Here is a 55233-nt window from a genome sequence, read left to right as displayed (position 1 = left end):
GGCTGTGGGCGCACCAGAGCGGCGGTTTTCTGGGTGAAGACCTCGACGAGGGCGAGGCGATCAGGGCCTGAAGCCCCGGGTCGGGGGAGCGGGGGCGTGGGGGCCGCGGCAGTGCCCCGAAGCGAGGCACCGCGGCTCTCAGCCCGGCTGCCCGAACAACCGCGCAATGCCCCCGCGCAGATGCGCCTCCATCGCCTGGCGCGCCGCATCGGCGTCCTGCCGCTCGATGGCCTCTTCCACCGCCGTGTGCTCCTGGTACACCATGGCGCGCCGCTCGCCTTGCGGGCGCCCCGACAGGCTGCGTGACAGCCCGATGCTGAAGCGCGTCTGCGGCGCCAGGGCCGTCATCGTCATGCTGAAGAAGCGGTTGCCGCAGGCCTGGGCCACCGCGTCGTGGAAGGCCACGTCTTCTTCCACGGCGTCGCTGCCGTCCACCAGCGCCTGCTCGAAGCGCTCGCGGCAGCGGCGTATGTGGTGCATGTCGTCGGTGGTGCGCATGCGCGCGGCGCGGGCGGCGGCCTCGCCTTCCATGAAGCAGCGAAATTCGAGGAACGCGCGGATGTCCGCGATGTTCTCCAGCGTGCTCAGCGAAATGGGCTTGGCCTGCGGCAGCGCATCGGTCACGAAATTGCCCGAACCCTTGCGCGCGTAGAGGCGCCCTTCTTCGCGCAACCGCGCCAGCGCCTGGCGCAGCACCGGGCGCGACACCCCCAGGCGCTGCGACAGCGCCGTTTCTCCCGGCAGCCGCGCGCGCGGCTCGAAACCCGGCGTGCCCAGCAGCTGCAGCAAATCTTCATAGACCTTGTCGCCCAGAAGACGCTCGGCTTTCGGCGCGTGCAGGGCGGCGTCCGAACCGGCTGAAACAGGTGTTTTCATATGACAGGTATTTACAGGGTATTCGGTGATTGGCGGGCCAATTCCGAAGAAGACAATTCATTTCAACGCCAAAGCCGCCGAGCCGAGCTAGTTATTTTGGCAAAGATATAAAAAGCTGTAAATCATGTCTTTCATTCGCTGCCTGCGCACCTACCGCCTGCCGGAGCGGCCCAGCCTGATCTGGCTGGAGCTGGAAACGGCCGATGGCCTCGTCGGCCTCGGCGAGACCTTTCGCGGCGCGGCCTCGGTGGAAACCTGCCTGCACGAAGAGCTCGCGCCCTGGCTGCTGGGGCGCGATGCGCGGCACATCGAAGGCATTTCGCGCCACCTGCTCACACCCTACGTGGGCTACAACAGCTCGGGGGTGGAAGTGCGCTCGGCCAGCGCGGTCGACATCGCCCTGTGGGACCTGGCCGGCCAGCGCCAGGGCGTGCCCGTGCACGAGGCGCTGGGCGGCCTGGCGCGCCCCAGCGTGCCGGTCTACAACACCTGCGCGGGCTACGCCTTCAACACCAACGGCCAGCGCCGCGACATCGGCGCGCACGACGAGCCCCAGGGCCCCTACGACGACCAGGTGGCGTTCATGCGCGACGCCGGCGCGCTCGCCCGCAGCCTGCTCGACGAGGGCTACAAGGCCATGAAGATCTGGCCCTTCGACATCTACGCGCCCGCCAGCGGCGGCCAGCTCATCGGACTGGCAGACCTCGACAAAGGGCTGGAGCCCTTTCGCAAGATCCGCGAGGCCGTGGGCAACCGCATCGAGGTGATGTGCGAGCTGCACAGTCTGTTCGGCGGCCATTCGGCGCTGCGCATCTGCCAGGCGCTGGAGGAATTCGACGTGTTCTGGGTGGAAGACCCGCTGTGCAAGATGGACGACAGCGCCGGCCTTGCCGACCTGCGCCGCCGTACGCGGGTGCCGGTATGCGGCAGCGAGACGCTGGGCGGCCTGCGCCCGTTTCGCGACCTGCTGGCCAACGACGCGCTCGACGTGGTCATGCTCGACCTGGCCTGGTGCGGCGGCTTCACCGAGGGCCGCAAGATCGCCGCGCTGGCACAGGCCTACAACCGCCCGCTGGCACCGCACGACTGCACCGGCCCGGTCACGCTGATGGCCGGGCTGCAGATGGCGCTGCACGCGCCCACGGCCATCTACCAGGAGGTGGTGCGCGCCACGCTGGCGACCTGGTACCGCGACATCGTCACCGAGCTGCCGGTGATCCGCGAGGGCATGGCCCAGCCGCCCGCGACGCCCGGACTGGGCACGCGGCTGCAGGACGCCTTCAAGCAGCGGCCCGACCTTGTCGTGCGCGAGAGCCGGTAGCCGATCACTGATCGCGCACTGCCCGCAAGCCGATACCGCGCGCCGCCGCCTCCACCTTTTCAGAACACAAGGCTTTTTCCCATGCACATCCAGATCGTCGGGCTCCACGCGCCCCACGCACCCCGCCTGCGCGCCCTGCTCGGCCCCGGGCACGAGGTCGAAGCGCTGCAGGCTTTCCCCGAGGCCGGCGCCATCGCCGCGGACGTGGTCATCGCCAACAGCGTGAGCGACAGCGAGGCCGCGCGCCTGCGCTGCCGGCTGCTGCAGGTGCCCGGCGCGGGGTCGGAGCAGATCGCGATGCAGTCGCTGCCCGCGGGCACCACGGTGTGCAACGTGCACGGCCACGAGGTGCCGATTGCCGAGTTCGTGCTGCACGCCATCCTGGAGCATTCGCTGCGGCTGTGGCAGTACCCGCAGACACTGGACGCCGACGCCTGGGCACAGGCCTACGCCCAGCGCGCACCGCATGACGAGGCGCACGGCAAGACGGTCGCGATCCTGGGCTTCGGCCACATCGGGCAGGAAATCGCGCGCCGCGCGCGGGCCTTCGGCATGCACGTGATCGCGGTGACGCGCAGCGGCCGGCAAGCACCCGCGCTGGCCGAGCCCCTGGCACACGAGTTCGTCGCGGTGTCGGCGCTCGACGAGGTGCTGCCGCGCGCGCAGGTGCTGGTGGTGTGCTGCCCGCTGGACGACAGCACGCGCGGGCTCATCGGCGCGCGCCAGCTGGCGCTGCTGCCCGCGCAGGCGCTGCTGGTGAATGTGGCGCGCGCGGAGGTGGTCGACGAGCCCGCGCTGTACGAGGCGCTGCGCGACGGTCGCCTGGGGCGCGCGGTGCTCGACGTCTGGTACCAGTACCCGAAAAAGGGCCAGCCGCCGGTCGCGCCTTCGCGCTGGCCGCTGCACGCGCTGCCCAACGTGCGCGCCACGCCGCACATCTCGGCCATCACGCCCGCGCTGCTCGAGCGGCGCTATCGCTTCATGGCGGACAACATCGCGCGGCTTCGGCAGGGCGAGCCGCTGCGCAACGTGATCCACACGGCGCGCTGAGCGGCCGCCGCAGATTTCGCTCCTCGGCCATTCACGGCCCCGCGTTCCGGTCCACACACATCCAACGGAGACACCCATGAAAGCCGAGACATCGATTCCCCTGTTCGCTCCTGGCGCACACCGCACCAACGCCCGGCGCGCCCTGCTGGGCATGGCCGCGGCCTCTCTGCTGGCCGGCGCCTGCCTGCCGGCCCGCGCGCAGGACGCGGCGGCCAGCTACCCCACCAAGATGATCCGCATCGTGGTGCCCAACCCGCCCGGCGGCACCTCCGACGTGCTGGGCCGCCTGCTGGCCAAGGAACTGGGCGAGATGTTCAAGCAGCCCGTCATCGTGGAGAACAAGGCGGGCGGCAACGGGCATATCGGCGCAGCCTTCGTGGCCAAGTCGGCGCCCGACGGCTACAACCTGCTGCTGCTCGACATGAGCGTGCTCACCATCGGCCCGAGCGTGGTGCCGCAGCTGAGCTACAACCCCGAGAAAGACCTGGTGCCCATCGCGATTCCGGCCTATTCGCCGCACCTGCTGGTGGTTCGCAAGGACCTGCCCGTGAAGACCATCGACGAACTCGCCGCCTACGCCAAGAAGAGCGGCAAGCCTGTGAGCTTCGGCACGCCGCTCGCGTCCATCAGCCAGCTCGCGGGCATCCTGCTGGCGCAGGACCGCGGCTTTGCCTTCAACGTGATCGGCTACAAGGGCGGCTCGCAGGCGCTGGCCGACCTGGCGGGCGGGCAGATCGACAGCGCCATGGCGAGCGTGGTCGCCACCAATGCGCTGGTGCAGGGCGGCAAGGTCAACGCCATCGCGGTCACCAGCGCCAAGCCCTTCGCGGCCACGCCGGGCGTGCCGACCGTCGCGTCGCAGATTCCCGACTTCGTCACCGGATCGTGGCAGGGCCTGCTGGCGCCCGGCAACACGCCGCCCGCCGTGCTCGACAAGCTGCAGGCGGCCGTGCAGCACGTCGTGGCGCAGCCCGGCTTCGCCAAGCGACTGCAGGAGCTGGGCTCCGAGCCCTCGCCCATGACGCGCCAGCAGATCTCGCAGTGGATGCACACCGAGACGCAGCGCTGGGGCAAGGTGGTGAAGGACAACAACATCAAGGCGGAATAGCGGCCGGCAACCAGCCTGCGCCCCCGAACTGCCCCGCCCCGCCCATGAAGCTGCTCAACCCGACACGCCCGCGCAGCCTGAGCGCCGGCATCGCCGACGCGCTGAACCAGCGCATCCGTGTCGGCCCGCTGCGCGCGGGCGACCAGCTGCCGACCGAGGCGGCGATCATGCGCGAGTTCGGCGTGAGCCGAACCGTGGTGCGCGAGGCGCTGTCGAAGCTGCAGGCGGCGGGCGTGGTCCGGGCGCAGCGCGGCGTGGGCAGCTTCGTCACCGGCGCGTCGCGGGCCCGGGCGTTTCGTGTCGACAGCGGCCCGGACGACAGCCTGCCGCAGGCCGTGGCGCTGATCGAACTGCGCATCGGGCTGGAAACCGAAGCCGCCGCGCTGGCGGCGCAACGGCGCAGCGCGAACGGCCTGGCGTCGCTGAAGCGCGCGCTCGATGCCATCGACACCGCGAAGGCACAGCATGCGGACACCGCCTTCGCCGACTTTCAATTCCACCTGGAGGTCGCGCGCGCCTCGCAAAGCCCGCACTTCGCGGCTGTGCTCGAGGCGCTCGGCCCGCGCTGCGTTCCCACGGCCTTGCTGGTTGCCGTGGGTGGTGCCACGCAGGGCGCGCTGTGGACGAAGCAGGTGGCCGACGAGCACCGGGACATCTTCGAGGCCATCTCGCGGCAAGACGCGGACGCCGCGCGGGCCGCCATGCGGCTGCACCTGACGAACGGGCGGGAGCGCCGGCGGGCCTGCGAGCTGCCGCGGCGTGCAGCGGAACGCTGAGCGGCACCGGCCTTTGAATCAACGCGGGCCGCGCCGCGTCACATCATTTGGGCAGCGCGCCGGCCTCGTACTGCGAGGCGAACTCCGCGCTCGGCGCAATCGGCTTGACGATGTCGATCAGCACGCCGTTCGGGTCGCGCGTGATGAAGTGGCGCTGGCCGAAGGCCTCGTCGCGCAATGAAAGAAGAATGGGCAGGCCGGCCGCGGCGAGCCGGTCGTGCACCGCATCGACGTCTTCCACCTCGAAGTTCAGCAGCAGGCCGGCCACGGTCTGGCCGCGTGCTGGTTCGGGAATGGTCTCGTGGCTGCGGTCGAGCACCGCGAGGTTCACCGAGGGCTCGTCGGCCAGCTGCAAGTGCACATACCAGTCGCTCGTGAACAGCGGCACGAAACCGAAATGCGAGCGGTAGAAATCGGCGGTGGCCGCGACGGCGGTGGTCATGACGACGGGGTAGTAGCTCGTGACTTTCATGGGGCGTCCTTTCAAACAAACAAGACAACGTACGAAGCCGAAGCACAACACGTAAACATACAGGCTGTACGTACGTTAAATACTAACCTACAGACAGCCTGCATGTAAATTACGCCGCATGGCCACCAACCGCGAACGCACCGAAACCACCCAGCTGGCCTTGCTCGAAGCCGCCCGCGCGCTCTTCGTCGGCAAGGGCTACGGCGACACCTCCACCCCCGAGATTGTCGTGGCCGCGGGCATCACCCGCGGCGCGCTGTACCACCATTTCGCGGACAAGCGCGACCTGTTCCGCCAGGTGCTGCTGCGCGAGGCGATGGCGGTGGCCGCCGACATCGAGGCCGCCACGCCCGAGCGCCTGGGCCCGCGCGAGGCGCTGCTGCAAGGTGCCGATGCCTACCTGGACGCCATGACCGTGCCGGGCCGCACGCGGCTGCTGCTGGTCGACGGACCGGCCGTGCTGGGCATGGCCGAGGTCATGGCCATGGACGACGCCAACGCCGCGCATTCACTGCGCCAGGGCCTGCAGCGCGCCGGCATGGGGCGCGGCGAAGTGGCTGTCGATGCGCTGTCGCAGTTGCTGTCCGCCGCCTTCGACCGCGCCGCGCTGGAGATCGATGCGGGCGCCGACGCGAAGGAGGTGCGCGCGGCGATGCGCTGGCTGATCGAGCAGGCGCTGGGGCCCGTCAAAAAAACGCTGAAGGGCTGAAGGGCTGGAAGGCTGGAGCAAGCGGCCCTCGCCTCAGACGATGCCCCGCCCTCCCATGCGCACCGGCCACTTCGCCACCGTGCCGCGCTGCATCGATTCGAGCACCGTCTGCGTGAACACGTTGATGCTCACGTGCCGCGCCAGGTAGTGCTCCAGCACCAGCCCCAGCAGGTAGGGGCTGGTGCCCGAAAAGCCCTCTTCGTCGACCCGCAGGGTGCACTGCACGCCGCGCCCGTAGATGAGCGGCCCCGCGCCCGGCAGCCTGCGCGTGACGGGTTCGATGCGCGAGCCGACCAGGCTGTCGATCTGGCGGGCCAGCACGTCGTTGTCGGCGGTGACGAACAGGCGCAGCATGTCGCGCAGCGCCTGCGCGCCCTCGCGGTGCGGCATGTCGGCCAGCGGCAGGTGGTTGAAACCGAGCTGGCGTATCAGCCGCCACGCGATCTCGCGCTGCGCGAACGGCGACTTGGGCGTGCTCGGCGGGCGAATGAGCCCCACCGCCGACACCGGCACCGAGTCGGAAACAGCCAGGTCCGAATGCCCGTTGCGCGGCACCAGGCAAGGCAGGTCGCGGTTGGTGAGCAGCGCCTTCACCGACAGGTAGCGCAGGCTCTCGGGGTACGGCGCCTCGTGCTGGTCGACCAGCGACAGGAACACCTCGGTGCCGATGTACGGCGTGCGCGTGCCGTACTTGCGCGCGTTGCCCGACGCCAGGCGCGGCTCGCGGCGTACCGAGAAGTAGCGGCCGTGGTTGCCCTCGTCTTCGTTCAGCGTCTGGTACAGCGGGCGAAATTCCAGCTCGGCCGTGGTCTGCGCCTGCTGGCCCGCGATGCGCTTGACCGAATACACCTCGAAGTCGAGCGGCCGCGAGCGGTCGGGCACCAGGTGGAATTCGGGCTGGGCTTCGTCGAGCTCGATGCGGTCGGTGCGCCGCTCGAACAGGTTGACCACCGGCGTGCTGAACAGCGCGAACTGCCCCGCGTCGACCAGCGCCCCCAACGCCCCCGGCGGCTTGCCCAGCAGCACGACGATTTCCACCTCCTTGCCCTGCACCCGCGCCAGGCCCGGCGCCAGCTGCGTGAGCGTGAAGAAGTAGAAGCGCTCCGGGCACGCGAAGTACTCGTGCAGCAGGTTGTGGCCGTGAAAGGTGTTCCATTCGAGCGGCAACAGCCCTTCACCAGGCGCCAGGCCTTCGTGCACCAGCGCACCCTCGGTCACCACGTGCGGCCGATCGGCCAGCTTGCCGGGCTCGCCGACGAAGGTGGCCACGGCCGAGGTGTGCAGCAGCTCGAACAGGTGCGAAGCCACCTGCTCGTTGCCGCGCAGGTAGATGGGCAGGCGGTCAAGCCCCGCCAACGCCGCGAAGCTCATCTCGCCGACGATGCGCAGCCGCAGCCGCAGCGCGCCCGTCACCTGCACGTGCGGCGGCAGGTAGCGCTCCAGCGCGGGAATGTCGGGCGGCGCGCCGGTCAGCCGCGCGTCGGCAATTTCGAAGGGCCACAGCGTCACGTCCTGGCTGGAGCGGAACTCGCACGGCGTTTCCTCGCCGGCCGGCACGCGCGCATGAAAGGCGGTGCCGCGCGGCACCACGAAGCCGCGTGTGAAGTCGCCTTCTTTCACGCTGGGGTGCAGTTGCGCCACGGCCATCGAGGGCGTGGGGCTCAGGTAGTTGGGGTAGAGCACCTCGAGCAGCCGCTGCGCGAAGCGCGGAAACTCCGCGTCCAGCTTGATCTGCATGCGCGCCGACAGGAAGCTGAACGACTCGATGAGCCGCTCCACATACGGGTCGGCCACCTCGATGCCGTGCATGCCCAGGCGCCGCGCGATCTTCGGGTGCGCGCTGGCGAACTCGCTCGCCGCCTCGCGCATGTAGACCAGCTCTTTGTTGTAGTAGTCGAGGAGTAGCGGGTCCATGGCGGTGAGGCGTCCTGAAACGGGTGAAAGGAAATTGAAAGCAAGCGAGCGAGGAAGCGAGCGAGGAAAGAAGGGTGGTGTCGACGGAGCCCGGCACGGCCCGGGAGGGTTCAGCGCGCCGCGTGCAGCACGCTCATGCGGTTGGTTTCCAGGTCGACCGCGCTCTGCACCGTGAACTCCAGCGGATAAGGGCGCAGGTCGATCAGCGCGCGAATCTCGAACAGCAGCACGTTGCAGCCCTGCGCCGCGCCCTCTTCCTTCATGAGCGGCACCACCGAGAGCGTCTGCGGCATCAGGCGCGGCTCGTAGTCGAGCACGGCGCGGCGAATGATGCGTTCGATGTCGGCCCACTTGCGCTCCGACAGGTAGCTGCCCGCCAGCGGCGGCACGCCGAAGTTGACGGTCGACGATGCCGCTTGTGCGTGGCGCTTGCGGTCGATCAGGTCTTCGGCGTTGGTGGTGTTCAGCAAGAAGGCCAGGTCGCGCTGCAGGATGTCGCGCATCTGCGCGGGTGTCACGGTGTAGTCCGAAGGCTGCTCCGAGGTGCGGCTGGGTGCCTCGTCGCGCAGCCGGTCGAACAGCGTGGGCAGCAGGTGCGCGTTGACGCGCAGGGGTTGGGCGTTGGCGGTGCGCGGCAGGCGGGCGCCGGGGTGGGCAGGGTGAACAGGGTGAATAGGGTGGATGGAAGGCGCGTGGGGTGGCATGGGAAGACCCTGGCAGGGATGGCGGAGGAGGGCCAGAGTCTTGCGTCGTGCGTGGTTGCCCATTGCAAACAATGGTCACATCCGCGGCGCCTCGAAGGGGAAAGGCCGGCGAGACGAAGAAATGCCGGGGTCACCCTGACGCGTTCGCTTCGCGAGTCCTACACCACACGCCGCTGCTTGCCGACAGTCAAGAAGCCCCCATGCGGCGAAGCTGAATACATATTCAACACACAGGAGCCTTCGCGTGAATTCCATCATCTACATCGTCGGTCTGGTCGTGGTCGTTGTCGCGGTGCTTTCGTTCTTCGGCCTTCGCTGAGACTGGGCACGCGCCGCCTCCATTTGTTTCCCTTGCGAACGGGGCCGCTTGCGGCCCCGTTTCTCATGGGCGCGCGGCGGAGAGCCCCGAGGGCCGCAAGGCGTCGCCGGCATGAATAGCGGGCGTACGTGCCGGGCATAATTTGCGCGCCCCGCCGCCGCGCGGGCACTCACCAGCAAAGGGACCCTGTTGACCAACACCGCGACCGCGCTGCAAGAACCTGAGACACCCGAGACGCCAGCGGCATCCGCCGCGACCGCCGCACCCGCCTTCCACGATGCGGTCATCACCGAGGCGATCCGCTGGACCGAACAGAACGGCCCGCTCGACGACGCCCAGGCGATGCGCACCGCCGCCTCGCGCACCCCCTACAGCCACGCCCAGGTCACGGAACGCGCTTTGCATCTCGGCGAACGCATCGGTCTTCAGCCTGAACTGCAACGTGCCCGGCAATGGGCGCCGTGGGTGCTGCTGGCAATGGTCGCGCTCATCGTGCTGGCGGGCCTCGGCCTTGCAGGCAACGTGGTCGGCGGCGGCGAGCGCCATATCAACGTGATCGTCGCGCTGGTCAGCCTGCTGGGGCTGCATGCGCTCACGCTGCTGCTGTGGCTCGTCGGCCTGTGGCTGCCGCTGGGCTCCTTCGGCAGCGCCTCGCTCGGCTGGATCTGGCTGTCGCTCACCGCGCGCGTCGCGGGGGGCAAGCGGGGCCAGGCGCCGGTGCTGCTGCGCGCGGCCACCGGCCTGCTTTCGCGCGCGCGGCTGCTGCCCTGGGCTTTCGGGCTGGTAAGCCATGGCATCTGGTCGCTGTCGTTCGCTGTGGTGCTGGCTGCCATGCTGTTCGCGCTCGCGTTCCGCAGCTACACGCTGAGCTGGGAAACGACGATCCTCGATCCGGCCTTTTTCGTGCAGGCCGTGCACACGCTGGGCTGGGCGCCCGCGAAGCTCGGCTTTCCCGTGCCCGATGCGGCCACCGTGCTGGCCACCGCGCCCGGCGCCGCCAGCGCGGGCGGGCAGCGCACCTGGGCGCTGTGGCTCACCGGCTGCATCGTGGTGTACGGCCTGCTGCCGCGCGTGGCGTTGGCGCTGTGGAGCGCGGCCATGTGGCGCAGCCGGCGCCGCGCGCTGCAGCCCGACTGGAGCGCGCCCTACTACCACAAGCTGCTCGCCCGCTTCGCCGCGATGGCACCGGCAGTCATCGTCGATGCCGACCCCGGCCGCGCGCACGACGCCACGCCCGCCGGCCTGTCGGATGCGCAGTTGCAGGACGTGGTGTTCGTCGTCGGTTTCGAACTGCCGCCCAGCACCCCGGACACGCCCTGGCCGCCCGCCGAGCTGGCCACCCTCCCCACCCTCCCCTCGATCCAGGTCCAGCGCATCGACGGCAGCGCGCCGTCGCGCCGCGCGCTGCTCGACCAGCTGGCGCGCATCCACCCGCGCACCGTGCTGCTGGTGTGCCATGCCGCATCGAGCCCCGACCGCGGCACCGAGCGCTTCCTGCGCGAAGTGCTGGCGCATTGCGGCGAATGCCGCCTCTGGCTGACCGGCGCGCCCCAGGCCGCGGCCACGCAGCGCTGGCGCGACTGGCTGCACGGCACCGGCCTGCAACGCGTGACAGCCATCGAGCACCTCGCCACCGCCCTGCGCGACACCGCGCCCGTGCCATGACCGCGCAGCCCATCCGCATCGCCGTCGTCGGCCACACCAACGCGGGCAAGACATCGCTGCTGCGCACGCTCACGCGGCGCGCGCATTTCGGCGAAGTGTCCGACCGGCCCGGCACCACGCGCCATGTCGAGTCGGCCGACCTCGAGGTGAACGGCGCGGTCGCGGTGCGTTTCTTCGACACGCCCGGGCTGGAAGACGCCGTCGCGCTGCGCGAGCACCTCGCCGCCTTCGACACGCAGGCCGCGCATCCCACACAGGCCACGCCGCCCGAGCGCATCCGCCGCTTCCTGCAGGGCCCCGAGGCCCACGGCGTGTTCGAGCAGGAAGCCAAGGTGCTGCGCACCATGCTCGACATCGACGCCGCCTTTCTGGTGATCGACGTGCGCGAGCCGGTGCTGCCCAAGTTCCGCGACGAGATCGAGCTGCTCAACTCCTGCGCGCGCCCGGTGCTGCCGGTGCTCAACTTCGTGCGCGACGCCGCCAGCCGCGAGCCCGCGTGGAAGGAGCTGCTGTCGGCCTACGGCCTGCACGTGCAGGTGCGCTTCGACGCGGCCGCCCCCTTCGTCGGCGCCGAGCAAGACCTGTACAACGACCTGGCCACGCTGCTGCGCGAGCGCCGCGAGCTGCTGCGCGGCGTGGTCGACACGCTGGCCGCCGAGGCGGCACTGCGCCGCCAGTCGGCTTGCGCGCGCATCGCCGAGTTGCTGGTCGATGCCGCCGCGGTGCGCCGCACCGTGTCGGCCACCGAGTTCGCCGACACCGCGCGGCGCAACGCGCTGGTCGCGGCCTTGCAGAAGGCCGTGTTCGACAAGGCCCAGCGCTGCACCGACGACCTGCTCGCGCTCTACGGCTTTCGCCAGGGCGACGCCGACGAGGCGCCGCTACAGGCCATCGAAGGCCGATGGACGCTCGACTTCTTCAGCCCCGAGGCCATGAAGGACGCGGGCCTGCGCCTGGGCAAGGGCGCGGTCATCGGCGCGGCCGTGGGCGTGGTGGCCGACCTGGCGGTGGCGGGCATCTCGCTCGGTGCGGGCGCGGCGCTGGGCGGCGCCATCGGCGGTGCGGTGTCGCAAGGCTGGGGCCCGCTGGGCCGCAAGATTGCCAACAAGCTGCGCGACATGCACGAGCTCACCGTGGAAGACGCGGTGCTGTTCACGATGATCACGTGGCAGCTGCAGCTCGCGCAGGCGCTGGAGCGGCGCGGCCATGCGGCCACGCAGCGCATCAACGCGGACGCAACCGCGAACGCGCCCACCGACGGCGATGCGCAGGCCCGCGCCGATGCAACGACCCGCGCTGCGGCCGCCGCCGTGCGCGGCGGGCAGCCGTCGCGCAACCATCCCGACTGGGAGGCTGCCGCCGGCAACGTCGCGGGGCGCATGTTCTGGCGGCCGTCGCCGCAGCGCGAGGCGCTCGTGGCCGACCTGTCGCACGCGCTGCTGCGCGCTTTCGAGCCCGCCTGAACGCCCCTTCAGGGCGGTTTGCGAGCGGGTTTCAAGCGGCTTTAGAGCGGTTTTAGATCGGCGCGGCACAAGGCTTCGCTTGCACCCGAAGTTGGTTCGCTCCTACGTCGACGGCGCTCGACGCGCGCCAACGTGCGCCCGATGTGCACAGGCGAACCCATCGAAAGGAGCACCCCATGGCCGTCGAATGCAAACTGCTGTCCACCCCGCTGATCGGGCGCATCTGGGAGGGCCGAACACCCATCGCGCGCGCCGACGAGTACCTGCGCTACAGCGTCGAGCACGGCATCGCCGAGATCGCGAAGAAGCCCGACTGCCTCGGCGTGCAGTACTTTCGCAAGCTCAAGGGCGACACCGCCGAGTTCCGCACCGTGTCGTTCTGGCGCTCCATGGAAGAGATGCAGGCCATGCACGCCACGCGCGGCGATCCACGGCGCGTGGCGCCGCTGGCGCGCGACGCTGAGTTTCTGATCGAGCTGCCCGAGTTCGTCGACATCGTCGAAGTGCACGTCAACAGCTTCGGGCGCTAACGCCCGCGGCGACGGCGCCACGCGCGGGCCAGCAACACCACGGCCAGCAGCAGGCAGCCGAAGGCGGGCAATGCCCAGGCGAAGCCGCTCGTGGTGTAGACCGTCTGCGTGTCGACGTCGTAGTGGCGTCCCAGTTCGTTGAAGTCCCAGCGAAGGTAGCGCTCGTACCAGGCCCAGAAAAAGAAGGCCGATGCCGCGAGGGACGCGATGAAGGCGAAGGCTTGAATGTGTTTGAACATGGTGCGTGGCGCGCATTGTCGGCCGCTGGCGTCGGGCGCCGACCGGTACCATGCCAGGCCACTCGCACACTCGCCCCATGACTGACTTCTACGACGAACTCGCGCCGCTCTATCACCTGATCTATCCCGACTGGAACCAGAGCGTCGCCGCGCAGGGCGAGAAGCTCGCGCGCCTCATCGACAGCGAATGGCCTGGCGCCGACGGTCAAGACCAGGGCCACGGCGTGCCGCGCAAGGTGCTCGACGTGTCCTGCGGCATCGGCACGCAGACGCTGGGCCTCGCGGCGCTCGGCCATGCGGTCACGGCGTCGGACCTGTCCGCCCGCGAGGTCGAGCGCGCGCGCCACGAGGCACGCGAGCGCGGCCTCGACATCGCCTTCTCGGTGGCCGACATGCGCGAGGCGCACACGCACCACGGCGGCGGCTTCGACATCGTGATGTCGTGCGACAACTCGATGCCGCACCTGCAGACCGACGACGACCTGCTCACGGCCCTGCGCCAGATGGCCGCCTGCCTGCGCCCCGGCGGCGGTTGCGTGGTGAGCGTGCGCGACTACGCGCGGGAGCCGCGCGGCACCAACCTCGTGAAGCACTACGGCGCGCGCGTGGAAGACGGGCAGCGGCACGTGCTGTTCCAGGTGTGGGACTTCGACGACGAAGGCCGCGGCGCGCACTACGACCTGGGCTTTTTCTTCGTCACCGAAGACCTCGCGACGCAGGCCGTGCGCACGCGCGTGATGCGTTCGCGGTACTACGCCATCTCCACCACGCGGCTGTGCGAGCTGATGCGCGAGGCCGGGCTGGTGGACGTGCGGCGCATCGACGGTGCGTTCTTTCAGCCGGTGCTGGTGGGCACGCGCCCCGCATCGACGGCGGCCTGACCGCTACGGCGTCAGCGTGCCGTCGACGCAGGTGACGTGCGCTACAGCTGCGCGCGCGCGGCTGTAGCGCCGGAGCACCACACAGGCCTCAGTGCGTGTGCGCGTGGTGCGCGTCCGGCACGTGCGCATGCGCATGGCGCAACGGCAGGTGCCGGTGCGCATGGCTGTGCTCGCCGGCGGGCATCGGATCGTGACTGTGATCGTGGTGACCGTCGTCGTGGCGGTGCGCGTGTTCGTGCTCCATCAGTTCGTGGTCGTGCGCATGGCCGTGCGACTCCGCCAGGTGCAGCACCACGCCCGCCAGCATCAGCGCGCCACCCACCGCCATGCCCGCGCTCAGGGCACGCTCCCCCAGCCCGATGGCCACCAGCGCGCCGATGAAGGGCGCGAAGGCGAACACCGAACCCGTGCGCGCCGCGCCGAAGGCCCGCTGCGCGAGCAGGTACAGCCGCAGGCTCAGGCCGTATCCGCAGGCACCGATCACCCACAGCGCCAGCGCGGCCGGCGCGTGCGGCAGCGGCTCGCCGGCCAGCAGCGCCAGCACCAGCGTGGCGCCCGCGCCCAGCGCGGACTTGCCTAGCACCACCTGGCCCGGATCGCGTTCGGCCAGCGCGCGCGACAAGGTGTTGTCGATGCCCCAGGCGGCGGTGGCCGCCAGCACGGCGAGCAGCCCCAGCAGCTGCACGCCGCCGCTCAGCCCGCGGTCGACCACCAGCACCAGGCCGCCCGCGAGCAGCAACAGCATCGCGGCGGCCACGCGCCGGTCCATCACCTCGCGGTACAGCGTGCGCGCCAGCACGGCGGTGAACAGGGCTTCCAGCGCGAGCATCAGCGAGGCGCTGGTGCCGCTGGTGTGCTGCAGGCCCCATGCGAGCGCGACCGGCCCGACGACGGCGCCGAACAGCGCCATGCAGCACAGCCGCTTCAGGTCGGCGCGGCGCACGGCGGCTTCGCGCTCCACGGGCCTGCGCAGCCAGGCGCCCATGCAGGCGGCACCGGCATAGAGCAGCGCCGCCGTGGTGAAGGCGCCCAGGCCTTCGCCGGCGCGCTGCACCAGCGGCGTGCTGATGCCGAAGAGGGCCGCGGCGAGCAGGGCCAGCAGGCCGCCCCTCAATGCGGGCAAGGCATGCAATGCACGCAATGCGCGCAATGCATGGGAGGTGGGCAAGCGAGGAAGCGGCATGGCATCGATCTCGAAAAGTCGGCGGGCCCGGCGAAGGGTCGGCAAAAGGGCGCGGCAAAGAGGCGGGTTCGTGATTCTGCGACGCCGCCGCGGTCACCGTCCCGTCACGGGCCAAACCTAGCATCCGGCGGCTTTCGATCTCCTTCCGATCTTTGTCTTTACAACCACTCCAAGAACGCACATGACCAAGAAGAGCACCCCGGCACCCGCCCCCCGCCCCGTTCGCGCTGCCTTCGCCGCGCTCGGTGGCTGCCTCGTGATCGCCGCCTGTGGCGGCGGTAACGGCAATGGCAACGGCATCGTATTCCCCGTGCTGCCGCCCGCACCGGCCCCCGCGCCCGCGCCGGCCCCCATGCCTTCGCCGCTGGGCACGCTCGACGGCTCGGTGCCCCTGGTCATCGGCCACCGTGGCCTGCCGGGCCTGTATCCGGAAGAAACAAAAGCATCGTACGAAGCCGCGGCCGACGCCGGCGCCGATTCGCTGGAGACCGACCTGCACCTCACGAAGGACTGCGTGCTCGTCGCGCGCCACAACCCCTGGCTCAGCGACAACACCAACGTGGCCGACGTCGCCAAGACCAACGCCACCGTTGCCGGCCGCAAGCGCACCGTGCCGCCGGTGCTGGTCGACGTGAAGTACCCGCCCATCGCCGCCAACGGCCCGGCCAAGTACAACAGCGACCTGACCGACCCGGCCGACCCGAAGTCGGTGCTGAAGTCGCTCGTGGTCGACGGCGAGGACCACACCAACGACTGGTCCATCACCGACTTCACCATGGACGAGCTGCGCCAGTGGATCCGCGGCACCACCTACGACGCCAAGGACCAGCGCCCCACCGACCTGAACGGCAAGCTGCCGATCCTGAGCTTCCAGGAGGTCATCGACATCGCCAAGGCCAAGAGCGCCTCCACCGGCCGCGCGCTCACGGTGTACCCGGAGACGAAGAATCCGATCTGGAACAACGCGCAGGCCATTGCCAACGGCTGCGGCCCGGTGGGTAGCCATCCGCTGGAAGACGCGCTGCTGAAGATCATGAATTTCAACGACCTCAACCGCAAGGACGCGCCGATCTTCGTGCAGAGCTTCGAGCCCGAGAGCCTGAAGTACCTGCGCTCGGCCGGCCTGAAGGCGCGCGCGGTGCAGCTGGTGGACGGCAACGACGTCAACTACCAGACCGGCGAGATGATCTACGTGACCAACGACGTCTACACCTTCGTCGACGGCCGCCCCTACAGCTGGACGCTGGCCGGCAACCCGAAGTTCTTCGGCGAGATGCTCACGCCGGCCGGGCTGGCCGAGGTGAAGACCTATGCCGACGGCATCGGCCCGTGGAAGCCGCAGGTCATGCTGCACACCATCGTGCCGTTCGTCACGCCCAACAAGGGCCTGGCCGACGTGAACACCATCAAGCCCACCGCGCTGATCGCCGACGCGCACAAGGCCGGCCTGTTCGTGCACAGCTACACCTTCCGCAACGAGGCCAAGTACCTGGCCGGCGTGTACAAGGGCGACCCGACGCCCGAGTACCTGGCGTACTTCCGCGCCGGCATCGACGGCGTGTTCTCCGACTTTGCGAACACCGCCTTCGCCGCGCGCCAGGCCTACCTGAAGGAAACCGGCCGCTGACAGGCGGGCGGGCGGCACGCGCATGTACCCGGGCGAGCGGCTCAACGGCTACAGCCACCTGCTGGGGCTGCTGCTCGCGCTGCCGGGCGCGGTGCTGCTGCTCGCCAAGACGGTGCCCAGCGGCGACCCCGCGCGCATCGCGGGGGCGGTGGTGTTCTCGCTGTCCGCCGTGGCGCTGTACGCGGCCTCCACGCTGTACCACAGCACGCGCGGGCAGCGAAAGCGCATGTGGGAGCGGGCCGACCACTGCGCCATCTACCTGCTCATCGCGGGCACCTACACGCCGTTCGCGCTGGTCACGCTGCAGGGCGTGTGGGGCGCGCTGCTGCTGGCGGTGATCTGGGGCGCCGCGCTGTACGGCATCTGGCGCGAGCTGGCGCCGCCGAACACCGCGCGGCCCGGGCCGCAGAAGCCGCCGCTGATGCTCTACATCGGCATGGGCTGGGTCGGCGTGCTGGCCGCCGTGCCGCTGGCCGCGCGGCTCGACGGCGGCGGGCTTGCGTGGCTGCTGCTGGGCGGCGTGCTCTACACGACGGGCACGCTCTTCTATCGCAACAGCTGGGGCTACCGGCACGCGCACGGGGCATGGCACCTGTTCGTGCTGGCGGGCACGGTGAGCCACTACGTGGCGGTGGGCTGGTTCGTGCTGTAGCGGCGAGCCGCCGTGGTGGCCGCGGGCAGCGCGCCACGGGGATAATCGCCACCCCATGATCGTCCGACCCCGCCCCCACTGGCTGCGCATGCTCTTCGTATGGCGCGGCTCGGTCCTGAGGGACATCGCGCCGCAGCTGCTGTGGACCACGGCCTTCGCGGTGCTGGTCACCGTGCTGCATGGGCGGCTCTTCCAGTGGAAGGTGCCGCTGAACTTCGTGCCCTTCTCGCTCATCGGGCTGACGCTGGCCATCTTCCTGGGCTTTCGCAACGGCACGAGCTACGCGCGCTTCTGGGAGGCGCGCACGCTGTGGGGCGCGCTGCTGAACGAAACGCGCTCGCTGGTGCGGCAGGTGCTCACGCTGGCCGATGCGGGCCCCTCCGCGCAAGCCCATGCCGCCGTGCCCACGCACCGCCTCATCGCCTTCGTGCATGCGCTGCGCCACCAGCTGCGCGGCACCGACCCGGCCGCCGACCTGGCGCGGCTGCTGTCGCCCGAAGACTGCGCGCGCCTGCAACCCGCGCGCTTCAAGCCCGCCATGTTGCTGCTGATGGTGGGCGAATGGCTGCGCGAGCGGCGCCTGCAAGGCCAGCTCGACCCGATGCTGGCGCAGGCCATGGAAGTGCCGCTGGGCCGCCTCACCGAGGCGCTGGGCGGCTGCGAACGCATCGCGGGCACGCCGATTCCGTTCACCTATTCGGTCATCATCCACCGCACAATCTACCTGTACTGCGTGCTGCTGCCCTTCGGGCTGGTGGACGCCATCGGCGCGATGACGCCGGTGGTGGTGGCCTTCATCGCGTACACCTTCTTCGCGCTCGAAGCGCTGGGCGCGGAGATCGAGGAGCCCTTCGGCACGCAGCCCAACGACCTGGCGCTGGACGCGATGTCGCGCACCATCGAGGCCACGCTGCGCGAGATGATCGGCGAGGCGCAACCGGCGCAGCCCGCGGCGAGCGGAACAGCAGACTACATCCAGACCTGAACGCCCAGCCGCTCTCTGTGCGCGCTCAGCCTTCCCCGGGCGGAAAGTCCGCGCCCAGCGTGGTCGACTCCCACGCGTCGAAGTCACCGCGCATGAACTCCAGCTTCTTGCGCGCCAGGTCGAGCGCGGCCTTGCCCAGCACCAGGCGCAGCGGCGGCTTGTCGGACAGCGCGGCGTCGATGATGGCCTGCGCCGCGCGCACCGGGTCGCCGGCCTGGTTGCCGCTGCGCGCGGCGGTCTGCCGGCGGCGCTCTCCCGCGGTGGCGTCGTAGGCCTCGATGCGCGTGGCCGACTGCTGGATCGAAGGGCCGGCCCAGTTCGTGCGAAACGGCCCCGGCTCCACGATGAGCACGCCGATGCCCAGCGGCTTGAGCTCGATGGCCAGCGACTCCGAAATGCCCTCCACCGCGTACTTGGTGCCGTGGTAGTACCCGGTGGCCGCGAAGCTGGAGAGCCCGCCGATGGACGACACGTTCACCACCAGCCCGTTGCCCTGCGCGCGCATCAGCGGCAGCACGGCCTTGGTCATGTCGACCAGCCCGAACACGTTGGTCTCGAACATGTCGCGCACTGCCTTGTCGTCGCCCTCCTCGATGGCGGCGAGGTAGCCGTAGCCCGCGTTGTTGACCAGCACGTCGACGCGGCCGAAATGCTGCCTGGCCTGCGCCACCACGTGCGCGACCTGCTCATGCACGGTCACGTCCAGCGGCAGCACCAGCGCGCGGTCGCCATGGCCTTCGGCGATGTCGGCCACCTGCGCCGGATTGCGCGCGGTGACCACGGCGCGCCAGCCGCGCGCGAGCACCAGCTTGGCGAGCTCGCGGCCGAAGCCGGTGGAGCAGCCCGTGATCAGCCAGACGGGGTCGGTTCTGTTCATCATGTTTGAAACTCCATGTGACAACGAGGGAAAGGACGGGGCGAACGGGTCGAACGGGTCGAGAGGGCAAAACGGCGCAACGGCCGCAGAGGCTACGCCGGATCGATGACCCTGTCCTGCACGCGACAACAACCCCACAGACAGCGTTTGGCCCGTCGATGTATTCTGCGGAACACAACGCCACCGGCGGCTGGCTGGCACGCCGCTTCATTCCACCAGGAGACAGACCGATGCGTGATTACCTGAAGTTCTACATCGACGGCCAGTGGGTCGCCCCCATGGACACCGACAAGCCCAAGGCGCTCGACGTGATCAACCCCGCGACCGAGAAGGCGGCCGGCCGCATCGCGATGGGCAGCGCCGCCGACGTGGACCGCGCCGTGCGCGCGGCGCGCAAGGCCTTTGCCGGCTACTCGCAGACCTCGGTGGACGAGCGCGTGGCGCTGCTGGAGCGCATCGTGGCCGAGTACAAGAAGCGCTACGCCGACATGGCCGCGGCCATCACCGAGGAAATGGGCGCGCCCGCCGCGTTGGCCAAGGACGCGCAGGCCGCCATGGGCCTGGCCCACCTGCAGACCGCGCTCGAAGTGCTCAAGGGCTACCGCTTCAAGGAAGAGCGCGGCAGCACGCTGCTGGTGCGCGAGCCCATCGGCGTGTGCGGCTTCATCACGCCGTGGAACTGGCCGGTGAACCAGATCGCCTGCAAGGTCGCGCCCGCGCTGGCCGTGGGCTGCACCATGGTGCTCAAGCCCTCGGAAATCGCGCCCTTCTCGGCCGTGGTCTGGAGCGAGATTCTCGATGCCGCGCAGGTGCCCGCGGGCGTGTTCAACCTGGTCAACGGCGACGGCCCCACCGTGGGCGCCGCGCTGTCGAGCCACCCCGAGGTCGACATGGTGTCCTTCACCGGCTCCACGCGCGCCGGCATCGAGGTGGCGCGCAATGCCGCGCCCACCGTCAAGCGGGTGCACCAGGAGCTGGGCGGCAAGTCGCCCAACATCATCCTGGCGGATGCCGACTTCCAGCGCGCCGTGACCGCGGGCGTGCGCGGGGTGATGGGCAATTCGGGCCAGTCGTGCAACGCGCCCACGCGCATGCTGGTGCCCAACGCACGCATGGACGAGGCGCTGGCCATCGCCAAGGCCGCGGCCGAGGCCACCACCGTGGGCGACCCGGCCAGCGGCGCGGCCCTGGGCCCGGTGGTGTCGGCCACGCAGTGGGACAAGATCCAGACGCTGATCGCCAAGGGCATCGAGGAAGGCGCCACCGTGGTGGCCGGCGGACCGGGCAAGCCCGCAGGGCTGGAGACGGGCTACTACGTCAAGCCCACGGTGCTGGGCCACGTGAACAACCAGATGACGGTGGCGCGCGAGGAAATCTTCGGGCCCGTGCTCACCATCCTGGGCTACGACACGGTCGACGAGGCCGTGGCCATCGGCAACGACACGCCCTACGGCCTTGCAGCCTATGTGTCGGGCACCGACCCGGAGGCCACGCGCAAAGTGGCGTCGCGCCTGCGCGCGGGGCAGGTGAACATCAACAGCGCCGCGCTCGACCTGAGCGCGCCCTTCGGCGGCTTCAAGCAGTCGGGCAACGGCCGCGAATGGGGCGACCATGCATTCGGCGAGTTCCTTGAAGTGAAGGCGGTGCTGGGCTACGCGCCGAAGCAGGCAGCCTGAAAGCGGTCGCCGCCGATTCGATGGGCCCTGGCAGGCCCTGAAAGGCCTGTCAGAGCATCTTCACCACCACCTGCGACAGGCCGCGCAGGTGGCGCGGCCCGAGCCGGGCATCGTTGGCGGAAATGAGGCAGATGCGGCCCAGGTGCGCCTCCAGCGGCGCGCCGTTCTTCTCGTACAGCACCAGCGCCTTCTCGCCGATGGTGCTGTTGTAGAGCTCGTTCCAGCTGAAGATGGCCTGGTAGCCATCGTTGCCCTGCGCGACGACCACGCAGCGCTTGAGCTCGGAGCGCGGCCGCTCCGAAAGGCCGCAGGCATCGAGCACCTCGACCAGCCGCGCGCCCACGTAGCTGTCGACCTGCGCCACCGGCCGGCCCGAATAGCAGAGCACCTGCGTGGGCCCCAGGTCGTGCCGGGGCAGGTCCTGCAGCACCGGGAGCGCGAGCACGCTCGGCCTCGGCACCAGGCCCAAGACTTCGAGCGCGGGGGCCAGCTCGGGCATGGGCGTCAGTCGGTGCCGACCATCACGCTCGAGGCCTTGATCACCGCGTAGGCCGGGCTCCCCTCGGACAGGCTCAGCGATTGCGCCGAGCTGCTGGTGATGGTCGAGACGATCTGCACACCGGGCGCGATCTCCAGCGTCACCTCGGTGGTGACCGGGCCGCGAACGATGGAAACGACCTTGCCGGACAGGACATTGCGTGCGCTGATCTTCATGGGAACTCCTGGGGTGTGATTGAGCGCCCGAGTTTATCTACGACGCTTTTCAGCCGTTGCGCCGGCAGATGGGCGGGTCTGAAGCCTGCCCGTGTGTCCCCTGAACCGCCGCGCCCTCCGCCGCCGGGCTTGAGAAAGCCGCCGCGAAGCAGCCGATGCCCGCGCTGCGCAAGGGCATGTAGCGCACCTGCTGGCGCACGCACACGCGCTTGATGTTGTCCACCGATTCGTGGTCGATGCAGTCCACCGGAAACACCACCACCTCGGCCCACGACACGGCCGACGCCAGCAGGCCCGAGCGGTCTTCGAGCCGGCCGCCATGGCGCTGGAACTCGCCGCCGTGCCGGTGCACGAGGTCGCGAATGGCCGGCATCGAACTGGGCCGCCCGCCCACGTAGAGCACGCGCCGGCCCTGCAACTGGCTGTCGAGGTAGGCACTGGGCGCCGCCTCGCCGGCATGCAGCTTCAGCTGGGCCTCGGCCGCGGCAAGCTCGCGGCCCAGCGCGATGGCGTGCTGGCGCAGGTGCTCCAGCTCCTCGCTCAGGCGGTTGGCGTCGGCCACCGCGGCCACCGCCGCCTGCTCGGCGCGCTCGCGCCGGCCGGTCTGCACCGCGATGAGCGACGCGGCGCGCTCGCTTTCTTCCTGGCGGATGCGCGCCGCGAGTTCCAGTTCTGCTTCGTCCTGCGGGGAGGCGGGCTTGGGGCTGGTCGATTGAACCTGCACCAACGCCTGGTTCAGCCGCGACAGGGTCTTGTCCTTCTCTTCGGCCAGCTCCTGCGAGCGAAGCTGCTGGCGGTCGAGCCGCTCGCGCAGCTCGGCGTTTTCGCGCTCCAGCGCCACCAGGCGGCGGATGTCCGCGCGGTTGGCCGCGCCGACCAGGTGCGACAGCATGTGCACGTCGCCGAACACGCGCTGGCGCAGTTCGGCCGTGGCCTTGCGGTGCATCAGCACGGCCCAGTAGGCACCCGGAACCTCGCCCTGGCGCAGCGCCTCTTCCCAGAACGCGACCAGCGCAGCCGCGTCGTGCAGCTTCGACACCCGCTGGATGACCGTGGCATGCCGGTGGTCGAGCGCCTTCTGCAGGGCCTTGGCCACGCCCGCGTTCTGCGTGGCGAGCCGCACGGCGTCGTGGTGGATGTCGAGGTCGCTCGCGCCCTGCAGGTCGGCCTGCACGGTGTCGATGCGCGTCATCAGCTTGCGCAGCTCGGCCGTGCTCAAGCAGGTGCCGATGACGGAGCAGAAGAAGTGGGTGTCCAGGTCGAAGAGCCGGGTGCGGCCGTGCGGCGCGGCGCCGTCGCTCGTCGGGCGGTCGGCGTCCTCGGCCGGATCGCAGCAGTCGCCGACCCTGCGCAGGGTCGCGTTTCCCGTTTCGGGGCCGGCAGGCTGGGCCGACACGAGGCGTTTGAAGGGCGGGTTGAGCATCGGGCAAGAAACCGGGTTCGTCGTATCCCTAAGAATACAGCGAACGCGCTGCCCTGCGTAGCCCGACGGGCGATGGCCCTGCCGCCGGCTCTCGCCCTCTTTTCGTTCTTTTCAGCCGAAGGTGAACGCGTAGGCTTGCGCGCCCGAATCCAGAAACTCGATCTCGAAGCGCCGGTCTGCCACCGTGCCGCGCTGGCGCACCAGCTGGTACAGGCGCTGCCCGCTCACGGTGCCCAACCCCTGCGCGTCGATGTCCATGCCGTGGTCTTCGCCGGGCGGCTTGCCGTCGATGGTCACTTTGATGCGCACCGGGCGGCCATCGCCCGAGCCCAGCACCAGGTGCAGGTCGCGCGCATGAAAGCGGTAGGCGATGCGGCCCTGCGCCTTGCCCAGCACCGCGTTCTGCCCGGCCACGGTCCAGTCGCCGCCGAGCGCCCACTGGTTGGTCTTCAGCTCGGCCGGCACCGTGTACGCATGCGGCGTGCCCTGCACGAAGCCACCGGCCGAGGCGAAGTTCTCCGCGCGCTCGTAGCCGATGTAGGTCTCCGGGGACTTCACGTTCTGGCTGTCGGCCGCGGCCTGCGTGCCCTGTGCCTCGACCTTCACCAGGTCGCCGGGCATCGCGCCCTGCCCGGCCTCCGCCAGCAGCTGCTGGATGACCTGCTCCGACTTGTCGTACTCGCCTTCACCGAAGTGGTGATGGCGGATGCGGCCCTGCGCGTCGATGAAGTAGTGCGCAGGCCAGTACTCGTTCTTGAACGCGCGCCAGATGGCGTAGTTGTTGTCGACGGCCACCGGGTAGCCGAGCTTCAGGTCCTTCACGGCCTTGCGCACGTTGCCTATGTCTTTCTCGAAGGCGAACTCCGGCGCGTGCACGCCGATGACCACCAGCCCCTTGTCCTTGTACTTCTCGGCCCAGGCCTGCACGTACGGCAGCGCGCGCAGGCAGTTGATGCACGAGTAGGTCCAGAAGTCGACCAGCACCACCTTGCCGCGCAGGCCTTCCATGGTGAGCGGCGGCGAGTCGAGCCATTGCACGGCGCCGTCCAGCGACGGGCCGTTGCCTTCGACGGGCAAGGCGGAGGGCGAGGCTGTACCGGCGCCCTTGTCGGCGGACATCATCATCGAGTTGCTGGCCGCCATCATGGCGTTGCCCGGGGCCAACATGGCGTCGGAGCCGGCCATCATCACGGTCGAGTCGGGGCCGGTCGTGACCACGGCGGGTTCTTCGGTGGGCTGGCCGGCCGGCTTCTTCGGCCGCACCTTGTCGATCAGCGCCTGTTCCACCGACGAAGTGCCCGCGAGCGACAGCTGCGCCAGCACGCCGGTGTCCAGCCCCAGCGCGATGGCTGCCACGCCGCACAGCAGCGCCACGCCGATGCCGCGGCGAATCCACTCGCCCGCGCCCAGCGATTTCTTCATGGCCTTGAACACGCGCCCGCCGATCAGCAGCGCCCCCGCCAGCGACGTTGCCGCGCCCGCCGCATAGGCCAGCAACAGCAACGAGGTCTGCGCGCTCGCGCCGCCCAGCGCCGCGCCGGTCAGCACCAGCCCGAGGATCGGGCCCGCGCAGGGCGCCCACAGCAAGCCTGTGGCCACGCCCAGCAGCAGCGAAGTGACGAAGGCCGAACGCCGCCCTTGCGAGCCGTCGCCTTCGGCCGATGCCGACAGCCGCTCACCCCAACCCACCAGCGGCCGCGTGAGCCGCTCGGCCAGCTGCGGAAACAGCAGCGTGATGCCGAACAGCGCCATCAGTACGATCGCAGCCAGGCGCCCGTACTGGTTGGCCTGCACGGCCCAGCCGCCGCCCACCGCGGCCAGCGAAGCCACGCCGGCGAAGGTCAGCGCCATGCCGAGCAACAACGGCAGCCCGCTTTTCAGGAAGGGCTGGTCCCCGCGCGCGAACACGAACGGCAGGACCGGAAGAATGCAGGGGCTGAGGATGGTCAGCACCCCGCCCAGGTAGGCGACGACGAAAAGAAGCATGGGGAGAGCGGGAGCAGGTCCGTGGAAATCAGGCGGCGCCGGGGGTGAACTTCATGGCCAGGCCGTTCATGCAGTAGCGCAGGCCGGTGGGCTTGGGGCCGTCGTCGAACACATGGCCCAGGTGGCCGCCGCAAAGGCGGCAGTGCACCTCGTTGCGCGTCATGCCGGCGGAGCTGTCGACCTTCTGGGCCACCGCGTTCGGCAGCGGCTGCCAGAAGCTGGGCCAGCCGGTCTTGCTGTCGAACTTGGTCTTGGAAGAAAACGCGTCGAGCGAACACCCCGCGCAGCTGAACCGGCCTTCGCGGTGCTCGTCGTTCAGCGGGCTGGTGTACGGCCGCTCCGTGCCTTCCTGGCGCAGCACCGCGTACTGGTTGGGCGAAAGCAGCTTGCGCCATTCGGCGTCGGTTCGGGTCACCTCAAACTTCTCGGCGTCGGCGGCATGCGCCAGGCCGGCGCTCCAGCCGAAGGCGTCGACCACGGCCAGGCTGACCGCCGACGCGGCGGCCTTCAAGACGAAACGGCGTCCGGGGTGGTGATGAGCGTGATGAGGGTGGTTCATGGCGAATGCATCCTTGGAGGTGAGGACTGTGCAGGCATGTACGCGGCTTCGATATGTATGGATGTGCATAGCGCAGGGCGTGCCTTCCATCGCGTTTCGAATTCGCGCTCCGTGCAGCGTAGTTCGGGTGCGGCGCGGCGAAGGTTACGGCCGGTGGGCGCACTCCCCCAAAGAAAATCGCAAGAGAAACGGCGGCACCGGCCGCCGCGTTTTCAACGAAGGCCTACAGCGGGTACGGCGGCGCGGCGTCCTTCACGGTCATCCATTGCCACTGGGTGAACTCCTCCCAGTTGGCCGGCCCGCCGATGCTGGTGCCGTTGCCCGAGGCACCCACGCCGCCGAAGGGGTTGACCACCTCGTCGTTCACCGTCTGGTCGTTGATGTGCAGCAGCCCCACGCGCAGCTGCTCGCCGATAGCCATCGCGCGGCCGACCGATTTCGAGATGATGGCCGCAGACAGGCCGAACTCGGTCTGGTTGGCCAGGCGCACGGCCTCCTCGTCGGTGTCGAAGGCGGTGATGGAGGCCACCGGCCCGAAGATCTCTTCCTCGAACGCCGCCATGCCCGGCTTCACGCCCGACAGCACCGTGGCGTTGAAGAACAGCCCGTTGGCCTCTCCCCCCGCTGCCAGCTTGGCGCCCTGCGCGACCGAGCGGCGCACGATGTCGGTGGCGTGGTCGACCTGGCCCTGGTTGATGAGCGGGCCCATCGCCACCTGCCCGCTGGCAGGGTCGCCCACCGGCAGGTTGGCGGCCTTGTGCGCCATGCGGCGGGTGAACTCGTCCACGATCTTCGAATGCACCAGCACCCGGCCGGCCGACATGCAGATCTGCCCCTGGTGCAGGTACACGCCCCAGGTGGTGTTGGCCACGGCGAGGTCCATGTCGGCGTCGTCGAGCACGATGAGCGAGTTCTTGCCGCCCAGCTCCAGCGACAACTTCTTCAGGTGTTCGCCGGCCACCTTGCCCACGCGCCGGCCGGCGGCGGTGGAGCCGGTGAACTGGATCATGCCGACGTTCGGGTCCTTGCACAGCGTTTCGCCCGCATCGCCGGCGCCGGGCAGCACATGCAGCACGCCGGCGGGCAGGCCCGCGTCTTCGAACAGCCGCGCGATGCTGAAGCCGCCGCACACCGCCGTGCGCGGATCGGGTTTCAACACCACCGCATTGCCCACCGCCAGCGCCGGCGCCACCGCGCGCATGGCCAGGTACAGCGGAAAGTTGAACGGTGCAATCACGCCCACCACGCCGATCGGGCGGCGCCGCGCGATGCTCAGCCGGCCCGGCTCCGAAGGCAGAACCTGCCCTTGCGCCTGCGAAGGCATCGCGCTGGCCTCGTGCAGCGCCTTGATGGTCACCTGCAGCTCGAACTCCGCCTTCGGCCGGATGGAACCGCTTTCGCGCACCAGCCAGTCGACGATTTCCTCGCGGTTCGCACCGGCCAGCTCCGCCGCCTTGCGCAGCACGGCCGCGCGCTGGTCGTAGGGCGTGGCGGCCCACGCAGCCTGCGCGGCGCGCGCGTCGGCCGACGCGGTGGCGATGTCGTCCGGCGAGGCCATGGCCACCGAGCCCAGCGACCGGCCGGTGGCCGGCTCGATCACGTCGCTGGACTTCTGCAGCGCCTGCCAGCCGCGGCTGAATGCGCGGCCGTTCCAGGTCTTGGCGTCGAGCCATGAGGTTGTGGTGTCGGTGGTGGTGGAGGTCATGAACCGGGTCCTTGTCGGGTGGGTGTAAGCAAAGCCGGCAAATCATTGAACAGGCCTTGCTGCTCCGCGCTAGGGCATTCCCCCATACCACGGGGTGCATCGTCACTATATTCGCAGAAATATAGCGAGACGATTGAGATCACCCCTCGGCCGGGCGCATTGCCGACACCGTGCCGCGCCTCGAATACCTCCCTGCGTTCACGCCGAAGTAGAGGTGAGCCACCACGCCATCGAGTAACGAGACAACGGTGGAAGCCGACGCCGTGATGCTCGGCCGTGGCACTGCTGTGCGGAAAGCGATGGCTTCCGTTGCCCGTTTGCACGATGTGTCAATACGGTCTGCGAACAGAAAGAGGGACCAGCAGTGACTTAATGGTTGATCCAATGAAGACGTATCAGCTATGATCCTCCGAGGCAACTCTCAGGCACAGCCACCCGCTCGATGGATCTAGACCTCACCCCCGACCAAGCCGCGTTCCGCAACGAAGTGCGCCAGTTCGTGAAGGACCGGCTCCCCGCCGACATTCGCGAGCGCCTGCGCCTGGGCCATCCGCCGCGCAAGCAGGACACCGTGACCTGGCAGCGCATCCTCAACGAAAAAGGCTGGGCCGCGCCTCACTGGCCGCGCGAGTTCGGCGGTGCCGAGCTCGGCCAGGCCGAGCGGCTGATCCTGCTCGACGAGCTGTTTCGCGCGCCCGCGCCGCTGCCGCAGGTGTTCAATGTCGGCATGCTCGGGCCGGTGCTGCTGAAGTTCGGCACCGAGGCGCAAAAGCGCTTCTTCATGCCCAAGCTCGCGAACCTCGACATCTGGTTCTGCCAGGGATTTTCCGAGCCGGGTTCGGGCTCCGACCTCGCCTCGCTGCGCACCTCGGCCAGGCGCGAAGGCAACGAGTACGTCGTCAACGGCCAGAAGATCTGGACCACCACGGCGCACCTGGCCGACTGGGTGTTCGCGCTGGTGCGCACGGACAGCGAGGGCAAGAAGCAGCACGGCATCTCGTTCCTGCTGATCGACCTGCGCACGCCGGGCATCACCATTCGACCGATCACGTCCATCGACGGCCAGCATCACCTGAACGAAGTGTTCTTCGACGAGGTTCGCGTGCCGCTCGACAACCTGGTCGGCGAGGAAGGCCGCGGCTGGGACTGCGCCAAGTACCTGCTGATGAACGAACGCACGGGCATCGCCAACGTGGGCCTGTGCCGGGAGCGGCTGGACTATGCCCGCGAACTCGCCGGCAAGCGCACGCAGACCGGCAAGCCGCTGCTCGACAGCCCCAAACTGCGCAGCGAAATGGCCATGCTCGACGCCGAGATCCGCGCGCTCGAAATCACCAACTGGCGCTTTCTGCTGTCGCCCGACACGGCGCAGAAGGTGCCCGGCTTCGCTTCGGTGCTGAAGCTGAAGGGCACCGAGCTGCAGCAGGACATCGCTCAGCTGCTGCAACGCATCGCGGGGCCCGCGGCCATGGAGCGCCGCCCGCACGACGGAGAGGGCGCCGAGCACTGGGCGGGGCCGCTGGCCATGCGCTATTTCTACAGCCGCGCGGCCAGCATCTACGGCGGCACGAGCGAGGTCCAGAAGGACATTCTTTCCAAGACGATCCTGGGGTAGTTCACGATGAACTTCGAACTCAACGAAGAGCAGCAAGCGCTGCAAGGCAGCCTGGCCCGCCTGCTGGGCGACGTCTACGGTTTCGAGCAGCGCCGCGCCATCGCCGCCACGCCCGCGGGCTGGAGCCAGCCCGTGTGGCAGCAACTGGGCGCGCTCGGGCTCACCGCCCTCCCCTTGCCGCAAGCACACGGCGGCTTCGGAGGCGGCGCCGTCGACCTGCTGCCGGTGATGCAGGAGCTGGGCCGCGCGCTGTCGCTCGAGCCCTTTCTCGCATCGATCGTGCTCGGTGCCACCGCACTGCGGCTGGCCGGAGACGACGCCGTGCAGGCGCAGTTGCTGCCCGACGTGGCCACCGGCGAGGTGCGCCTGGCCTGGGCGCACGACGAGGCGGGCGGGCACCAGGCTGCGCTGTGGGTCGAGACCACGGCCCGACAAGAGGGCGGCCAATGGCGTCTCGACGGCGCCAAGTGCAATGTGTTGCACGCCACGGCCGCCCACCGGTTCGTGGTCAGCGCGCGCACCGCGGGCGCCCCGGGCGATGCGAACGGCCTCGCCCTCTTCCTGGTCGACGCCAACGCCCCCGGCGTGGCTTGCCGCCCCCACCGCATGGTGGACGACACGCCGGGCGGCGAACTGCATTTCACGGCTGCAGCGGCCCTGCCGCTCGGCGACCCGCGCGACGGCGGCGCGGCGCTGAAGGCCATCGAAGGGACCCTGGCGGCTGGCACCGCCGCGGTTTGCGCCGATGCCGTGGGCGCCATGGAATCGGCCTACCGGCTCGCCATCGACTACCTGAACACACGCAAGCAGTTCGGCCGCCTGATCGGCGAGAACCAGGCGCTGCGCCATCGGGCGGCGGAAATGCTGGTCAGCCTCGAGATGTGCCGCAGCATGGCAATGGCCGCGGCCATTGCAGCGGACGACCTCGATGCACCCGATGCACGCGACGCACGCGATGCACGCGCCGACCTCGCGCGCGCCAAGCTCATGATCGGCCGGCATGGCCGCAGCCTCTGCCACGCGGCCATCCAGCTGCACGGCGGCATCGGCATGACCGAGGAATACGCCGTGGGCCACTGCCTGCGCCGCTTGACGCTGATCGACCAGCTCTTCGGCGACGTCGAGGCCCAGGCGACACGGCTGGCGGAAATGCAATGAGCGAGGCCGTGTTCGAAACCATTCGCTGGGATCTTTCGGGCCCGGTGCTCACGCTCACGCTGCACCGCCCCGAGAAGCTCAACGCCATGACGCGCCTCATGCGGCGCGAGCTCTGCCGGGCGCTCGACCTGGCCGACGCCGACGACGCCGTGCGCGCCATCGTCGTCACCGGCGCGGGCCGTGCCTTCTGCGCGGGGTTCGACCTGTCGGAAGGCGCGCGGGCGTTCGATACGTCATCGCCGGCACGCGCGCCCGAGCCGGGTGACGAGCCCGGCCGCGACGGCGGCGGCGTGCTCGCGCTTCGCCTGTTTGCCTGCACCAAGCCGCTGATCGGTGCGATCAACGGCGCAGCCGTGGGCATCGGTGCCTCGATGCTGCTGCCGATGGACGTGCGCATCGCCTCCAGCGATGCGCGCTTCGGCTTCGTGTTCGCACGCCGGGGCGTCGTGCCCGACGCATGCGCCAGCTGGTTCCTGCCGCGCGTGGTGGGCATTTCGAAGGCGCTCGAATGGAGCCTGGGCGGCACGGTGTTCGACGCCGCCGAGGCCCTGGCCGGCGGACTCGTGCGCGAGGTGTGCGAACCGGGCGACCTGCTCGCGCGCGCGCAGGCCCTGGCACTGGACATCGCGGACAACGCCGCGCCGGTGTCCGTGGCCCTCACGCGGCAACTGATGTGGCGCATGCTGGGCGCCAGCCACCCCATGGAGGCGCACCGCCTCGAAAGCGCGGCGCTGGCATCGCGCGGCGGCTCGGCCGACAGCGCGGAGGGCGTGACCTCGTTCAAGGAGAAGCGCCCCGCCAGGTTTCCGGACAAGGTGAGCACCGGCATGCCGGGTTTCTATCCGTGGTGGACCGACCCGACGTTCTCTGCTCTTTCGATCGCAGACAACGGAGACACGAAGACATGAGCCAGGTGTTCCTAGACCAGCGCAGCATGGCGCGCGACGCGCTGATGCAGCGCGCCCTGCGCGCCGCGCGCGGTTTCGATGCGGCGGGCGTGCGCGAGGGCGATGCCATCGCGCTGCTGCTGCGCAACGACTTCGCCTTCTTCGAAGCGCAGCAGGCGGCCGCCGCGCTCGGCGCCTATGCGGTGCCCATCAACTGGCACGGCAAGCCCGAAGAGGTGCTCTACATCGTCAACGACGTCGAGCCCAAGGTGCTGGTCGGGCATGCCGACCTTCTCGCGGCAGTGCGCGCGCACATTCCCGCGGGCACCGTGGTCATCACCGTGCCCACGCCGCCCGAGGCGGTTCGCGCCTTCTCGCTGGCCGAAGCCGTGACGCAGGTGCCGGCCGATGCAACGGAATGGAACGCCTGGCTCGAAGCCTTCGCGCCATGGGACGGCCCGCCACGGCGCAGCCGCGCGACCATGATCTACACCTCGGGCACCACCGGCCGGGCCAAGGGCGTGAAGCGCAACGCGGCCACGCCGGAGCAGGCGGCCGCGTACGTGCAACTGCTGCGCAGCGTGTACGGCCTGCAGCCGGGCGTGCGTGCGCTCATCGGCGGTCCGCTGTACCACGCCTCGCCCAACGCCTACGCACGCCAGGCCTTGCCGATCTGCGACGTGCTGGTGATGCAGACCAAGTTCGACGCCGAGGCCGTGCTCGCCGCCATCGAGCGGCACCGCATCACCCACATGGTGGCCGTGCCCACCATGTTCGTGCGCATGCTCAAGCTGCCCGACGACGTGCGCAAGCGCTACGACCTGAGCTCGCTGAAGTGGGTGACGCACACCGGCGCGCCCTGTTCGGCCGAGACAAAGCGCGCGCTCATGGACTGGTGGGGCCCGGTGGTCTACGAAACCTACGGCGGCACCGAGGTCGGCACCGCCACGCTCAGCACGCCCGAAGACTGGCTCGCCTTCCCCGGCAGCGTGGGCCGCCTCACCCCCGATGCGCGCATGGTGCTCTATGGGGAAGACGGCCGGCCGGTGGCGCCCGGCGAGGTCGGCGAAATCTTCGTGCGCGTGCCCGCCTACGCCGACTTCACGTACCACAACCACCCCGAAAAGCGGAAGGAAGTGGAGCGCGACGGCCTCATCAGCTGCGGCGACGTCGGCTACGTGAAGGACGACCACCTCTACCTGTGCGACCGCCGCTCCGACATGGTGATCTCGGCCGGCGTGAACATCTATCCGGCCGAGATCGAGGCGGCGCTGCTGCAGTGCCCGCTCGTGCGCGACTGCGCCGTGTTCGGCATACCCGACGAGGAGATGGGCGAATCGCTGGCCGCGGCCGTGGAGCCGATGCCCGGCACCGCGCCCGACGCCGATGTGCTGCGCGCCTTTCTGGAGGCCCGCATCGCCAGGTACAAGGTGCCGCGCCGCTTCGACTTTCATGCGGCGCTGCCGCGCGAGGACAGCGGCAAGATCTTCAAGCGCAGGCTGCGCGACCCGTTCTGGCAGGCCGCGGGCCGGAAGATCTGACGTGGACGCCCCCCACGACATCGGGCGCCGCCTTGCCGCCGCGCTGCAGCGCCACGCGGGCCTGCACGGCAGCGTCGAGGGCTTGCGCCGGCTCACCGGCGGCGCGACCAAGACGACCTGGTCGTTCGACCTGCTGACGGCCGACGGGCGCCGCCCGATGATCCTGCAGCAGACGCCCACGACGACCGCGTCGGCATCGGCATCGGCATCGGCATCGGCATCGGCATCTGTATCTGTATCTGCATCTGCATCTGCCCCTCCCGGCCTCTCCGCGCCCAAGCTCGACGCCGCCGAAGACGCCCGCGTGATGATCGCGGCGCGCGCGCACGGCGTGCCGGCACCCGTAGTGCTCGCCATCCTCGATGTGCACGACGGCCTCGAGCGCGGCTACGTCACCGAACGCGTCGAGGGCGAGACGCTGGGGCGCAAGCTCGTGTCCGACCCGGCCTATGCCTGTGCGCGCGGCGCAATGGCGGCGCAGGCGGGCGCCATCCTCGCGGCGATCCACACCATGCCGGTCGCCGAGCTGCATTTTCTTCAGCGGCTCTCGCCCGCGCAGGAGCTCGAGGTGTACGGCGACCTGCTGGCACGCACGGGCTTCAGCCATCCGGCGCTCGCGTACGCGATGCAATGGGTGCGCAAGAACCTGCCGGTCGACTGGCGCGACGCACTCGTGCATTCCGACTTTCGCACCGGCAACCTGATCGTCGGGGCCGAGGGCATCCGCTGCGTGCTCGACTGGGAAATTGCCCGGGTCGGCGACCCGATGCAGGACCTGGGCGTGCTGTGCATGCGCACCTGGCGCTTCGGCGGCGCGGGCGAGGCGGGCGGCTTCGGGTCGCGCGAAGACCTGTACGCCGCCTACGAGCGCGCGAGCGGCAGCCCGGTGGACCCGGTGCGCGTGCGTTTCTGGGAGGCTTTTTCCAACCTCAAGTGGGCCATCGGCTGCGTGCGCCGCGGGCTTTCGGTGCGTGCCGACGGCAGCCCCGCGAGCCTGGAACTGTGCGCGGTCGGCCGGCGCATGGAAGAGCCGCTGTGGGACTTCTTCCAACTCATCGAGGCCTGACCCCATGCCGAACTCCGTCCCTTCCGCCGGCACCCTGCTGCTGGCCGCCGCCCGCTACCTCGAAGACGAACTGCTGCCCACGCTGGAGGGCTACCACCGCTTCCAGGCGCGCGTGACGGTGAACGTGCTGCGCATCGTGGAGCGCGAGCTGCGCCTCGACGGACCGCCGAACGAAGCAGCCGCGGCCACGGGCAACGCCCTGGCCGACGCCATCCGCGCAGGCGAGATCCCCATCGACGCCGCCCTGGCCGCGCAGCTGCGCCAAGGGCTGGGCGAGGCGCTGGCCATCAACAACCCGAAGTGGACACACACCGAAAGACCCGCATGAACTTCACCGAAGAACAGATTTCATTCCGCGACGGCGTGCGCCGCATGGTCGAGCGCCACGTCGCGCCCATCGCCGCGGAAATCGACGAGAACGACCGCTTTCCCGAAGAGCTGATTCCGGTCTACGGCGACATGGGCCTGCTGCAGCTCTGGGTGCCGGAGGAATACGGCGGCCCGGGTGCGAACCTGACGATGGTGTGCATCGCGCGCGAAGAAATCTCCCGCGTGTCGGAGTCGTGTGCGCTCATGGCGGGCATGAACACCATGTTCGCGTTGCCGATCATGCATTTCGGCACCGAGGACCAGAAGCAGCGCTTTCTGCCGCTGCTGGCCGAGGGCCGCACCGTGACCGCCATCGCCATCTCGGAGCCCGACTGCGGCAGCGACGTCGGCGGCATGCGCACGCACGCCGTGCGCGACGGCGACAGCTACGTGCTCAACGGCCAGAAGCAGTGGTGCACCTTCGGCAGCCGCGCCGACTACATCCTGGTGTTCGCCAAGACCGGCGAGCGCGGCGGCGCGGACGACATCAGCCCCTTCATCGTGGACGTGAAGAAAAGCAAGGGCCTCACCTTCGGGCGCAACGAACGCAAGATGGGCATGAAGGGCACGATCAACGTGCCGGTGTACCTCGACAACGTGCGCGTGCCGGCGGAAAACCGCCTGGGCGAGGAAGGCAAGGGCTTTCGCTCGGCCATGCGCGCGCTGGACCTCAACCGCCCCGCCATCGCCGCCGCGTCGGTGGGCCTGGCCCAGGGCGCGCTCGACGCGGCGCTGGCCTATGCCAAGCAGCGCAAGCAGTTCAAGCGGGCGATCATCGAGTTCCAGGGCATCCAGTTCATGCTGGCCGACATGGCCATGCAGATCGAAGCCGCGCGCTGCCTGGTGTACGAGACCGCGCGGCTCGCAGACATCGGCGACTGGAACCAGCTGCCCAAGTTCGCGAGCATGGCCAAGTGCTTCGCGAGCGACGTGGCCATGAAGGTGACCACGGACGCGGTGCAGGTCTTCGGCGGCTACGGCTACGTGAAGGACTACCCGGTGGAAAAGATGATGCGCGACGCCAAGCTCAACCAGATCTTCGAGGGCACCAACCAGATCCAGCGCGTGGTGATCGCGCGCGAGCTGATGCGTTGACGGCTTGACGCCCCCGCCCGGCAAAGTGCTGGGCTGGGGCCGTGCCTCGCTCAGGCCAGCAGTTGCCTGGCGATCATGTTGCGGTGGATTTCCGACGCGCCCTCGTAGATGCGCAGCACGCGCAGGTCGCGGTACACCCGCTCCACGATGGTGCCGCGGCAGTAGCCCGAGCCGCCGAAGATCTGCAGCGCCTTGTCGGCGATGCGGCATGCGGCCTCGGTGCAGATCACCTTCACCATCGATGCCTTCATGCGTGCGTCTTCACCGCGCGCGGCGCGCCACACGGCCTCGAACAGCACCATGCGCGCCGCGTGCAGGTCCATGGCCATGTCGGCGATCATGTGCTGGATGGCCTGGTGCTCGCCCAGCGCCTGCCCGAACGTGACGCGCGTCTTGGCATGCTCGATGGTTTCGTCGAGCGCGATCTGCGCCGGCCCGAGCGCCTGGCAACCGACGTTCAGACGGCCCTCGTTGAGCCCCGACATCGCGTACGAAAGCCCGCGCCCTTCTTCGCCCAGCAGGTTTTCCGCCGGAATGCGGCAGTCGGTGAAAGAAATCTCGCACAGGCTGTCGTCCATCCAGCCCATGGTGGCCATGGTGCGCGTCACCTTGAAGCCGGGCGTGGTCGTGTCCAGCAAGAAGGCCGAGATGCCCTTCTTGCCGGCCGAACGGTCGGTGGAGGCGAGCACGGTGATCGAGTGCGCATGGTTGGCGTTCGAAATGAAGGTCTTCACGCCGTCGAGCACGTAGTGGTCGCCGTCACGGCGCGCCGTGGTGGTCATCTTCGCGGCGTCGGAGCCGGCGTGCGGCTCGGTGATGGCAATGCAGTTGCGCGAGCGGCCCGATGCAATTTCGGGCAGCCACTTCTTCTTGATGGCCTCCGAGCCGTGGTCCACGATGATGTGCACCCCCGGCCCGAGGGCGGAGCGCACGAAGGGCCAGAACTGGGGCGGCAGGCGCGCCAGCTCCAGCTGCACCGCGACGCTGGTGAGGTGGTCGACGGGCATGCCGCCGTAGGCCTCGGGAATGGACATGCCGTAGAAGCCCATTTCGCGCAGCGTGGTTTCCACCTGCTCGGGCACTTCGCCGGTTTCTTGATAGCGCGTTTCGAGCTTGAGCAACGCGTCGACGGCGTCCCGCGTGGCAACGCGCATTTCTTCCGCTTCGGGGGGCAGGTCAAAATCCATGATATCTCCTTTGGTAGAACCATTGATTATGACGCAGCCACGCGAGAAACGCACGCTTCAGCGGCGCAACAGCAGGATCGCCTTTCCCGAGGTCTGCCGCCGTTCCAGGGCCGCGAGCGCCGCCGGCGCATCCTCGAAGTCGAACACCGACGCCTCGAGTGGCCGAAGCCGCCCTTGCAGGTACCAGCCCTGGATTTCTTCGCCCAGTTGCCGCGCCAGGCCCGGTTCGCGCTTGCGCACCTCGCCCCACAGCACGCCGACGGCCGACGCATTGGCCAGCAGCAGCCGGTTGGCGGGCAGTTGCGTCAATGCGCCGCCGGCAAAGCCGACCACCAGCAGCCGCGCACCGAAGGCCAGGCAGCGCACGCTTTGCGCGCCGATGTCGCCGCCGACCGGGTCGTAGACCACGTCGACGCCCTGCGGCGCGAGCTTGCGCACCTCGTCGACCCATTTCGCATCGGTGTAGTCGACGGTCGCGTCCGCCCCCAAGGCCACGCAGGCGTCGCGCTTGGCGGCGCTGCCCGCGGTGGCGATCACGCGCGCGCCCATCAGCTTGCCGAGTTGCACGGCCGCGCTGCCGACACCGCCGGCGCCGGCGTGCACCAGCAAGGTTTCCCCCGCCTGCAGGCGCCCGGCATGCCGCAGGGCGTAGAGCGAGGTCGGGTAGTTGCCGCGCAGGGCCAGGGCCGCCCCGGGCGGCACGTCGGGCGCGATCGGCATCGCCTCGGCGCGCGGCACCAGCGCATATTCAGCGAAGCCGCCGAACTTGCCGACCGGCGTGGCGCACGCCACGCGCGTGCCGGCGCCTTCGCCGCTCACGATGGTGCCCACCACCTCCACGCCGGGCGTGAACGGCAGGGCGGGCTTGGTCTGGTACTGCCCCTTGATGGCAAGCGTGTCCAGAAAATTGAGCCCTGCCGCCTCCACCTTCACCAGGTACTGGTCGTCCGCCGGCGTGGGCACCGGCAGTTCGGCCAGCCGCATCCGGCCCGGATCGCTCAGCTCCTCGACCTGCCAGGCCCTCATTGCGATGCGCCTCGCAGTTCGGCCCGGCCGTTGGTCAGCACCAGCACGTCGCGCTCCACCACCCGCGCCCGGAAAGCGATGTCGCTGCCGTCGCGCCAGCCTTCCAGCCGAATGGTCTCGCCGGGATAGACGGGCGCCGACAGCCGTGCGCGCATGGCCGACAGTCGCGTCGCATCGAAGTCCGCGAACGCGGCGATCAACCCGCGCCCGGCAATGCCCCAGGTCGCGAGCCCATGAAGAATGGGCCGGGCAAAGCCGGCCTTGGCCGCGAACGCCGGCTCGGCATGCAGCGGGTTGATGTCGCCCGACAGGCGGTACAGCAAGGCCTGGTCGGCGCGCGTCGGCAGGTCGAGCACGATCTCGGGCGCGGACTCGGGCATGGCTGCCGCAGCGGGTGCGGCCTCGTCGGCCTGGCCGTCGGCGCTGGAAAAGCCGCCGTCGCCGCGCAGGAAGTAGACGCTCTCGACCGTGGCCAACGGCTGCTGCCCGGCGCCGATGAGCTCCTTTTCCACATGCAGGATCGCGCCCTTGCCTTCACCCTTGTCGACCACCCGCGTGACGCGCGTGCGCCCGACCACCGTGCCCGACGGCGGCAGCGGCGCATGCAGGCGCACCGACTGCTCGCCGTGCACGAGCTTCATGAAGTCGATGCCGATCTCCTTGCGCTCGCGCATCCAGAAACCGGGCGAGGCCAGCACGGCGGCCATGGTGGGCAGCGCCACCAGTTCCTTCTCGTAGACGAAGCGCAGCTGCTTCTCGTCGAGCGGGTCGGCGCCCAGGCCGAGTCCCAGCGCGTAGAGCATCGTGTCCTTGGGCGTGTACACGTGTTGCACGTCGCCTGAGTGCCAGTCGCGTGCCTTGCGGTAGTCGAGCATCTGTTGTTCCTTGTGTTCAGAGTGAGGGCTATGTGAAGTTCAGGCGCCCGCCGCCGGCCAGCGGAACTGGGCCGGCTCGCGCGCGGCGAAGCGGCGCACCGCCTCCTTGGCGTACGCGCTGTTGGAAGCCAGCGCCTGGCCCGCCGACTCGATCTCGAGCATGGTCGGCAGGTCGCTGCCGAGGGAGCTTTGCAGCGCCCGCTTGGAAACGCTCATGGCCACGGGCGAGGCCCCGGCAAAGCTCTGCGCAATGGCGCGTGCGCGCGGCATCAGGCCGTCAGCGGGCAGCACTTCCATCGCGATGCCCAGGCGCAGCGCCTCGGCCGCGTCGATCTCCCGCGCGGAAAAAATCAGCTCTTTCGCGCGCTGCAGGCCCACCACGCGCGGCAGCGTGTAGTAAGCCCCCATGTCGGGCACCAGCCCGATGCGCTGGAACACCATGCACAGCCGCGCGCGGTCGCTCAGCAGCACGACGTCGCACATCAGCGCGATGCTGAAGCCCGCGCCGAAGGCCACGCCGTCGACCGCCGCGATCACCGGCCGGTCGAGCGCCATCAGCTCGGTGCAGATGCGCGTGTAGCGCGCCATGCCGGCGCGCCGCTGCTCGGGGGTGCGCGGGCCGCCCTCGCCCATCGCCTTGACGTCGCCGCCGGCGCAGAAGGCGCCGCCCGCACCCGTGACGACAAGCACGCGCACCGCGTCGTCCGCGCGAATGCGCGCCAGCAGTTCGCCGAGCTCGTCGGCCATCTCGGGACTGATCGCGTTCTTCGACTCGGGACGGTTCAGCGTCAGCGTCGCGATGCCGTCTTCCACGGCGTAGGCCAGCGTGTTCATGCGGCGGGCTCCTCGAGCACCGAGATCGGCGTGCCCTTGACCATCACGTCGCAATACTCCGACATGCTCAGCGCGGTGCGCCCCTCGCACCGGTAGGTGGTAATGCCTTCGGTGATGCGGGTGTAGGCGCCCGGCTCCCCGCTGGCGCTCTTGTGGCGCAGCGGCACCAGCGCGCCGACCTCTCCCTCGAGCGTGTAGTTGCGCTCGGCGGTGCGTACCTGCGCGGTGAAGCGCACCGGGTAGTACCTGTCGTCGTACACGGTGGCGATGCGGCCTTCGAGCACCGGTTCATAGCGGCCGTTGCGCAGCACGTTGCCGCTCACGTTGTTGGGCAGGCCGCCCTTCCGTCCCTTGACGGACAGCAGCACCCCGAAGTCACGATCGAATGTGACGGGCAACCACTTGTACCAATAGAAGCTGTGCCAGTGGCGCGGCCCCCACGACTTGTCGCGGTAGCCGAAACCGTCGATGTCGTGGCGCACGCCGTCCACGGTGATGTGGCCGCGCACCGCCATGTTCTGCTCGGTGTGGCCGCGGTAGACCGAATGCTCGGGGTCGAGCTCGAGCCGACTGCCGTCGAGCGCCACGATTTCTCCGCCGTGCATCGGCGAGATGCCTTCGTAGTCGAGCGAGATGGTGGCGGGCCGCTTCGGATAGCGCTTGAAGGCGCTGCTGGGGTCGGCCATGGCGTGCGGGTCGTCCATGATCAGCAGCTCGCCTTCGTAGCTCACGCGCAGGCGCTTGAAGGGCTCCAGCACCTCGAAGCGCAGGCCGCCCGCGTCCATGGCCTCGTTGTGGGAGATGGGCGGGCGCCCGTACATGAAGCCGACGCGGCCGTCGGGCAGGTACACGCAGCAGGTCATCTCGGCATGGCCTTCGTTGGGCCGGTTGCCCAGGCGCATCCAGGCACCGATGCCGCGCGCGGTGTCGAAAGCGTTGAAGTACATGCTCTCGTTGTAGTTGCCGGCCGCTTCGGGCGCGTGGGTGTACTCGTCCTGCGGATCGAGGTGCAGTCTGCTGTCGGGGGGCATGAACATGGTCTGGTCCTTGGAAAGCGAAATGAATCGGGGCGAGGCATTGCCCCGGTGGAGCGTCAGCCGTCGACCAGGAACCGAGCGCGCAGGCGCTGGCGTGCCTTGTCGTCCTGCCCGAGCGCTTCGGCCAGGTAAGCGTCTACAGAGCCCCAGCCGCGTTCGATCTCCTCGAAGGCAAAGCCCAGGTAGTCGGCGCGCACCGACGCCAGCAGCGCCCAGTCGGTGGCCTCGCCTTGCATGCGCCAGCGCCCGTTGCTCCGCATGAAATCGGCGACCACCGCTTCGCGCGGCACGCCGAGCGCAAGCAACACCAGCGCCGCGGCCCAGCCGGTGCGGTCTTTTCCGGCGGTGCAGTGAAAGACCAGCGGCAGCGGCGTTGCGTCGTCGCCCAGCAACCGCAGAAAGGTCGCGAATATGCCCGCGTGCTGCCGAACGAAGCGGCGGTACACCTCGGCCATGACCGCGATCAGGGCCTGCTCATTGACGACGCCGGCCGCGCGCAGATCGCGCAGCGCACCCATCGCGCGCGGTTCTATCGGCAGGTGCACCTCGCGGAGCCTCGGGCGCGCCAGCCGTGAAGGCGCCTTTTCGCGTTCGACGGCCCCGCGCAGGTCGATCACGCAGCGCAGGCCGAGGGCCTCGACAGCCGGTGCATCCGAAGGCGTGAGTTCAGCGAAATGGCTGGAGCGCCACAACCGGCCGGGCGCAACGCGCTGGCCCGACGCGGTGGCGATGCCACCCATGTCGCGCAGGTTCGTGACGCTGGGCAGCTGCACGCCGTCGGGCATCGGCACTGTCATGTCGCTGCCGACACCGCCCGCATGAGCCCGAGTGCCATGTCGGCCGTGGCCTCCACGCGGGCGCCCGCCTGCAGCGCCTTGACATGGGCGGCATTGCCCTCGAGTGCGCGCTTCTGCACCCCCTGCTGGATGGCGGCAAGGCGAAACATGTTGAAGGCCAGGTAGAAATGCCAGTGCGCGATGCCTTCGCGGCCCGTTCGCTGGCAGTAGGCGCGCACGTGCTCTTCCTCGGTCGGGATGCCCAGTGCAGCGGGGTCGATGCCGGCCAGCGTGCGGTGCGTGCCCAGCGCCAGCCGCCACGTCATGCAGTGGTAAGCAAAGTCGACCAGCGGGTCGCCCAGCGTGGACAGTTCCCAGTCGAGCACCGCCACGATGCGCGGCTCGCTCGGGTGGAACACCACGTTGTCGAGCCGGAAGTCGCCGTGCACGATGGACGTTTGCGCCTCCTGCGGCGGTATGTGCGAAGGCAGCCAGTCTAGGAGCTGCTCCATCGCCTCGATGCGCCCGGTTTCCGTCGCACGGTACTGCCGGCTCCAGCGCGCGATCTGGCGCTCGAGGTAGTGGTCGGGCTTGCCGAAATCCGCAAGGCCGATGCCGCGCCAGTCGACCGCATGCAGCGCGGCCATCACGCGGTTGAGCTCCGCGTACATGCGCGTGCGCTCGGCCGGTGCAATGCCCGGCAAGGTCTGGTCGCCGAGGATGCGGCCCTCGACCCATTCCATGAGGTAGAAGCTGCTGCCCAGCACCGCGTCGTCTTCGCACAGCGCATGCACGCGCGGCACCGGCACGGCGCTCTCGGCCAGTGCCCGCATCACCCGGTACTCGCGGTCGACGGCATGGGCCGACGACAGCAGCTGCCCCGGTGGCTTGCGACGCAGCACGTAGCGGGCGTCACCGGCACGCACGCCGAAGGTCGGGTTCGACTGGCCTCCGTCGAACCGGCTGACCTGCAGCGGCCCCGCGAAATCGGCCACGTTGGCGCGAATGAAGCCTGCGAGCGCTTCGGTGTTCAGGTCTTGCATGCGAGTGGCCGTCCTAGAAGAAAGCAGCCGCGCGCGCCAGCTGCTGGCGGCACTCGGCCACCGTGCGTTCCAGCAGCGCGGCACAGGTCGGCACGTCGTCGATCAACCCGATCACCTGGCCGGCCCACACCGGACCGGCGTCCACTTCGCCGGATTCGAGCGCGGCCTTGCCGCGCGCGCCCGACACCAGCGCGCGAACGTCTTCGAAGGCGCAGCCGCCGGGCCGGCGCTCGGTGGCGATGACCTCGTTCGCAACCGCATTCGCGAACACGCGCGCGGTGTTGCCGAAGCTGCGGAACATGAGTCGCGTGTCGCGCTCGCTGCCCTTGACCAGCGCCTGCTTGATGGCGTCGTGCACCGGCGCCTCCTGCGTGCAGACGAAGCGCGTGCCCATGTTCACGCCCTCGGCCCCCAGCACCAGCGCGGCAGCCATGCCGCGCCCATCGGCGATGCCGCCCGAGGCGATGACGGGAACCTTCAGCGCGCGCGTGGCGGCGGGGATCAACACCAGCCCGGGCACATCGTCTTCGCCCGGATGGCCGGCGCATTCGAAGCCGTCGATGCTGATGACGTCCACGCCGCGCTTTTCCGCAGCGAGCGCATGGCGCACCGATGTGCACTTGTGCAGCACCGCGATGCGGTTGCGCTTGAGAAGAGCGACCACCTCGGCGGGCACGTTGCCCGCGGTTTCGACCACCTTCACGCCGCTCTCGACGATGGTGGTGAAGATGCGCTCGTACGGCGGAGGGTTGACGCTGCGCAGCATGGTCACGTTCACGCCGAAAGGCTTGTCCGTCATGCCGCGGCAGCGCTCTATTTCGCGCGCCAGGTCTTCCGGCGTGGGCTGCGTGAGCGCAGTGAGCATGCCCAGGCCGCCGGCGTTCGATACGGCCGAGGCCATCTCTGCGCGGCCGACCCACTGCATGCCGCCCTGCACGATCGGATAGCGGATGCCGAGCAGTTCGGTCAGGCGGGTCTTCACGGCCGCGCGCCTACAGGCTGATGTGGAAGCCGCCGTTCACCCCCAGGTGCTGCCCGGTGATGTACGAGGCGGCATCGGACATCAGGAAGCACACGGTCTTCACCACTTCCTGCGGCGTCGACCAGCGGCCCAGCGGAATCTGCGCCAGCATGCCGTCGCGGAATTTCTCGCCGCGCACCACCTCGGTCATGGGCGTCTCGACCACGCCGAAGCAGATCGAGTTGGTGCGAATGTTGTACTTGCCCCATTCGCGCGCCGCCGTCATGGTGACGCCGAGCATGCCGGCCTTGGCCGCCGCGTAGTTGACCTGGCCGATGGAGCCCTTGCGGCCCGCGTCCGACGAAATGTTGACGATGGCGCCGCCGCTGGTGTCGCCGCCCTTGGCACGCGCCACCATGTGGCGGCCCACGGCCTGGAGCCAGAAGAAGGTGCCGGTCAGGTGCACGTCGATCACGTCCTGCCATTGCTGGGCCGTCATCTTCTCGATCATGGCGGGGCGCGTGATGCCTGCGTTGTTGACCAGGCCGTGCACGCCGCCGAAGCGGGTCACCGCTTCCTCGACCGCGCTGGCAGCCAGCGCCGCATCGGTCACGCTGCCGACCACCTGCTGCACGCGTGCGGCGGGGAGCTCGGCCATCGCGGACTTGAGCGTGTCCGGATTCAGGTCGACGGCGACCACGTTGCCGCCCAGGTCGATGACCAGCTCGGCAATGGCCTTGCCGATGCCCTGCCCCGCGCCGGTGACGACGATGGTGCGGCCTTCAAGAGTGACTAGATTCTGCATGGAAATCCTGTTGCTTCGTTTTGGTTGAACCAATGATATTTGGATTGCGCGTTCGCATCAAGCCGCGGCACGCAGGGTTTTCGCGCGCTCTGCGTCCTGCAGCTGGCGCCAGGCGATCTTTCCGGTCGGCGACTTCGGCAGCTCCGCGACGAACTCGACCAGGCGCGGGTACTTGTAGGCGGCCATCTTGTTGCGGGCCCACTCGATGATGTCGGCCTCGCGCACGCCGGCCTGCGCATCGCGCAGCACCACCACCGCCTTCACCGTTTCTCCGCGGTAGGCGTCGACGGCCGCGATCACGCATGCCTCCGCGATGGCCGGGTGCTCGTGCAGCATCGCTTCCACCTCGGCCGGCCAGACCTTGTAGCCCGAGGCATTGACCATGCGCTTGAGGCGGTCGACGATGAAGAAGTAGCCCTCTTCGTCGCGGCGGCCCAGGTCGCCGCTGCGCACGAAGCGCTTGCCATCCATTTCCAGAGTGGCGGTGCGCGTGGCCTCCTCGTTGCGCCAGTAGCCGACGAACACCTGCGGCCCCGCCATCACGATCTCGCCCACCTCGCCGGGCGGCAGCTCGGCCAGCGTGTCGGGGTCGACGACGCGCAGGTCCGTGTTGAACAGCGGCACGCCCAGGCACTGCCGCTTGAACGCGGCGGGCGGGTTGCCCGACACGTGCGCGGTTTCCGAGAGGCCGTAGCCCTCCAGAAAGTCCAGCCCCGTCAGCGCCTTCAGGCGTTCGCCCACGGCCTCGGGCATGCCTGCCCCGCCGCCGCCAATGCGCCGCACCGAGCTCAGGTCGTATTCCGCCAGGCGCGGGCTCGACAGAAAGTCGATCACCATCGTCGGCATCGCCGTCCAGTGGCTCACGCGGTGGCGCGCGATGAGCGCCGCGGCTTCGTCGCGGTTCCATCGCTTCATCAGCACCAGCGTGCCGCCGCCGTAGATGGGCGCGTTCATCAGGTTCTGCATGCCCGTGATGTGGAAGTAAGGCAGCGCCACCAGCTGTACCGAGTGCGGCACCAGCCCCATCCAGTGCGCCACGATCACGGTGCTGGCCGTGAGCGTGCGGTGGGTGTGCATGCAGCCCTTGGGCGCACCGGTGGAGCCCGAGCTGTAGAGGATGAGTGCCAGCGCGTCCGGCAGATGTTCCAGCGGCTGCAACGGGCCGGAGGCCGCTGCGAGCACGCGGCGCAGGCCTGTCGTGCGCGACGGACCCTGCGCGGCCTCGGGCTGCATCTCGGCCGGCCCCGGGTTGCCCACCACGATCACGCGGCGCAGCTGCTGGGCGGCGGGCGCGGCAAGCAGCTCCGCCACGTTGTCGGCGCTGCAAAAGGCCGCCACCGCACCGGTGTCGCTGAGGTAGTGCGGCAGCTCGTCGCGCTTGTTCATCGGGTTCACCGGCACCACGACCGCGTTGATGCGCAGGATGGCGAAGTAGGCCGCGATCCAGCCGCGTCCGTTCTGCAGGTAGATCAACACCCGGTCGCCGCGCTGCACCCCCAGCTCGTTCTGCAGGAAGGCGGCGATGCGCTCGACCTGGTCGACCAGCTCGGCGTAGCCGAGGCTGCCGAAGTCGTCGACCAGCACCGCCCGCTCGGGGTAGCGCATGGCCGACACCAGGAGGTTGGCGCACAGGTTGGTGGGTGGAATGTCGATGTCGCGCGGCAGGCTGCGCGGCCACGTGCTCAGTTCATGCGGGGTCATGTTTTCTCTTCTTTCTGGTGTTCTTTGCTGCGCTTGCACCGGAGCCGGAGCCGGGGCGGGGGGCGAAGCGTTCGCGCAGCAGGTTCTTCTGCACCTTGCCCATCGCGTTGCGCGGCAGCTCCTCGACGAAATGAACGGTCTTGGGCACCTTGAACGCAGCCAGGCTGGCCTTCACCGCCTGCACCACGTCGGCGACCTGGGGCACCGTGGTGCAATCGATCGACGTGTCGCGCACCACCACGGCGACCACCGCCTCGCCGAAGTCCGGATGCGGCAACCCGATGACGGCCGACTCGCGCACGCCCGGCAAGGCGTCGATGACCTCTTCGATCTCCTTGGGGTACACGTTCAGGCCGCCTGAAATGACGAGGTCCTTGTCGCGCCCGACGATGGTGAGGTAGCCGTCTTCGCTCAGCCGGCCCAGGTCGCCGGTCTTGAAGAAGCCGTCGGCCGTGTGCTCTTCGGATGTCTTTTGCGGCAGCCGCCAGTACCCGGCGAAGACGTTGTCGCCCTTCACCTGGATCTGCCCTGTTTCGCCCGGTGCCGCCAACGCGCCCCCGGCATCGACCACGCGAAGCGATACGCCGGGCAGCGCGCCGCCCACCGTGCCGCAGCGGCGCTCACCCGCATAGGGGTTGGACGCAAACATGCCGCCCTCCGTCATGCCGTAGCGCTCGAGGATGGCGTGGCCGCTGCGTTGCTGGAACGCGTTGAAGGTGTCCGCCAGCAACGGGGCCGAGCCGGAGACGAACAGGCGCATGCCGCGGCATGCGGCGGCGTCGAGCCCGGGCTCGCCGAGCATGCGGACGTAGTGCGTCGGCACCCCCATGCAGACCGTGCTGGCCGAGAGCAGCGCAACCGCGCGCGCGGCATCGAAGCGCGGCTCGAACCGGATCGCGCTGCCGTTCCACAGCGCGCAGTGCAACGCGACGAACAGCCCGTGGAAGTGATAGATCGGAAGGATGTGCAGCAGCACGTCGCCAGGCTCGAACGCCCAGAACCGATGCAGCGTGCTCACGCCCACGCCCAGGTTCCGGTGCGTCAGCATCGCGCCCTTGGGCCGCCCCGTGGTGCCGGATGTGTAGAGGATCGCGGCAAGGTCGTCGGCGCTGCGCTGCACGATGGCCGAGCGCGGCAGCTGCCGGGCCGCGGCCTGCGCGAGCTCGCCCTCCCCGTCGTCGTCCAGCTCCAGCACATGGGGCACGCCCGCCGCCGCGGCCAGCACACGCCCCTGCGCCGCGGCCTGCGGGCGGACCACGAACACATGCGGTCGCGCATCCCCCAGCAAGTGGGCCAGCTCACCGCTCTGGTACGCGGGATTCATCGGCAGGAAGACGCAGCCGGCGCGCAGCGCGCCCAGGTACAGGAACACGGCCGACGCCGACTTTTCCACCTGCACCGCGATGCGATCGCCGGGTTGCGCGCCCAGTGACGTGAGCAGGCGCGCGTAGCGTGCGCTTTCGCTCTTCAACTGGCCGTAGGTGTAGAGCCGGCCGCCCGGCAAGACCATGGCGGGGGCGCCGTCGTCGTGCGGAAAGCGCTGCTCGAACTGCGCGTAGAGGTTCTGGTTCATCGCCGAACGCGTTTGCGTCTTGATTTATTTTGGTTGAACCAATGATAATGATGACACCGAACCACCGTCAAGCCTGGCGACACGCTGGATCCGGTCGATTTCATGGTCCCGCACAGGGAAGAACACGGAGCAATCAATGAGCATCAAACGACAGGCCTGCATTGCGGGCGCTTTCGAACACCCCACGCGCAAGGCGCCCGACAAGACCGTGGCGCAACTGCATGCCGAATGCGCGCGCGGCGCGCTGGCCGACGCCGGCCTGTCGCTGCAGGACGTCGACGGCTACTTCTGCGCGGGCGACGCGCCCGGCCTCGGGCCGCTCAGCATGGTCGACTACCTCGGGCTGAAGGTGCGCCACGTCGACACCACCGACACGGGCGGTTCCGCCTACCTGGTGCAGGTCTCGCATGCGGCGCAGGCGATTGCCGCGGGCAAGTGCAACGTGGCGCTGATCACGCTCGCCGGCCGCCCGCGCAGCGAGGCCAGCACCGTGGGCACGGGTCCGCGCAACGTTACCGCGGCCACGCCGGACGTGCCCTGGGAGATGCCCTATGCACCGATCACCGTGAACATGTACGCGCTGGCCGCGGCGCGCCACATGCATGAGTTCGGTACCACCAGCGAGCAGCTCGCGTGGATCAAGGTCGCGGCCGCTGCGCACGCGCAATACAACCCGAACGCGATGCTGCGCGAACCGGTCACGGTGGAAGAAGTGCTGGCTTCGCCCATGATCTCCGACCCGCTGCACAAGCTCGACTGCTGCGTGGTGAGCGACGGCGGCGGCGCGCTGCTGGTGGTGCGCCCCGAAATTGCGCGCGCGCTGAAGCGCCCCATCGTCACCGTGCTCGGCGCGGGCGAAACCGTGAAGGGCCAGGCCAACGGGCAGGTCGACCTCACCTACTCGGGCGCGGCCGTGTCGGGCCCCATCGCATTCGCGGAGGCGGGCGTGACGCCGGCGGACATCCAGTACGCGTCGATCTACGACAGCTTCACCATCACCGTGCTGATGCAGCTCGAAGACCTGGGCTTCTGCAAGAAGGGCGAAGGCGGCAAGTTCGTGATGGACGGCAACCTCATCTCGGGCATCGGCAAGCTCCCGTTCAACACCGACGGCGGCGGCCTGTGCAACAACCATCCGGCCAACCGCGGCGGCATCACCAAGGTGATCGAGGCGGTGCGCCAGTTGCGCGGCGAAGCGCACCCCAAGGTGCAGGTGCCCGACTGCCGCCTTGCCCTGGCCCAAGGCACCGGGGGCCTGCTGGGCTCACGCCACGGCAGCGCCACACTGATCATGGAGAGAAGCTGAAATGACCACGATGTACCAAGAGCGCCCGCTGGGCGCGCCGATTGTCGATGCCGCCACCGAGGCCTACTGGAGCGCCGCGAAGGAAGGCGTGCTGCGCATCAAGCGCTGCACCGTCTGCGCGAAGCTGCACTGGTACCCGCGCGCGCTGTGCCCCTACTGCCTGGGCGATACCGAATGGGTGGACGCGTCGGGCAAGGGCACGATCTACAGCGTGAGCGTGACGCGCCGGGCGGGGCCCATTCCCTATGCGCTGGCCTACGTGACGCTGGACGAAGGCGTGACCATGCTCACCAACATCGTCGACTGCGACCTCGATGCACTGCGCATCGGTGACCGGGTCGAGGTCAGCTTCAAGCCGGCCGAAGGCGGCTTCTCGGTCCCGATGTTCAAGCCGGCCTGAGCGGGCGCGGACGAAAAAAGGGCCGCGTCTTCGCGGCCCTTCTTGCTTGTCGGTGTGACGCGAATCGACTATTCGGACTTGATGTCCGCCTCGCGGATCACGCTGGTCCATGTGCCGTATTCCTCGGCGATGCGCGCGCCGAGCTGCTCGGGCGTGCTGCCGGTGGCGGAGGCGCCGGCAGTTTCGAACTTCTCCTTGACCTCAGGCAATGCCAGCGCCTTGACGATGGCATCGTTGAGCCTGGCCACCACATCGCGCGGCGTGCCGGCAGGCGCGAACAGGCCGAACCAGACTTCGGGGTTGAAGCCGGCCAGCGTGTTCGCAATGGGCGGCGCGCCCGGCGCCAACGGCGAAGGCTGCAGCGACGAAACACCGAGCAGCCGTACCTTGCCGTCCTTGATGAACGCGTTCATCTGCGACGAGCTCGTGCTCAGCAGCACCTTCGATTCGCCGGTCAGGATGGCCTGCGTGGTCGGCGCCTGCCCCTTGTAGGGAATGTGCGTCATCCGGATGCCGGCCCTGCGGCTGAACAGCTCGGTCGCCAGGTGGCCGAACGAGGCGGGCCCGGCGGTCGCGAAGTCGAGCTTGCCGGGGTTGGCCTTGGCGTAGTCGATGAGCTCCTGCACCGACTTGGCGGGCACCGTCGGGTTCACCACCAGGATCATCGGCTGCAGCGACACCAGGGAGACCGGCGCGAAGTCTTTCAGCGGCGCGTAGTCGGCGTCCTTCGACACCTGCGGCGAGATCACGAGGCCGTTGTTCGGGAACAGCAGCGTGTAGCCGTTGGGTGCGGCCTTCGCCACGAACTTGGTGCCCAGCACGGCGGAGGCGCCGGCCTTGTTCTCGATGATCACCGGCTGCTTGAGAAAGCGCTGCATCGGCTCCTGCAGCACCCGCGCCAGCACGTCGGTGGTGCCACCCGGCGGGTACGGCACGATGATGGTGATGGGCTTGTTCGGAAAGTTCGACGCCTGCGCGATGCCGGCCTGCGGCAGCGCCATCGCGCCCGCGGCCAGCAGCGCGGTCCACAGCAGCCTGGCCTTCGCCTTGGCATTCACCTTTACGTTCACCCTCGGCCTGAGAAAACGCTTCCATTCGATCGTCGGCATGCTTGTCTCCTTTTCTTTTTTCACGAAAGCTCGGAATCAGCCGTGCACGTGCAGCGTACGGCTCTCCCGCAATGCGGCGACGCGCTCGTCGCTCAGGCCCAGCAGGCTGCCGAGCAAGGCCGGGCCGTCGCCGCCCAGCGCCGGCACGCTGTTGCGCGCATGCGCCGCCGTGCGGGCGAAGCGAAAGGCGGGGTTGGGAACCTGGAACGGTCCCGAGCCGTCGTCGATGGTCTGGAACGCGTGCCGCTCCTGCAGCGGCGGCAGCTGCATCGCCTCGCGCACGGTGAAGTAGCGCGAGCACGGCACGCCGGCCGCGTTCATGGTCGCCTCGCATTCGGCCGCGCTTTGCGGGCCGGCCCAGTCGTCCAGCAGCTGCATCAGCTCGCCCCAGTGGTGCTCGCGGTCCTGGCTGATCGCGAAGCGCGGGTCGGTGATCCACTCCGGGTGCCCGGTGCCGCGCGCGAGCGCCTCGAAGTTGTTCTGGCTCACCGGCGCGATCAGCAGGAAGCCGTCCCTGGCCTTCGTGGGGCGGTAAAGCGGCCGGCGCCGCTCGGCCGGAAACTGCGCCTCCTGGCATTCGTACACCAGCATGCCGAGCATCGCGTCCATCAGCGACAGGTCGACGTGGTCGCCCTCGCCCGTGCGCGCGGCGCGAAACAGCGCGCTCTGCACGGCACCGAACGCCAGCGAGCCGCCCAGCACGTCGGCCACGAAGATGCCGTTTTTCAGCGGCCGCTCCACGTCGCCCTCCTGGTAGTCGAGGTTGGCCATGTCGTAGCCGCTGGCCGCGTGCAGCACCGGCGCGTAGGCGCTTCGGCCGGCCCAGTCGCCTTCCTGGCCAAAGCCCGAAATCGAGCAGTACACCAGCTTCGGGTTCAGCGCGGAGAGCGACGCGTAGTCGAGCCCGAGCCGCTTCATGACGCCAGGACGGTAGTTCTCGACCACCACGTCGCACTTCAGGACCATCTCGCGGATCAGCGCGATGGCTTCGGGCTTCTTGAGATCGAGCGCCAGGCTCTTCTTGCCGGCGTTGAGCTGCGCGAAGTAGGTGCTTCGGCCTTCGCGGCGCGGGGCGCGCAGGCGGATGTAGTCGCCCTCGGGCGGCTCGACCTTGATGACCTCCGCACCGAGGTCGGCCATGAGCCGCGTGCAGTAAGGGCCGGACATCATCGCGGTGAAGTCGAGGACGCGCACGCCGTCCAGGATGCCGGGCTTGGCGGCTGGGGTATTACTCATAGGGTGGCTCTCAGGCGAGGTTCGACTCGGACACGGCAAGCCCCGCGAGGCGGGACGCGCCGAGCGCATCGAGGTAGTCACCGTGGGCGCCTGCATCGCGGGCGTAGCGCTTCAGGTAAGCGGCGAAGGCTTCGTCGCTCACGCTGGCCTTCACGTACTCCTTCAGGTGGCGCTCGTCCGCGCGATACAGCGAGGGCGACGAGGTGGGGTGCGCGCCGTAAGGTGCTTCCACCACCGCATCGACCATCACGCTCGGCAGCTTGGTCAGGTGGTTCGAGCGGCGGATGGTGTCGCTCGACACGATGCGGTCGACCGAGACGATCACGTGGCACGATGCCTGCGCGAGCATGGCGTCGAAGAACGGCGTTGCCAGGTATTGCACGTTGCCGTATTCATCGGCCTGCTGAGCGTGCAGCAGGCACACGTCGGGCTTGATGGCGGCGGCGGCCAGCATCTTGCGCTCGCCGGGTTTCGACGGCAGCGGCGAATAGTGCTCCGGCGTGTGCCGCGGCAGGTCGGTGCCCAGGTCGGGAATGGCCGTCCATGGCATGTCGCAGATGCCGGCGCGCAGGCCGCCGGCAATGCCGGGGCCGTCGAGCTCGTACACCTTCAGCGTGCCGGCCTCGGCCTGGCGGCGAAAGTGCGGCGCCAGGCCGAACTGCTCGAAGCTGATGAACACGCAGGCGGTGCTGCGCGCGCAGCCGGCGCCGATCAGCATGTCGGGGGCGATGGAGCCGGGCGCGGGCACGAGGTCGAGGTTGCGCGCGCCCTTGCGGATGAGCGCACGCACCAGCGCCATCGGCTGCGCATTGAAGATCCAGCCGCCCAGGCCCACGCGGTCCCCGTCCTTGACGACCGCCACGGCCTCGTCCAGCGAAATCAGTTTGCTCTTGTTGCTCATGAGGCGCCTTGTCAGGGAAATTTGCGGCGAAGCGTGCCGCGGGTGTCTACGTGGGTGCGCAGCAGGTGCAACTCTTCTGCGGATGGCATCGCGGTAACGGGCGGCGTGCCGTCGACCCGCATTTCGAAGCCGGTGGCGGCATGGACCTGCTCGAGCGTCACGCCCGGGTTCAACGAGCGCACGCGCATGGCCTTGGAAACCGGCTCGAAGTCGAACACGCCCAGCGGCGACACCACGAGCTTCGGGCCGCCCGCGGGCAGGCCGGCCTCTTCGCGGGAGTTGCCGCCTTCCATGTGCCCGGGGCCGCAGAGAAAGTCCACGCGCGGCACGAAGGCGCTCTTATCGTGGCGCGTGAGCGCCACGTAGAAGCGCTTGGCCAGCCCGCACAGTGCGCTGATGCCGACCGTGCCGGGGCCACGCACCTTCGGCTTTGCGTGGTCGCCGACCACCACCGTGTTGATGTTGCCGAAGCGGTCGACCTGCAGCGCCGACAGGATCGCGAAGTCGAAGAAGTGGATCTTCCAGTCGATGAAGTCGATCATGTTGGGAAGGTCCATCCAGGCCTCGGAGGACTCGATGTTCTCCGAGTCGGCGGTGGACAGCAGGTGGTTGCGCACCGGGTTGACCATGCCCCCGGGGCCCGAGATCCACCACAGCCGCGGCGCCTGCATTTTTCGCGCGAGGTTGCAGGCGGCCAGCTGGATGTCGGAGTTGGTTCCGATGATGACTTTTTCGCCATCCTCGAAATCACGCGCCAGCAGCACGGCGAGCAACTCTCCCGTCGAAGGCTTGTCGTTGTCTTGCGTCATAAAACCTATTTTTGGTTGAACCATTGCTAAATGCTAGAAATTCAACGGCGCGCTGTCAAGCGGGATTGGCCTCGGGTCGGGCAAAAAAAACCGCTCGCGTTTCGGCGAGCGGTTGGAAATTGGAGGCGGCAGAAGCTAGCGCGGCGTCTTCGCTGCTGGCTTGGCCGCGGGCTTGGGCGCCGGCTTGTCGACCGGCTTGGCTGCCGGCTTGGCTGCAGGCTTGGCAGCGGACTTGGCGCGTGTCTTCGCAGCGGCCGGAACCGCCTCGGCCTCCTGCGCATCGCCCCCCTCGATCTTCGACAGGTAGCTGCGCTGCAGGCGCTTGAGGATGGACTCCATCTCCGCCACAGCGGCGTCCGAATCGCGTGCGGCAAGATGCTTCACGAAGCGGCGGCGAGACGGCAGCACGTAGGCGTTCTCGTAGTGGCCGACCTGGCCGATGAACTCCGCCAGCACGTTGAGCACGCCGTTCATCACGATCACCATGATCGGGTTGCCGGTCATGCGCGCCAGGATGCGGTGGAACTCGAGGTTGGTGGCGGCGCGCGCGGGAAAGTCGTCCTTGCGCGTCGCCTCCTCGGCCGCGTCAATGTTGCTGCTCAGCGCCTCGATGTCGGCCGGCGTGGCGCGCACGCAAGCCTCGCGCACCAGGATCGACTCGAGCCAGATGCGCGCCTCGGTCAGTTGCTCGGGCTGGATGGCGCCCATGTGGTACATGTCCATGAGCCCCGTGGCGATCGCGTCGCCGCTGCGCCCGCTGATGAAAGCGCCGCCGGTCGCGCCCTTCTGCAGCCGGATGAGCCCGGCGTGCTCCAGCGAGCGAAGCGCTTCGCGCAAGGTGTTGCGCGACACGCCGAACTGCTCGGACAGCGCACGCTCCGACGGCAGCCGCGTGCCGACCTTGAGCCGCCCCTGCGCGAGCTCGGTGCGTATCTGCTGGGCAATTTCCTCGAAGGCTCGCGCCGAGCGGATGACCTGGAACTTCGCGGCCGACACCGGCGCGGCGGCCTGCGGCTGCGTGGGTTGCGATTCTTTGGCGTTCATGTTGTTTCTCCCGGAGAACCCGTAAAAAGTTGGACCTTTGAGCCAATGATAAATGCGCGGATTTGCGCTGCCGCGTGTTTTCTCCTCTCTGCGTCTGTTCACAATGGTTGTACCATTGATGTTATTTCAGGAGAAACCGATGATGCAGCACGACCTGCCCAGTGACGAAGAACGCGCCATGCTGCGCGATTCGGTGCGCGGCTTTCTGGCCAGGCACTGGCCCACGGCCACCGCAGTGGAATGGGCGAAGGACCCCGAACGTGTGAAGGACACCTGGCGCCAGCTCGCCGACCAGGGCCTGACGGCGCTCGGCAGCGACCGCAGCGAGGGCGGCTTGCGAGAGATCGCGATCACGATGGAGGAAATGGGACGCGCCGCCTGCCCGGTGCCGCTGCATCACATCGCGCTGCTCCACCTGGCGAATCTGCGCACAGCGGCCGGCGACGAACACGCGCTGCTCGACGCGGCGCGCAGCGGCGACGCGCGCGTGGTGCTGGCACTCGGCGCCTTCGACGGCGACCGCAGCGCGGGCAGCGCCACCCTGGCCGGCAACGCCGTGTCCGGCGAGCTTTCTTTCGTCGAGATGGCGGACAGCGCCACGCATTTCGCGGTCGCGATCGCTGACACAGGGGCGGTCACAGGCACGGCAGCCGGTCCCGGCCTGGCACTGGTCGACGCCAGCGCCCCAGGCGTGCGCATCGACGCCACGCCGGCCATGGGCGCCAGCGGCATGTGCCGCGTCACGCTGCACAACGTGCCGGCCACGCTGCTCGCGGTGACGGCCCAGGCGCTGGCCGACCTTCAGCTCATGAGCCGCCTGGCGCTGTGCGCGCGCGCCGGGGGCGCCGCGGCGCGTGCCTTCGAAATGGCGGTCGCGTACGCCGGCGAGCGCAAGCAGTTCGGCCGTTTGATCGGAAGCTTCCAGGCCATCCAGCACAAGCTCGCCAACAACCAGATCGCGCTGATGGGCACGCAGCTCACGTTGGCCAATGCCGCGCGGCAGCACGACCTCGGCACCGAAAACTGGCGCGTCTTCGCGCACGCCGCCTGCGCCGTCGCCGGCAGCACGCTGCGCCAGGTGGCGCTCGAGAACCAGCACACCTTCGGCGCCATCGGCTACAGCGAAGAGCATGAGGCGCCGCGGCACTTCAAGCAGGTTCACCTCGACGTGCTGCGCCATGGCGGCATGCGCCGTGCCAAAGAGGAACTGGCCGACTACTTCCTGGGCGACGTGCCCCACGCGCTGCCCGAATACGACCTCGGTCCCCAGGGCAACGCGTTCCGCGAAGAGGTGCGCGCCTGGCTGAAGGTGCACTGGTCGGGCGAGCGCAAGGCGGCGCACGACCGCCTGGGCTTCAAGCAGCGCGAGTACGACCGCGACTTCGCGCGCGACCTCGGGAAAACAGGCTGGATCGGGCTGGGCTGGCCCGAGCGATTCGGCGGCCAGGCGCGCGGTGCCTTCGAA

53 protein-coding genes (2 of these 53 only partly in view) are annotated in these 55233 nt (G+C 69.2%); 24 read left to right on the top strand and 29 right to left on the bottom strand.

Annotated elements, in window-relative coordinates:
• A protein-coding gene (locus AB6807_RS30755; RefSeq protein ID WP_371087541.1) for an ABC transporter ATP-binding protein crosses the window boundary here: on the top strand, positions 1 to 71 show its final stretch. 1786 nt of this gene lie to the left of the window's left edge; 71 of the gene's 1857 nt are visible here — the last part of the coding sequence; the start codon falls outside the window, past its left edge; its stop codon occupies positions 69 to 71.
• 67 nt (positions 72 to 138) lie between these two features.
• Here AB6807_RS30755 and AB6807_RS30750 read toward each other — a convergent pair whose 3' ends face one another.
• Complete coding sequence (locus AB6807_RS30750; protein ID WP_371087540.1) at positions 139 to 876, bottom strand: FadR/GntR family transcriptional regulator; 738 nt, start codon at positions 874 to 876, stop codon at positions 139 to 141.
• A gap of 124 nt (positions 877 to 1000) precedes the next feature.
• Between AB6807_RS30750 and AB6807_RS30745 the strand changes: the two genes are divergently transcribed.
• The 4 genes from AB6807_RS30745 to AB6807_RS30730 all read left to right on the top strand — a co-directional run bounded on the left by AB6807_RS30745 (position 1001) and on the right by AB6807_RS30730 (position 5131).
• Positions 1001 to 2197, top strand: a complete 1197-nt coding sequence (locus AB6807_RS30745; protein ID WP_371087539.1) for a mandelate racemase/muconate lactonizing enzyme family protein — start codon at positions 1001 to 1003, stop codon at positions 2195 to 2197.
• A gap of 81 nt (positions 2198 to 2278) precedes the next feature.
• On the top strand, positions 2279 to 3247 hold the full coding sequence (locus AB6807_RS30740; RefSeq protein ID WP_371087538.1) for a 2-hydroxyacid dehydrogenase: 969 nt from the start codon (positions 2279 to 2281) through the stop codon (positions 3245 to 3247).
• A gap of 76 nt (positions 3248 to 3323) precedes the next feature.
• The gene (locus tag AB6807_RS30735) at positions 3324 to 4355 is read left to right on the top strand and encodes a Bug family tripartite tricarboxylate transporter substrate binding protein (RefSeq protein WP_371087537.1); all 1032 of its coding nucleotides are present in this window, start codon (positions 3324 to 3326) and stop codon (positions 4353 to 4355) included.
• A 44-nt stretch (positions 4356 to 4399) separates the two neighbouring features.
• On the top strand, positions 4400 to 5131 hold the full coding sequence (locus tag AB6807_RS30730; RefSeq protein ID WP_371087536.1) for a FadR/GntR family transcriptional regulator: 732 nt from the start codon (positions 4400 to 4402) through the stop codon (positions 5129 to 5131).
• Positions 5132 to 5174: 43 nt separating this feature from the next.
• On the opposite strand, the gene AB6807_RS30725 is transcribed toward AB6807_RS30730, so the two are convergent.
• Entirely contained in the window at positions 5175 to 5603 is a 429-nt protein-coding gene (locus AB6807_RS30725) for a VOC family protein (RefSeq protein WP_371087535.1), read from the bottom strand.
• 118 nt (positions 5604 to 5721) lie between these two features.
• Here AB6807_RS30725 and AB6807_RS30720 point away from each other — a divergent pair, with 118 nt between their 5' ends.
• A complete protein-coding gene (locus tag AB6807_RS30720) occupies positions 5722 to 6312 on the top strand; it encodes a TetR/AcrR family transcriptional regulator (RefSeq protein WP_371087534.1) in 591 nt (196 codons plus the stop codon).
• Between the two features lie 33 nt (positions 6313 to 6345).
• Here AB6807_RS30720 and tssF read toward each other — a convergent pair whose 3' ends face one another.
• Both tssF and tssE read right to left on the bottom strand, forming a co-directional pair.
• The gene (gene tssF, locus AB6807_RS30715; protein ID WP_371087533.1) at positions 6346 to 8226 is read right to left on the bottom strand and encodes a type VI secretion system baseplate subunit TssF; all 1881 of its coding nucleotides are present in this window, start codon (positions 8224 to 8226) and stop codon (positions 6346 to 6348) included.
• 110 nt (positions 8227 to 8336) lie between these two features.
• Positions 8337 to 8930, bottom strand: a complete 594-nt coding sequence (tssE, locus tag AB6807_RS30710) for a type VI secretion system baseplate subunit TssE (RefSeq protein ID WP_371087532.1) — start codon at positions 8928 to 8930, stop codon at positions 8337 to 8339.
• Positions 8931 to 9438: 508 nt separating this feature from the next.
• Between tssE and AB6807_RS30705 the strand changes: the two genes are divergently transcribed.
• The 3 genes from AB6807_RS30705 to AB6807_RS30695 all read left to right on the top strand — a co-directional run bounded on the left by AB6807_RS30705 (position 9439) and on the right by AB6807_RS30695 (position 12907).
• Entirely contained in the window at positions 9439 to 10914 is a 1476-nt protein-coding gene (locus AB6807_RS30705; protein ID WP_371087531.1) for a DUF2868 domain-containing protein, read from the top strand.
• Positions 10911 to 12377 (top strand): GTPase/DUF3482 domain-containing protein, encoded by a 1467-nt coding sequence (locus AB6807_RS30700; RefSeq protein ID WP_371087530.1) that lies wholly within the window; start codon positions 10911 to 10913, stop codon positions 12375 to 12377. Before AB6807_RS30705 ends, AB6807_RS30700 begins: the two co-directional genes overlap by 4 nt.
• A gap of 176 nt (positions 12378 to 12553) precedes the next feature.
• Positions 12554 to 12907 carry a hypothetical protein gene (locus AB6807_RS30695; RefSeq protein WP_371087529.1) on the top strand — a complete coding sequence of 118 codons (354 nt, stop codon included), beginning with the start codon at positions 12554 to 12556 and terminating at the stop codon, positions 12905 to 12907.
• Here the strand turns inward: AB6807_RS30695 and AB6807_RS30690 are convergent.
• Complete coding sequence (locus AB6807_RS30690) at positions 12904 to 13146, bottom strand: hypothetical protein (protein WP_371087528.1); 243 nt, start codon at positions 13144 to 13146, stop codon at positions 12904 to 12906. The genes AB6807_RS30695 and AB6807_RS30690 overlap by 4 nt on opposite strands.
• Before the next feature lie 77 nt (positions 13147 to 13223).
• Between AB6807_RS30690 and AB6807_RS30685 the strand changes: the two genes are divergently transcribed.
• Positions 13224 to 14027 (top strand): class I SAM-dependent methyltransferase, encoded by an 804-nt coding sequence (locus tag AB6807_RS30685; RefSeq protein ID WP_371087527.1) that lies wholly within the window; start codon positions 13224 to 13226, stop codon positions 14025 to 14027.
• Between the two features lie 88 nt (positions 14028 to 14115).
• Here the strand turns inward: AB6807_RS30685 and AB6807_RS30680 are convergent, their stop codons facing one another.
• The gene (locus AB6807_RS30680) at positions 14116 to 15210 is read right to left on the bottom strand and encodes a DMT family transporter (protein WP_371087526.1); all 1095 of its coding nucleotides are present in this window, start codon (positions 15208 to 15210) and stop codon (positions 14116 to 14118) included.
• Positions 15211 to 15391: 181 nt separating this feature from the next.
• On the opposite strand from AB6807_RS30680, the gene AB6807_RS30675 reads away from it, so the two are divergent.
• The 3 genes from AB6807_RS30675 to AB6807_RS30665 are packed head-to-tail and all read left to right on the top strand — an operon-like array spanning position 15392 to position 18474.
• Positions 15392 to 16837, top strand: coding sequence for a glycerophosphodiester phosphodiesterase family protein (locus tag AB6807_RS30675; protein WP_371087525.1), 1446 nt, complete (start codon positions 15392 to 15394; stop codon positions 16835 to 16837).
• Positions 16838 to 16859: 22 nt separating this feature from the next.
• Positions 16860 to 17489: a hemolysin III family protein gene (locus tag AB6807_RS30670; RefSeq protein ID WP_116911932.1), complete on the top strand. Its 630-nt coding sequence runs from the start codon at positions 16860 to 16862 to the stop codon at positions 17487 to 17489.
• A 55-nt stretch (positions 17490 to 17544) separates the two neighbouring features.
• A complete protein-coding gene (locus tag AB6807_RS30665; protein ID WP_371087524.1) occupies positions 17545 to 18474 on the top strand; it encodes a bestrophin family protein in 930 nt (309 codons plus the stop codon).
• 25 nt (positions 18475 to 18499) lie between these two features.
• On the opposite strand, the gene AB6807_RS30660 is transcribed toward AB6807_RS30665, so the two are convergent.
• Entirely contained in the window at positions 18500 to 19354 is an 855-nt protein-coding gene (locus tag AB6807_RS30660) for an oxidoreductase (RefSeq protein ID WP_116911934.1), read from the bottom strand.
• Between the two features lie 227 nt (positions 19355 to 19581).
• On the opposite strand from AB6807_RS30660, the gene AB6807_RS30655 reads away from it, so the two are divergent.
• On the top strand, positions 19582 to 21027 hold the full coding sequence (locus AB6807_RS30655) for an aldehyde dehydrogenase family protein (RefSeq protein WP_371087523.1): 1446 nt from the start codon (positions 19582 to 19584) through the stop codon (positions 21025 to 21027).
• Positions 21028 to 21076: 49 nt separating this feature from the next.
• Here the strand turns inward: AB6807_RS30655 and AB6807_RS30650 are convergent, their stop codons facing one another.
• From AB6807_RS30650 to AB6807_RS30625, 6 genes are all read right to left on the bottom strand, one after another.
• Positions 21077 to 21526: a hypothetical protein gene (locus tag AB6807_RS30650; RefSeq protein WP_371087522.1), complete on the bottom strand. Its 450-nt coding sequence runs from the start codon at positions 21524 to 21526 to the stop codon at positions 21077 to 21079.
• A gap of 5 nt (positions 21527 to 21531) precedes the next feature.
• Positions 21532 to 21741: a molybdopterin-binding protein gene (locus tag AB6807_RS30645; RefSeq protein ID WP_116911936.1), complete on the bottom strand. Its 210-nt coding sequence runs from the start codon at positions 21739 to 21741 to the stop codon at positions 21532 to 21534.
• Positions 21742 to 21790: 49 nt separating this feature from the next.
• Positions 21791 to 23164, bottom strand: coding sequence for a DUF2325 domain-containing protein (locus AB6807_RS30640; protein WP_371087521.1), 1374 nt, complete (start codon positions 23162 to 23164; stop codon positions 21791 to 21793).
• A 111-nt stretch (positions 23165 to 23275) separates the two neighbouring features.
• On the bottom strand, positions 23276 to 25150 hold the full coding sequence (locus AB6807_RS30635) for a cytochrome c biogenesis protein DipZ (RefSeq protein WP_371087520.1): 1875 nt from the start codon (positions 25148 to 25150) through the stop codon (positions 23276 to 23278).
• A gap of 28 nt (positions 25151 to 25178) precedes the next feature.
• Positions 25179 to 25709, bottom strand: a complete 531-nt coding sequence (msrB, locus tag AB6807_RS30630) for a peptide-methionine (R)-S-oxide reductase MsrB (protein ID WP_371087519.1) — start codon at positions 25707 to 25709, stop codon at positions 25179 to 25181.
• A 223-nt stretch (positions 25710 to 25932) separates the two neighbouring features.
• Positions 25933 to 27414: a benzaldehyde dehydrogenase gene (locus tag AB6807_RS30625; RefSeq protein WP_371087518.1), complete on the bottom strand. Its 1482-nt coding sequence runs from the start codon at positions 27412 to 27414 to the stop codon at positions 25933 to 25935.
• Positions 27415 to 27856: 442 nt separating this feature from the next.
• Between AB6807_RS30625 and AB6807_RS30620 the strand changes: the two genes are divergently transcribed.
• From AB6807_RS30620 to AB6807_RS30590, 7 genes are read left to right on the top strand one after another with little or no spacing between them, the layout of a single operon-like run.
• A complete protein-coding gene (locus AB6807_RS30620; protein WP_371087517.1) occupies positions 27857 to 29029 on the top strand; it encodes an acyl-CoA dehydrogenase family protein in 1173 nt (390 codons plus the stop codon).
• A 6-nt stretch (positions 29030 to 29035) separates the two neighbouring features.
• Positions 29036 to 30187, top strand: coding sequence for an acyl-CoA dehydrogenase family protein (locus tag AB6807_RS30615; protein WP_371087516.1), 1152 nt, complete (start codon positions 29036 to 29038; stop codon positions 30185 to 30187).
• Complete coding sequence (locus AB6807_RS30610) at positions 30184 to 31095, top strand: enoyl-CoA hydratase-related protein (protein WP_371087515.1); 912 nt, start codon at positions 30184 to 30186, stop codon at positions 31093 to 31095. The genes AB6807_RS30615 and AB6807_RS30610 overlap by 4 nt, the downstream gene beginning before the upstream one ends.
• Complete coding sequence (locus tag AB6807_RS30605) at positions 31092 to 32615, top strand: acyl-CoA synthetase (protein WP_371087514.1); 1524 nt, start codon at positions 31092 to 31094, stop codon at positions 32613 to 32615. Before AB6807_RS30610 ends, AB6807_RS30605 begins: the two co-directional genes overlap by 4 nt.
• Position 32616: 1 nt before the next feature.
• The gene (locus AB6807_RS30600; RefSeq protein ID WP_371087513.1) at positions 32617 to 33681 is read left to right on the top strand and encodes a phosphotransferase family protein; all 1065 of its coding nucleotides are present in this window, start codon (positions 32617 to 32619) and stop codon (positions 33679 to 33681) included.
• A gap of 4 nt (positions 33682 to 33685) precedes the next feature.
• On the top strand, positions 33686 to 34009 hold the full coding sequence (locus AB6807_RS30595) for a DUF6285 domain-containing protein (RefSeq protein WP_371087512.1): 324 nt from the start codon (positions 33686 to 33688) through the stop codon (positions 34007 to 34009).
• Positions 34006 to 35145, top strand: a complete 1140-nt coding sequence (locus AB6807_RS30590) for an acyl-CoA dehydrogenase family protein (RefSeq protein ID WP_371087511.1) — start codon at positions 34006 to 34008, stop codon at positions 35143 to 35145. The genes AB6807_RS30595 and AB6807_RS30590 overlap by 4 nt, the downstream gene beginning before the upstream one ends.
• A gap of 50 nt (positions 35146 to 35195) precedes the next feature.
• Here AB6807_RS30590 and AB6807_RS30585 read toward each other — a convergent pair whose 3' ends face one another.
• Genes AB6807_RS30585 through AB6807_RS30535 form a run of 11 tightly spaced genes read right to left on the bottom strand, consistent with a single transcriptional unit; the run spans position 35196 to position 46963 of the window.
• Positions 35196 to 36332: an acyl-CoA dehydrogenase family protein gene (locus tag AB6807_RS30585; protein ID WP_371087510.1), complete on the bottom strand. Its 1137-nt coding sequence runs from the start codon at positions 36330 to 36332 to the stop codon at positions 35196 to 35198.
• A gap of 57 nt (positions 36333 to 36389) precedes the next feature.
• Positions 36390 to 37358, bottom strand: coding sequence for an NADPH:quinone oxidoreductase family protein (locus tag AB6807_RS30580; protein WP_371087509.1), 969 nt, complete (start codon positions 37356 to 37358; stop codon positions 36390 to 36392).
• A complete protein-coding gene (locus AB6807_RS30575) occupies positions 37355 to 38233 on the bottom strand; it encodes a MaoC/PaaZ C-terminal domain-containing protein (protein ID WP_371087508.1) in 879 nt (292 codons plus the stop codon). Before AB6807_RS30575 ends, AB6807_RS30580 begins: the two co-directional genes overlap by 4 nt.
• 39 nt (positions 38234 to 38272) lie before the next feature.
• Positions 38273 to 39067: an enoyl-CoA hydratase/isomerase family protein gene (locus tag AB6807_RS30570; RefSeq protein ID WP_371087507.1), complete on the bottom strand. Its 795-nt coding sequence runs from the start codon at positions 39065 to 39067 to the stop codon at positions 38273 to 38275.
• Positions 39064 to 40104, bottom strand: coding sequence for a hypothetical protein (locus AB6807_RS30565; RefSeq protein WP_371087506.1), 1041 nt, complete (start codon positions 40102 to 40104; stop codon positions 39064 to 39066). Before AB6807_RS30565 ends, AB6807_RS30570 begins: the two co-directional genes overlap by 4 nt.
• A 56-nt stretch (positions 40105 to 40160) precedes the next feature.
• Positions 40161 to 40889: a tyrosine-protein phosphatase gene (locus AB6807_RS30560; protein WP_371087561.1), complete on the bottom strand. Its 729-nt coding sequence runs from the start codon at positions 40887 to 40889 to the stop codon at positions 40161 to 40163.
• An 8-nt stretch (positions 40890 to 40897) separates the two neighbouring features.
• On the bottom strand, positions 40898 to 41923 hold the full coding sequence (locus AB6807_RS30555) for a phosphotransferase (RefSeq protein WP_371087505.1): 1026 nt from the start codon (positions 41921 to 41923) through the stop codon (positions 40898 to 40900).
• Between the two features lie 13 nt (positions 41924 to 41936).
• Positions 41937 to 42905: an NAD(P)H-dependent flavin oxidoreductase gene (locus AB6807_RS30550; RefSeq protein WP_371087504.1), complete on the bottom strand. Its 969-nt coding sequence runs from the start codon at positions 42903 to 42905 to the stop codon at positions 41937 to 41939.
• Positions 42906 to 42915: 10 nt separating this feature from the next.
• Positions 42916 to 43689: an SDR family NAD(P)-dependent oxidoreductase gene (locus AB6807_RS30545; RefSeq protein WP_371087503.1), complete on the bottom strand. Its 774-nt coding sequence runs from the start codon at positions 43687 to 43689 to the stop codon at positions 42916 to 42918.
• Between the two features lie 57 nt (positions 43690 to 43746).
• A complete protein-coding gene (locus AB6807_RS30540; RefSeq protein WP_371087502.1) occupies positions 43747 to 45390 on the bottom strand; it encodes a long-chain-fatty-acid--CoA ligase in 1644 nt (547 codons plus the stop codon).
• Positions 45377 to 46963, bottom strand: coding sequence for an AMP-binding protein (locus tag AB6807_RS30535; RefSeq protein WP_371087501.1), 1587 nt, complete (start codon positions 46961 to 46963; stop codon positions 45377 to 45379). The genes AB6807_RS30540 and AB6807_RS30535 overlap by 14 nt, the downstream gene beginning before the upstream one ends.
• Before the next feature lie 136 nt (positions 46964 to 47099).
• On the opposite strand from AB6807_RS30535, the gene AB6807_RS30530 reads away from it, so the two are divergent.
• Both AB6807_RS30530 and AB6807_RS30525 read left to right on the top strand, forming a co-directional pair.
• A complete protein-coding gene (locus tag AB6807_RS30530) occupies positions 47100 to 48269 on the top strand; it encodes a thiolase domain-containing protein (protein WP_371087500.1) in 1170 nt (389 codons plus the stop codon).
• A gap of 1 nt (position 48270) precedes the next feature.
• Complete coding sequence (locus AB6807_RS30525) at positions 48271 to 48669, top strand: Zn-ribbon domain-containing OB-fold protein (RefSeq protein WP_371087499.1); 399 nt, start codon at positions 48271 to 48273, stop codon at positions 48667 to 48669.
• Between the two features lie 68 nt (positions 48670 to 48737).
• Here AB6807_RS30525 and AB6807_RS30520 read toward each other — a convergent pair whose 3' ends face one another.
• From AB6807_RS30520 to AB6807_RS30500, 5 genes are all read right to left on the bottom strand, one after another.
• Positions 48738 to 49778: a Bug family tripartite tricarboxylate transporter substrate binding protein gene (locus AB6807_RS30520; RefSeq protein WP_371087498.1), complete on the bottom strand. Its 1041-nt coding sequence runs from the start codon at positions 49776 to 49778 to the stop codon at positions 48738 to 48740.
• Positions 49779 to 49814: 36 nt separating this feature from the next.
• Entirely contained in the window at positions 49815 to 51014 is a 1200-nt protein-coding gene (locus AB6807_RS30515; protein ID WP_371087497.1) for a CaiB/BaiF CoA transferase family protein, read from the bottom strand.
• A 10-nt stretch (positions 51015 to 51024) separates the two neighbouring features.
• Positions 51025 to 51915 (bottom strand): CoA transferase subunit A, encoded by an 891-nt coding sequence (locus tag AB6807_RS30510; RefSeq protein WP_371087496.1) that lies wholly within the window; start codon positions 51913 to 51915, stop codon positions 51025 to 51027.
• A gap of 11 nt (positions 51916 to 51926) precedes the next feature.
• Positions 51927 to 52724, bottom strand: coding sequence for a CoA-transferase subunit beta (locus AB6807_RS30505; protein ID WP_371087495.1), 798 nt, complete (start codon positions 52722 to 52724; stop codon positions 51927 to 51929).
• A 135-nt stretch (positions 52725 to 52859) separates the two neighbouring features.
• A complete protein-coding gene (locus tag AB6807_RS30500; RefSeq protein WP_371087494.1) occupies positions 52860 to 53768 on the bottom strand; it encodes a FadR/GntR family transcriptional regulator in 909 nt (302 codons plus the stop codon).
• Positions 53769 to 53907: 139 nt separating this feature from the next.
• Here AB6807_RS30500 and AB6807_RS30495 point away from each other — a divergent pair, with 139 nt between their 5' ends.
• Positions 53908 to 55233, top strand: the 5' portion of a protein-coding gene (locus tag AB6807_RS30495) for an acyl-CoA dehydrogenase (RefSeq protein ID WP_371087493.1). 948 nt of this gene lie beyond the right edge of the window; the window shows 1326 of its 2274 coding nt (coding positions 1-1326); its start codon is at positions 53908 to 53910; its stop codon lies beyond the right edge, outside the window.

Origin of the sequence: Variovorax sp. RCC_210 (assembly GCF_041355175.1) — a bacterium.
GTDB lineage: Bacteria > Pseudomonadota > Gammaproteobacteria > Burkholderiales > Burkholderiaceae_C > Variovorax.
This window is presented reverse-complemented; position numbering and strand designations above follow the sequence as displayed.

Excerpts from the sequence above, each read along its gene's own strand:
- AB6807_RS30505 (WP_371087495.1), bottom strand. The coding sequence starts at position 52,724 with ATGACGCAAGACAACGACAAGCCTTCGACGGGAGAGTTGCTCGCCGTG.
- AB6807_RS30695 (WP_371087529.1), top strand. The coding sequence starts at position 12,554 with ATGGCCGTCGAATGCAAACTGCTGTCCACCCCGCTGATCGGGCGCATC.
- AB6807_RS30680 (WP_371087526.1), bottom strand. The coding sequence starts at position 15,210 with ATGCCGCTTCCTCGCTTGCCCACCTCCCATGCATTGCGCGCATTGCGT.
- AB6807_RS30500 (WP_371087494.1), bottom strand. The coding sequence starts at position 53,768 with ATGAACGCCAAAGAATCGCAACCCACGCAGCCGCAGGCCGCCGCGCCG.
- AB6807_RS30635 (WP_371087520.1), bottom strand. The coding sequence starts at position 25,150 with ATGCTTCTTTTCGTCGTCGCCTACCTGGGCGGGGTGCTGACCATCCTC.
- AB6807_RS30545 (WP_371087503.1), bottom strand. The coding sequence starts at position 43,689 with ATGCAGAATCTAGTCACTCTTGAAGGCCGCACCATCGTCGTCACCGGC.
- AB6807_RS30670 (WP_116911932.1), top strand. The coding sequence starts at position 16,860 with ATGTACCCGGGCGAGCGGCTCAACGGCTACAGCCACCTGCTGGGGCTG.
- AB6807_RS30625 (WP_371087518.1), bottom strand. The coding sequence starts at position 27,414 with ATGACCTCCACCACCACCGACACCACAACCTCATGGCTCGACGCCAAG.
- AB6807_RS30570 (WP_371087507.1), bottom strand. The coding sequence starts at position 39,067 with ATGAACACGCTGGCCTACGCCGTGGAAGACGGCATCGCGACGCTGACG.
- AB6807_RS30690 (WP_371087528.1), bottom strand. The coding sequence starts at position 13,146 with ATGTTCAAACACATTCAAGCCTTCGCCTTCATCGCGTCCCTCGCGGCA.
- AB6807_RS30590 (WP_371087511.1), top strand. The coding sequence starts at position 34,006 with ATGAACTTCACCGAAGAACAGATTTCATTCCGCGACGGCGTGCGCCGC.
- AB6807_RS30615 (WP_371087516.1), top strand. The coding sequence starts at position 29,036 with ATGAACTTCGAACTCAACGAAGAGCAGCAAGCGCTGCAAGGCAGCCTG.
- AB6807_RS30565 (WP_371087506.1), bottom strand. The coding sequence starts at position 40,104 with ATGTTCATGCCCCCCGACAGCAGACTGCACCTCGATCCGCAGGACGAG.
- AB6807_RS30740 (WP_371087538.1), top strand. The coding sequence starts at position 2,279 with ATGCACATCCAGATCGTCGGGCTCCACGCGCCCCACGCACCCCGCCTG.
- AB6807_RS30555 (WP_371087505.1), bottom strand. The coding sequence starts at position 41,923 with ATGCAAGACCTGAACACCGAAGCGCTCGCAGGCTTCATTCGCGCCAAC.
- AB6807_RS30730 (WP_371087536.1), top strand. The coding sequence starts at position 4,400 with ATGAAGCTGCTCAACCCGACACGCCCGCGCAGCCTGAGCGCCGGCATC.
- AB6807_RS30605 (WP_371087514.1), top strand. The coding sequence starts at position 31,092 with ATGAGCCAGGTGTTCCTAGACCAGCGCAGCATGGCGCGCGACGCGCTG.
- AB6807_RS30525 (WP_371087499.1), top strand. The coding sequence starts at position 48,271 with ATGACCACGATGTACCAAGAGCGCCCGCTGGGCGCGCCGATTGTCGAT.
- AB6807_RS30645 (WP_116911936.1), bottom strand. The coding sequence starts at position 21,741 with ATGAAGATCAGCGCACGCAATGTCCTGTCCGGCAAGGTCGTTTCCATC.
- AB6807_RS30560 (WP_371087561.1), bottom strand. The coding sequence starts at position 40,889 with ATGCCCGACGGCGTGCAGCTGCCCAGCGTCACGAACCTGCGCGACATG.
- tssF (WP_371087533.1), bottom strand. The coding sequence starts at position 8,226 with ATGGACCCGCTACTCCTCGACTACTACAACAAAGAGCTGGTCTACATG.
- AB6807_RS30750 (WP_371087540.1), bottom strand. The coding sequence starts at position 876 with ATGAAAACACCTGTTTCAGCCGGTTCGGACGCCGCCCTGCACGCGCCG.
- AB6807_RS30610 (WP_371087515.1), top strand. The coding sequence starts at position 30,184 with ATGAGCGAGGCCGTGTTCGAAACCATTCGCTGGGATCTTTCGGGCCCG.
- AB6807_RS30640 (WP_371087521.1), bottom strand. The coding sequence starts at position 23,164 with ATGCTCAACCCGCCCTTCAAACGCCTCGTGTCGGCCCAGCCTGCCGGC.
- AB6807_RS30580 (WP_371087509.1), bottom strand. The coding sequence starts at position 37,358 with ATGAGGGCCTGGCAGGTCGAGGAGCTGAGCGATCCGGGCCGGATGCGG.
- AB6807_RS30665 (WP_371087524.1), top strand. The coding sequence starts at position 17,545 with ATGATCGTCCGACCCCGCCCCCACTGGCTGCGCATGCTCTTCGTATGG.
- AB6807_RS30530 (WP_371087500.1), top strand. The coding sequence starts at position 47,100 with ATGAGCATCAAACGACAGGCCTGCATTGCGGGCGCTTTCGAACACCCC.
- AB6807_RS30660 (WP_116911934.1), bottom strand. The coding sequence starts at position 19,354 with ATGATGAACAGAACCGACCCCGTCTGGCTGATCACGGGCTGCTCCACC.
- AB6807_RS30520 (WP_371087498.1), bottom strand. The coding sequence starts at position 49,778 with ATGCCGACGATCGAATGGAAGCGTTTTCTCAGGCCGAGGGTGAACGTA.
- AB6807_RS30540 (WP_371087502.1), bottom strand. The coding sequence starts at position 45,390 with ATGACCCCGCATGAACTGAGCACGTGGCCGCGCAGCCTGCCGCGCGAC.
- tssE (WP_371087532.1), bottom strand. The coding sequence starts at position 8,930 with ATGCCACCCCACGCGCCTTCCATCCACCCTATTCACCCTGTTCACCCT.
- AB6807_RS30655 (WP_371087523.1), top strand. The coding sequence starts at position 19,582 with ATGCGTGATTACCTGAAGTTCTACATCGACGGCCAGTGGGTCGCCCCC.
- msrB (WP_371087519.1), bottom strand. The coding sequence starts at position 25,709 with ATGAACCACCCTCATCACGCTCATCACCACCCCGGACGCCGTTTCGTC.
- AB6807_RS30585 (WP_371087510.1), bottom strand. The coding sequence starts at position 36,332 with ATGGATTTTGACCTGCCCCCCGAAGCGGAAGAAATGCGCGTTGCCACG.
- AB6807_RS30725 (WP_371087535.1), bottom strand. The coding sequence starts at position 5,603 with ATGAAAGTCACGAGCTACTACCCCGTCGTCATGACCACCGCCGTCGCG.
- AB6807_RS30620 (WP_371087517.1), top strand. The coding sequence starts at position 27,857 with ATGGATCTAGACCTCACCCCCGACCAAGCCGCGTTCCGCAACGAAGTG.
- AB6807_RS30515 (WP_371087497.1), bottom strand. The coding sequence starts at position 51,014 with ATGAGTAATACCCCAGCCGCCAAGCCCGGCATCCTGGACGGCGTGCGC.
- AB6807_RS30510 (WP_371087496.1), bottom strand. The coding sequence starts at position 51,915 with ATGAGCAACAAGAGCAAACTGATTTCGCTGGACGAGGCCGTGGCGGTC.
- AB6807_RS30650 (WP_371087522.1), bottom strand. The coding sequence starts at position 21,526 with ATGCCCGAGCTGGCCCCCGCGCTCGAAGTCTTGGGCCTGGTGCCGAGG.
- AB6807_RS30595 (WP_371087512.1), top strand. The coding sequence starts at position 33,686 with ATGCCGAACTCCGTCCCTTCCGCCGGCACCCTGCTGCTGGCCGCCGCC.
- AB6807_RS30685 (WP_371087527.1), top strand. The coding sequence starts at position 13,224 with ATGACTGACTTCTACGACGAACTCGCGCCGCTCTATCACCTGATCTAT.
- AB6807_RS30745 (WP_371087539.1), top strand. The coding sequence starts at position 1,001 with ATGTCTTTCATTCGCTGCCTGCGCACCTACCGCCTGCCGGAGCGGCCC.
- AB6807_RS30700 (WP_371087530.1), top strand. The coding sequence starts at position 10,911 with ATGACCGCGCAGCCCATCCGCATCGCCGTCGTCGGCCACACCAACGCG.
- AB6807_RS30575 (WP_371087508.1), bottom strand. The coding sequence starts at position 38,233 with ATGCTCGACTACCGCAAGGCACGCGACTGGCACTCAGGCGACGTGCAA.
- AB6807_RS30720 (WP_371087534.1), top strand. The coding sequence starts at position 5,722 with ATGGCCACCAACCGCGAACGCACCGAAACCACCCAGCTGGCCTTGCTC.
- AB6807_RS30675 (WP_371087525.1), top strand. The coding sequence starts at position 15,392 with ATGACCAAGAAGAGCACCCCGGCACCCGCCCCCCGCCCCGTTCGCGCT.
- AB6807_RS30535 (WP_371087501.1), bottom strand. The coding sequence starts at position 46,963 with ATGAACCAGAACCTCTACGCGCAGTTCGAGCAGCGCTTTCCGCACGAC.
- AB6807_RS30735 (WP_371087537.1), top strand. The coding sequence starts at position 3,324 with ATGAAAGCCGAGACATCGATTCCCCTGTTCGCTCCTGGCGCACACCGC.